The organism is Streptomyces sp. NPDC037083 (assembly GCF_055606485.1).
In genome coordinates this window covers 56,453-113,658 of record NZ_JBVJSQ010000006.1, presented here as the reverse complement: position 1 = coordinate 113,658, position 57,206 = coordinate 56,453, and the positions used below count along the sequence as shown (strand labels likewise).

Below are 57,206 nucleotides of genomic sequence, written 5' to 3'. Positions count from 1 at the left end.
AGCTGGGGGTGAGCGGACCGTCGCTGTACAACCACTTCCGCACGAAGGACGAGATCCTGGAGGCCGTCGCCGACTCGGTGAGCGCCCAGGTCGACCTGTCGATGTTCGAGGACGGCCGCGAGTGGCGGACCGCGCTGCACGACTGGGCCGTCTCCTACCGGACCGCCCTGCGCGACCATCCGAACATCGTTCCGGTGCTCGCCCAGGGGCCGGGCCGGCGTCCCGCCGGACTGCGTCTGGCCGACGCGGTGTACGGGGCGATGGTCCGCGCCGGCTGGCCGCCCGCGCAGGCCACCTCCATCGGCGCGCTGATGCGGTACTTCATCATGGGCTCGGCGCTCGGCTCGTTCGCCGGCGGCTTCGTCGACGACGTGAACGCCTACGACCCCGCCGACTATCCGCACCTCGGCCAGGCCCACCTGCTCGCCGACCAGCAGGAGAAGATCGACGAGCGGGCGTTCGAGACCGGTCTGACGGCCCTCCTGGACGGCCTCGCCCAGCAGTTCGGGCAACTGCCCTAGCGTCCCGCGCCCTCCGCCGCCGGCTCGTGGAGTCGTCACCTCGTCACCTCGTCACGTCGTCGCCTCGTCGCCTCGTCCGAAATCCGCGAGCCCTCGGACCTCGTCCTTCCTAGCCTGGGGACCATGACGAAGAGCCCCTGGCGTGCCGAGCGCCGTACGGAATGGGCGGCCGCAGGGGCCGCCGTGGTGAGCGTGGTCCTGTGGGCGTCGGCCTTCGTGTCGATCCGCAGTGCGGGCGACGCGTACTCGCCGGGGGCCCTGGCGCTCGGGCGGCTGGTCTCCGGCGCGGCGGCACTGGGGATCATCTGCGCGATACGGCGTGAAGGGTGGCCGCCGAGGCCCGCCTGGCGTGGGATCGCCGTCTCGGGCGTGCTGTGGTTCGGCTTCTACATGGTGGTGCTCAACTGGGGGGAGCAGCAGGTGGACGCGGGGACGGCGGCCCTGGTGGTCAACATCGGCCCCCTCCTCATCGCGCTGCTCGGCGCGCGGCTGCTCGGCGACCCGATGCCGCCGCGGCTGCTGGCGGGGATGGCGGTGTCGTTCGCGGGCGCGGTGGCGGTGGGGCTGTCGATGTCGGGCGAGGGTGGTGCGTCGGTGCTGGGAGTGGTGCTGTGTCTGCTCGCCGCCGTCGGCTACGCGGGCGGAGTCGTCGCTCAGAAGCCGGCCCTGGCCCGGGCGAGCGCGCTGCAGGTGACGGCGTTCGGGTGCCTGGTCGGGACGGTGGTGTGCCTGCCGTTCACGGGCCGGCTGCTGCACGAGGCCGCCGACGCCCCGCTCTCCGCGACGCTCAACATGGTCTACCTGGGCGTCTTCCCGACCGCTCTCGCGTTCACCACGTGGGCGTACGCGCTGGCCCGGACGACGGCCAGCCGCATGGGAGCGACCACCTACGCGGTGCCCGCACTTGTCGTCGGGATGTCGTGGCTGGCGCTGGGCGAGGTGCCGGGTCTGCTCACCCTGGCGGGCGGGGCGCTGTGCCTCGCGGGGGTGGCCGTGTCCCGTTCGAGGCCGCGCACGACGCCGCCGACCCCGCCCGGCCCCAAGGAGCCGGCCCAGACGGCCCCCCTGACCACGCCCCCGCCGCACCCCGAGCGAACCCCGGACTCCGCCTGACCGCGCCCCACTCCGCCCGACCGTGCCCCGGCCCGCTAGCGGCCTGGCAGCGACCCGACTGCGGCCCGGCAGGAACCGGGCTGCGACCGACACGCGTGCGTGGCCATGAGGCGCGCAGGCACGGCCCAGCGCCCGGCGGCGACCCGGCTGCACCCCGGCAAAGACCCGAGAGCGAGCCGACAGCGGCCGCCGCGCGTGCGTGGCCAGGAGGCGCGCCACCCCACGGCCCAGGACCCGGACGGCCCGGCAGCGGCCCGACTGCTGTCTGACTGCTGTCTGACAGCGACCGACTGCGGCCGCGAACGTAATGCGCGGCCATGAGGCGCGCACGACCCACGGCCCCGCGCCGGCAGCGGCCCGACTGCGGCCGCGGCCGCGAGCGGTGCGGGCCGAGCGGTCGGCGGCCGGCGGACGGCGCTCGGCGCTCGGCGCTCGGCGGATCATGGCCCCGCCGCGCCCGACAGCCCGCGGACGGCTTCGGGACCCGGAACCCGGCAGGCGTCGGACTCCACGTGCCCGGGCCACGTGCCCGGGCCGGGCACCGCGAGCCCCTGGCAGCGGTGCTCGAACGCCGGCCGGGCCGAGCACCCGGGCCGTGTCACCCGCTCCCCCGGCACCCGTCGCCCCACAGCTTTCAGCCACCGGGCACCGGACAGCGGAGGTAGGACGCCAGGCACCGAGCGCCGGGCACCGGGGCACCCGGCACCGGACGTCAGGCGCCCGGCGGTGTCAGAACATCACCAGCGCGCGTCCGCCCTTGCCCGCCAGCATGTTGTCGAAGGCCGCCGGGATGTCCTCCAGGCCGATGCGTTCCGTGACCAGGGCGCTCAGGTCCAGGCGGCCGGCGCGCACGTGGTCGGCCAGGACCGGCAGGTCCTGAGCCGGGTCGCAGTTGCCGTACACGCAGCCCGAGAGCGTGCGCCCCCAGTGGAAGAGCTCCAGGGCGTTGAACGTCACCTGCTGGTCCTTGCCGCCGATGCCGACGACCGCGGTGCGGCCGCCGCGCCGGGTGGACTCCCAGGCCGTGCGGATGGTGACCGCGCGGCCCACGCACTCCACGGCCACGTCGACGCCCTGGCCGCCGGTCAGGCCGCGGATGTCGCGGGCCGTCCGGTCGGAGGCGACGACGTACTCCGTGGCCCCCGCCGCCCGGGCCAGGGCCTCCTTCTCCGCGGAGACGTCGACGGCGACGATCGTGGAGGCGCCGGCGATGCGGGCGGCCTGGAGGGTGGCGAGGCCGACCCCGCCGACGCCGAAGACGGCGACCGTCTCGCCGGACCGGACCCGGGCGCAGTGGTGGACGGCGCCGTAGCCGGTGAGGACGGCGCAGCCGAGGAGGGCCGCGTCCGTGAGGGGGATGCCGTCCGGCAGGGGCAGGGCGCAGGAGGCGGGGACGACCGTCTCCTCGGCGAAGGCGGCGACGTTCAGGCCGGGGTGGAGGTCGGTGCCGTGCGTCGTGCGGGCGTAGACCTCGGCGGCCCCGTTGAGGGCGTTGACGCACAGCCAGACCTCGCCGAGCGAGCAGGGATGACAACTACCGCAGGACGGAGCCCAGTTGAGGACCACCCGGTCGCCCGGGGCGAGGTGCTCGACGCCCTCGCCGACGGAGACGACCGTGCCGGCGCCTTCGTGCCCGAGGACGGCGGGGACCGGCACCCGCATGGTGCCGTCGGACAGGGACAGGTCGGAGTGGCAGACCCCGGCGGCGGCGAGCCGGACCCGGACCCGGCCGGGGCCGGGTTGCGGAAGCTCGATCTCCGCGATCTCCAGCGGAGCGCCGATGGCGGACAGGACTGCGGCACGGACGGCCATGTTCGTCGACTCCCTTAGAACTGGAGGGATTTGGTCTGGAGGTACTCGGCGAGGCCGTGGACGCCCAGTTCACGGCCCACGCCCGACTGCTTGTAACCGCCGAAGGGGGCGAGGGGGTTGAAGCGGCCGCCGTTGATGTCGACCTGGCCGGTGTCCATCCTGCGGGCGAAGGCCACCGCCTCCTCCTCGTCCCCGGCCCAGACGGCGCCCGCGAGCCCGTACACCGTGCCGTTGGCGATCCGCAGGGCGTCCTCCTCGTCCTCGTAGCGCAGTATGGACAGCACCGGGCCGAAGATCTCCTCCTGGGCGATCGTCATGTCGGGGGTGACGTCGCGGAAGACCGTGGGGCTGACGAAGTAGCCCCGTTCGCGCGGGGCTTCGGGGCCGCCGGCCACCAGCCGCGCCCCCTCGGCCACGCCCTTCTCGATGTACCCCCGCACGCGTTCCCGCTGCCCGGCGTTGACGACCGGGCCGATGCGGTCGGCGTACTTGGCGGCCGCCGCGGCGGCGAGCTCGACCGCCTCGTCGTAGCGGTCGCGGTGGACGAGCATCCGGGTCCAGGCGCTGCAGGTCTGGCCCGAGTTGGACATCACGTTGGCGACGCCGACGTTGACCGCCCTGGCGAGGTCGGCGCTCGGCAGGATGACGTTGGCGGACTTGCCGCCGAGTTCGAGCGCCACCTTCTTGACGGCCGCGCCCGCCGTCGCCGCGATCCGCCTGCCCACGGCCGTGGAGCCGGTGAAGGACACCAGGTCGACGTCGGGGTGTTCGGCCAGGGCCTGTCCTGCGACCGGGCCGAGGCCGGTGACCAGGTTGAAGACGCCGGCCGGGACGCCCGCCTCGTGGACCGCCTCGGCGAAGAGCTGGGCGGTGAGCGGGGTGTCCTCGGCGGGCTTGAGGACCACCGTGCAGCCCGCGGCGAGGGCCGGAGCGACCTTGGCGACGATCTGGTGGAGCGGGTAGTTCCAGGGGGTGATCGCGCCGACCACGCCGACCGGCTCGTGGAAGACGGTGGAGTTGCCGACCTTCTCCTCGAAGGAGTGGGTGGCGGCGAGTTCGGCGTAGGACCCCGCGACCGCGATCGGCACGGCGGCGTGGACCGCCTGGGAGAAGGCCGGGGGCGAGCCGAGTTCGGCGGTGACGGTCTCGGCGATCTCGTCCTTGCGGGCCGTCAGGACGTCACGGAGGGCGGTCAGGCGGGCCGCGCGCTCGACAGGCGGCGTCGCGGCCCAGCCCGGCAGGGCGGCCCGGGCGGCCCGCACGGCGGCGTCGACGTCGTCGGCCTCGGCCGCCGGGACACGGCCGATCACCTGCTCGTCCACCGGGTTGACGACCTCGATCACGTCCTGGCCCCTGGCCGGGCGCCACGCGCCGTCGAGATAGATGCCGTCGTGTGCCTTCATCGCGTTCCCTCCGGGCGGTCCTCGTCGTCCGCGACCTAAACTAGCGTCGTTAGTTTTCTGGCACCAGGGGACACCGGAGTACGCCTGCTCACTCCTCCAGGTCCGGCAGCCGGGCGGGGGCCGGGCTGACGCGGTCGCCGTACCGGTCGAAGACGAAGACATGGCCGGTGTCCACGAGGAGCGGGACCTGCATGCCGTGCCGGAGGTCGAAGTCCGGGGTGGTGCGCACGACGAGGTCGCCGGGGGCGCGTTCCTCGGCGGTCGTGGGCGACCGCTCCGGCTCCGTCGGCTCGTCCAGGACGACGACCGGGCCGGCCCGCAGGGTGCGCGCCCGCTCCCGCAGCCGGCCCAGGACCCCGGCCTCGCGCCCGCGCCGCCGGGACGGCCGCGGGAGCGGCCGGGGCGCCTCCAGGTCCGCCACGACGGCCGGCCGGGAGCCGGTGTTGAAGTGCACGAGCACCTCGTGGCCCTGGAACTCCACGTGCTCCACCAGGCCGGTGATGTGCGTCTCCTCGGGCCGGGCCTCGGCCGGCGTGGCGATGCGGACGGCCTCCGAGCGCAGTCCGACGATCACCTCCCGGCCCTGCTGCACGCGCAGCAGCTTGTGGTCCGGGGAGAGCGGTTCGGGCAGCCGGAGGGCCTGCTTGCCCAGGCTGATCGTCATCGCGCCGTCCAGCGGGGCCCTGACCAGACCGCGCAGGAGGTTGATGCGCGGGGTGCCGATGAAGGCGGCGACGAAGACGTTGCGCGGCAGGGCGTAGACCGAGCGCGGGGTGCCCACCTGCTGCAGGACCCCGCCGCGCAGCACGGCCACCCGGTCGCCGAGCGACATGGCCTCGGACTGGTCGTGCGTGACGTAGACCGTGGTGACGCCCAGCTCCCGGGTGAGCTTGGAGATCTCGGCCCGCAGGTGGTTGCGGAGCTTGGCGTCGAGATTGGACAGCGGTTCGTCCATCAAAAAGGCCGAGGGGTGGCGGGCGATGGCCCGGCCCATGGCGACGCGCTGGCGCTCGCCGCCGGAGAGCTGGGCGGGGAACCGGTCGAGGAGGTCCTCGATGCCGAGCATCCGGGCGGTGGCGTCCACCTGGGGGCCCGGGTCGGCTCCGGGCGTCTCGATGCGCAGCGGGAAGCCGATGTTGTCGCGGCCGGTCATGTTCGGGTAGAGGGCGAAGTTCTGGAACACCATCGCGATGTCCCGCCGGGACGGCGGCAGGTCGTTGGCGTACTCGCCGTCGAGGCGCAACTCGCCGTCGGTGATGTCCTCCAGGCCGGCGATCATCCTGAGCACGGTGGACTTGCCGCAGCCGGAAGGGCCCAGCAGGACGAGGAACTCGCCGGGCGCTATGTCCAGCGACAGCCGGTCCACGACCCGGCCGCTCCGGGCGTGGACCTTGCTGACGTCGTGCAGGGAGATGGCGCGTGTCATGACAGGTGTCCCCGGGGACTCACTAGGGCGCTGGTGCTCCGCGGTCCGGTCCGCCCCGTGCGGGTCGTACGAGGCGTGTGAGTCACGGAAGTTAACGGACTGTGCGCGGCCGGGGGAAGAGAACGGGCCGGATCGGACGCTCCTGTCCGGCAGGTGAGAAACCGGACTGCCCGGTTCACCGGGCGTCGGGCTCCGGGGCGGCCGGGCCGTCGACGGCGGACGCGGCCCCCCGCCGGGTCAGCGGGTGTCCGTCAGATGGGCGAAGACGACGACGTTGCTGGTGTACCCCGTGGCGTGGCGGAAGAGCCCGCCGCAGGTCAGGACCCTGAGCTCAGGGCGGCGGGTCGGACCGTACACCTCCTTGTCGGGGAAGGTGGCCTTGTCGAAGACCCGCACCCGGTCCACGGTGTAGACGGCGGTGCGGCCGTCGGCGCGCCGGGCCTCGATCCGGGCGCCCCGCGCGACGCGCGCGAGGCCGGCGAAAACCGCGGGGCCGGTCCTGGTGTCGCGGTGTCCGACGGCGACGGCGGTGCCCCGCTCCCCCGGGGTCGGGCCGCCCGCGTACCAGCCGACGAGTTTGGGCGCGTCGACCGGCGGCGTCCCGAGGTGGCGGTCCGGACCGAGCCGGAGCGGGACGATCGGCGCGTCGATGCCCAGCGAGGGCACGCGCAGGGTGGTCGCCGGAGACCGGGTCAGCGGACGTGGCGGGGGCTTGGGGCCGTCGGACCCCTTCTTCCCCTCCGTCCGGTCCCCTTCTCCGTCGCCGCCGGGGGCGGGGTCGGCCGGCGTCCCGTCGGACGCCGCCCCCCCGGCCCGGACCGTTCCGCCCGGGCCGTCGTGCCCCCCGCACCGGACTCCGACCGTCACCAGGACGACCGCCAACACGGCCGTCCTGGTGAGGCGAAAACCGCGCGTCCGGTACCAGGGCCTGCGTACGCGCCTACGCGGCACCATGGTTGCGCCGGCGGGTCAGTCGGAAGTAGGCGACGCCGCCGACGGCCACCAGTCCGACGGCCGCGGCTCCGGCCAGCGGGGTGAAGGCCTGCGAGGTGTCGGCGAGACCGCCGCCGCCGGCGTGGACGCCGCCCGCGGGACCGCTGCCCTTCTCGCCGCTCCAGCTGTTGCCGCCCTGCCCGCTGCCGCTCCACCCGTTGCCGCCCTGGCCGCCGCCGTTCTGGCTGCTGCCGCCCTGACCGCCGCCCTGACCGTTCTGGCCCCCCTGGCCGTTCTGGCCGCCCTGACCGCCCTGACCCCCCTGGCCGTTCTGGCCGCCCTGACCGCCCTGACCCCCCTGGCCGCCCTGACCCCCCTGGCCGTTCTGGCCGTTCTGGCCGTTCGCGGCCCCGACCTCGCGACCGTCGTCCGTGATCGGACGGTTCGGCCCCTCGTTGCCGTCGCGCTGACCCTCACGGCAGTTGATCTTGAAGACCTTCACCTTGGGCGAGACGACGGGGGCGCTCCCGGGAGGGGTGATGGTCCACTCCAGCGTGTACGACCCCTCGGCGAGTCCGAGCGTGTCGGTGTGGCCGGCGCCGTCGGTCAGGGCGATGGAGCCGGTGACGGTGGCGGTGTCGGGCGCCGGGGGCCGCGCCTTGATGGTGTAGGCGACGGTCGTGAGCTCGCCGAAGTTGGCGGCGTCGAGGTAGAACCGGCAGGCCACCGGGTCGTCCTTCGAGACGCCGGGGGGTACCTGCTCACGGTGGATCCTGATGTCGCCGGCTTCCCCTACGGCCATGGCGGACGGCGCCGCGAGACAGGTGAATCCCGCCGCGGCGAGCACCGTGAGAGCGGTGGCGCCGAGGCGGGAGCCGAAGGCGGGCGGGAGCGTCGAGCTGGACATGTGCATTCCTCCGAGTCAGGACGATTTTCATACAAATCGCTCTTGCACCTGACTCTCTTTCACATCGACGCCCGCGACTGTGGGAGCACCGCCCGACGCGCCGTCAGACGTCGCTCGACCGGCGCAATCGCGCCCCGGACCGGCGTCCGGAGGCGGTCCGCCCCGTCCCGTCGTCGGCTCGCGGACCTCCCGGCGACCGCACGGCCACCCCCGACGACAGCACCAGCAGCGCGCCCAGCATCACGAACGGCGCGGCCACGCCCGCGACCCCGGCCACCAGGCCGGCGGCGGCGGGCGCGGCGACCTGGCCGAGCCGGTTGCCGGTGAGACGCAGGGCGAGGGCGGTGGAGCGGGCGCCGTCCGGTGCGGCCTGGACGACCGTGGTCATGGACAGCGGCTGCCCGACGCCGAGACAGAAGCCGAGCGCCGCGAGGATCGCGCCCAGCGCCCAGACCGGCGCCGGCAGGGCGATGCCGGCGCACAGCAGGGCCGCCAGCAGACAGGTGACGGTGAGCAGCGCCGTGCGGCCGAGCAGGCGCAGCAGGGGGGTGAGGACGAGCCGACAGGCTATGGAGGCCGCCGCGCGGACGCTGAGCAGGACGCCGATGACGGACGGCGCGATGCCCCGGTGCTCGCCGACCACCGGCAGATAGGCGGTGAGGATGTCGGTCGCGGACAGCACGGAGAGGCTGACGAGGATGCCGGCGGGGACGCCCCGGGTGCGCAGGATGCGGCCGACGGGCACGCGGTCGCCTTGTCCCGTACGGGACTTGGGCGTCGTGTCGCGGTGCTCGATGCGCCAGAGCGAGGTGAGGGCGACCGCGCAGCCCGCCCCGGCCACGAGCAGGGCCAGCGCACTGCTGTGCGCCATGTCGTCGCCGCCGATCAGCGCGCCGGCCGCGACCGGGCCGACGAGCTGGCCGAGGGAGGCGCCGATGGTGAAGTGGCCGAAGTTGCGGTCCTGTTCGTGCGGGGCGGACTGACGGGCCACCAGCGACTGGGAGCCGATGACGAAGCAGAGGTGGCCGAGCCCCATCACCCCGCTCCACAGGGCCATCGCCCACAGGGAGCCGGCGAGCCCGCTCAGCACGCAGCCGCCGGAGATCAGGACCACGCCGACGGGCAACAGGGGCGCGCAGCGGCCGTGGTCGGTGCGGCGGCCGAGCGGCACGGCGGCGAAGAGCGGCAGCAGCGCGTAGACGCCCGCGATGACGCCGATCGCCCGCTCGTCGGCGCCCAGCGCGAGGGCCCGGTAGGAGACGGCGGGCCGGGCCATCGACACCGCCCCCTGCGCGAAGCCGAAGGCGATGACGAGACGGAGCAGCCAGCCGCGGTTCCCACCGGGCCTCACGAGTTCCTCCATGGGCAGGTCAGATGATCCCGAACAGAATGCCCGCGCCGAGGATCGCCAGGCAGGTCAGGGCGGCCCACTTCACCACGAACCTGGTGTGGTCGCCGAACTCGACCTTGGCCATGCCGACGAGGACGTAGACGGCCGGGACGAGCGGGCTCGACATGTGCAGGGGCTGGCCGACGAGCGAGGCGCGGGCCATCTCCAGCGGCGAGACGCCGTGCGCCGCGCCGGCTTCCGCGAGGACCGGCAGGACCCCGAAGTAGAAGCCGTCGTTGGACATGAAGTAGGTCAGCGGGAGGCTCAGCACGCCGGTGACCAGCGCCATGTGCGGGCCCATGCCCTCGGGAATGACGTCCACCATCCACTTGGCCATGTGGTCGACCATGCCGGTGCCCTGCAGAACGCCGGTGAAGACGGCGGCGGCGAAGACCATGCCGGAGACGTTGAGGACGTTGTCGGCGTGGGCGGCGAGCCTGGCCTTCTGGTCCGGGATGTGCGGGAAGTTGACGGTGAGGACGAGCGCGGCGCCGAGCAGGAACAGCACCGGGATCGGCAGCCACTCCATGATCATGGCGGTCAGCAGCCCGACCGTGAGCAGCGCGTTGAACCAGTACAGCTTGGGGCGCAGGGTGGCCCGGTGCGGGTCGAGGCCCTGGAAGCCGTCGTCGTCGCCCTCGTCCGCCTTGTCGTCCCGGGCGTCGGCGCCGGTGCCGGCGCCACCCGTCCGCACGGGGGTCCTGCCGTCGCCGGAACCGCCGGCGCCGACCAGGACCGTCTCGGTCTCCTTCTCCTCGACGTCCTCGACCAGCACGTCGTCCAGCGTCAGCACGCCGAGCCGGGTGCGCTCGCGGCGGCCGAGGACGTAGGAGAGGACGAAGACGAAGAGCAGGCCCACGGCCAGAGCCGGGATCATCGGCACGAAGATGTCGCTGGCGTCGAGCTTCAGCGCGGTGGCCGCGCGGGCCGTCGGGCCTCCCCAGGGCAGCGTGTTCATCACGCCGTTGGCCATGGCCGCGACGCCGGTCATCACGACGAGGCTCATCTTCAGGCGCTTGTACAGCGGGTACATCGCCGAGACGGTGATCATGAAGGTGGTGGAGCCGTCGCCGTCGAGGGAGACGATCGCGGCGAGCAGCGCCGTGCCGACCACGATGCGCAGCGGATCGGCCTTGCAGAACTTCAGGATGCCCCGGACGATCGGGTCGAAGAGACCGACATCGATCATCACACCGAAGTAGACGATCGCGAACATGAGCATCGCCGCGGTGGGGGCGAGGCTGGTGACGCCGTCGATGACGTAGTCACCGAGCTTGGCGCCCTTCCCGACGAAGACGCAGAACAGTGCCGGGATCAAAACGAGCGCCGCGATCGGCGACATCTTCTTCAGCATGATCAGGACCAGGAAGGTCGCGATCATCGCGAAGCCGAGGATGGTCAACATGAATGGATACCTAACGTTCGCCCTTGAACATCCCACCTGGGGGTCGGCGGTGCGTTGACGTTAGGTCGGTTCAAACGGTGTTAACAAGACGTTGACCTGCGAGCAATAAGCGCAAAACTCCAGGTCACGGCTTTGCTCAGGTCACACGGTCGGGACGGCGGCGACTTCCACCGGCACTCCGTTGAGCACGGCGTTGCCCGACAGGGGGTCGAGCAGGCTGCCGTCGAGGAGTTGGTTGACGTTGACGCCGGGGTCGGCGGCGGCGTGGTTCAGCCGGGTGCCGGGACGGTCGTGACCCCAGCCGTGCGGCAGGCTGACGACGCCCCTGCGCACACCGTCGGTGACCTCGGCCGGTGCGGTCACCTCTCCCCCGGACCCCTTGACCCGCACCTGGGCGCCGTCCAGCACGCCCAGCCGCTCGGCGTCCTCGGGGTGGATGTGCAGGGTGCAGCGGTTGGTGCCGCCGGTGAGGGCGGGGACGTTGTGCATCCAGCTGTTGTTGGACCGCAGATGCCGCCGGCCGACGAGCACGAGCCCGTCCGTCCGCTGCCGCATGCTCTCCCGCAGCCGCGGGAGATCGCCGGCGATCGGCTGCGGCAGCAGCTCGATCCGCCCGCTGCGGGTCTTCAACGGCTGCGGCAGACGGGGGCCCAGCGGCCCGAGGTCGATGCCGTGGGGAGCGGCGAGCAGCCGGGCCAGGCTCAGGCCGTCCGGGCGGGCGCCGAAGCCGTCGCCGTAGGGGCCCAGGCGCAGCATCATGTCGAGGCGGCGCTCGGGGCCCGTGTCACCGGAGAGCTGACCGGCGAGTTCGCGCGGGTCGCGGCCGTGCACGGGCGAGTGGGGCTCCTTCACCGCCTTGCCGAGGGTCTGGCCGATGACCAGGTCGTCCACGGCGGAGGGGTCGGCGCCGTGCATCCCGGTGGCGGCCAGGATCAGCCGGGCGAGGATCTCCGTCTCGGCCATCCGGCCGGCTTCGAGCGGCACGGCGGCGCGGGTGTAGCGGACCTGGTTGCGGACGGCGAGGGTGTTGAAGGCGAAGTCGTGGTGCGGGCTCTGCGAGGGCGGCGGCGGGGGCAGCACGACATCGGCGTGGCGTGAGGTCTCGTTGAGGTAGGGGTCGACGCTCACCATGAAGTCGAGGGAGCCGAGCGCCTTGTCGAGCCGGTCGCCGTCCGGGGCGGACAGGACCGGGTTGGCGGCCACCGCGACGAGCGCGCGGATCGGTTCGCCCTCCTGCGTCGCGGTGTCGATCTCCTCGGCGAGCGCGGAGAGCGGCAGCTCGCCCTTGGCCTCGGGGTGCCGGCTCACCCGTGAGTGCCAGCGCGCGAGCTGGAAGCCGTGGCCGGGCCCGGCCGGGCGGGGGGTGCGGTCGGTGGCCGCCTGCGGGAAGAGCGCGCCGCCGGGCCGGTCCAGGTTGCCGGTGAGGATGTTGAGGACGTCGACGAGCCAGCTGGCGAGGGTGCCGTGGGGGACCGTGCAGCTGCCGATGCGGCCGTAGACGGCGGCGGTGGGCGCGGCGGCGAGTTCGCGGGCCAGGGTGCGGATGAGCGGGGCTTCCACGTCACAGGCGTCGGCGACCGCTTCGGGGGTGAACTCCCCTACGGCTTCGGCGAGTTCGTCGAGGCCTTCCACGTGTTGGGCCAACTCGCCCAGGTCGACGAGGAGTTCCTCGAAGAGCACCTGCGCCATGGCGGCGAGGAGCAGCGCGTCCGTGCCCGGCCGGATCGCGATGTGCCGGTCGGCGAGCTTGGCGGTGCGGGTGCGGCGCGGGTCGATGACGGTGAGGGAGCCGCCGCGGGCCCTGAGCGCCTTCAGCTTGCCGGGGAAGTCGGGTGCGGTGCACAGACTCCCGTTGGATTCCAGCGGGTTGGCGCCGATGAGCAGGAGGTGGTCGGTGTGGTCGAGGTCCGGCACGGGGATCGCGTTGGCGTCGCCGAAGAGCAGTCCGCTGGAGACGTGCTTGGGCATCTGGTCGACCGTGGAGGCGGTGAAGAGGCTGCGGGTGCCGAGGCCGGCGATCAGGACGGGCGGATAGAGCGCGCCGGCCATGGTGTGCACGTTGGGGTTGCCGAAGACGAGTCCGACGGAGTTCGCCCCGTACCGCTCGACCACCGGCCGGATCCCGGCGGCGACGGCGTCGAAGGCCTCCTCCCAGGTGGCCTCGCGAAGCTCCCCGTCCCGGCGCACGAGGGGGGTCCGCAGCCGGTCGGGGTCTCCGTCGACGGCGCCGAAGGAAGCCCCCTTGGGGCAGATGAAGCCCTTGCTGAAGACGTCGTCCCGGTCGCCGCGGGCGCCGGTGACCTCGGTCCCCTCGATGGTGAGCGTCAGCCCGCAGGTGGCCTCGCACAAGGGGCAGATTCGCAGGGCGGTGCGGGACACGGGGCCTCCTGGGGGCGGCATTGCCTTCTCCGGGAGAGCATACCGACCGGTATGACTCCTGGGGAGGGGTCGGCCGCGACCGTCAGTCCAGCGCCCGCGCCAGATACGCGCGCAGCAGCTCACGGGTCTCGTCGATCACCTTCGGGTCGCCCTGCGGATCCACCCGGAAGGCCAGGTGGACGAGGGTGTCAGCGGTCTCCACGGCGACCAGGAAGGTGCGGCGCAGGTCGTCGTCGGGCTCGCGGACGAGGTAAGCGGAGAGCAGTTCGGTGAGGCGGTCGGCGACGCGGTGGTTGGGTTCGGCGTGCCGGGCGCCGACCGGGATCTGGTTGCCGAAGTCGACGAGGGAGAAGCCGGGCGCGGTGCGCTTCATGGCGAGGTACTCGTCGAGCACGGCGTCCATGGCGGCCCGCCAGTCTCCCGGGCCGGCCCCCTTCAGGCGCTCGGTGACGCGCTCGGCGTAGCGCTCGAGGTTGCGCTGGGCGAGCGCGTCGGCCATCTGCCGCTTGTTGCCGAAGAAGCGGTAGACGGAGCCGATGGGGACGCCGGCGCGCTCGGCGACGGCCCGGGTGCTCAGGGCGTCGTAGCCGACCTCGTCCAGCAGGTCGGCGCAGGCGTCGAGGATTCTGGTCAGCCGTTCGGCACTGCGCCGCTGCACGGGCGCACGACGGAGCGATGTCGCTTGGGGCACGGAATTCATGATGCCTTTCCGCCGCGTCCGGGTGAACCTCGCCCCTTCGTACGGAGAAAGGTGCCTGATGCACTCAAGAGGAGGGCGATCCGGCCGGGGACGCGCCGGGCGACTGCTCCGACGCCGTGACGTCCGCCGTGGCCTCCACCGGCTTGCCCTCCACCGCCCACACCGTCGCGTCGTCCGCGTACAGGCGGACGGTGACCTCGTGCGTGCCGTGCGGCAGATAGCCGGCCGGAATGCGGTATGCCGGTTCGCGCAGGTCGGCGACGCGCCGGCTGTCGACGTAGAGCCGGGCGACGCCGCGGCCGCCGACGGCCTCGCGCCGCGCCCCGGCCGGCGAGAGCCGGAAGTTCGCCAGCTTCAGGCGCACGTCCCAGCCGCCGACGGCGTCCGGCTGGACCTCCACGCGGACCTCGGGCGCACCCTTCTTGGCCACCTCGCGGTAGTGGCTCCCGTCGTCGTCGGTGTGGTCCAGGACCTTGCCCACGGGGGCGGGCGAGTCCGCGGGCCCCGGCCGGCGCGCACCGTCGGAGCCGCAGCCCGCGGATCCGGCCAGCAGCAGGACACAGACCGCGAGCGCGGCGGGAAAGGAGCGCGTCCACGACATGATCGGGACACTAGAGCACCGCTCCCGCACGCGGATCCCCCTGAAGTCTGGTTCCGGCCGGGCGGCGATCGTCCTCCGAGAGGAGGACCGACGGACCTCTTGCGCCCGGGAAAACGCAATCCTACGGTGATGCATAGGAATCAGTCGGCAAGGGAGCCATGATGAACAGCGGGGACGCACGCAAGACGGCCGAGGGGCTGACCTATCTCTCCGGGTTCGGCAACGAGCACGCCTCCGAGGCCGTCCCGGGCGCCCTGCCGCAGGGCCGCAACTCGCCCCAGCGGGCCCCCCTCGGCCTGTACGCGGAACAGCTCAGCGGGACGGCGTTCACCGAGCCGCGCGCCCACAACCGCCGCTCGTGGCTGTACCGCATCCGCCCCTCGGCCGCGCACCCGGCGTTCACCCGGGTCGCCGACGGAGCGATCCGCACCGGCCCCTTCGTCCAGACGGTTCCCGACCCCAACCGGCTGCGCTGGGACCCCCTGCCCGAGCCGCCCGCGGGCACGGACTTCCTCGCGGGTCTGTGGACCCTCGGCGGCAACGGGGACGCGGCCCAGCGCACCGGCGTGGCCGTGCACCTGTACCACGCGAACGCCTCCATGGACCGCGTCTTCGGCGACGCCGACGGCGAGCTGCTGATCGTCCCGGAACAGGGCGGGCTGCTGCTGCGCACGGAGTTCGGGCTGCTGCACGCCGAGCCCGGGCAGGTGGCGCTGATCCCGCGCGGGGTCCGCTTCCGCGTCGACCTGCTGGACGACTCCGCGCGCGGCTACGTCTGCGAGAACTACGGCGCGCCCTTCCGGCTCCCCGACCTCGGCCCGATCGGCGCCAACGGGCTCGCCAACCCGCGCGACTTCCAGGCCCCCGTCGCCGCGTACGAGGACGTCGAGGCTCCGGTGGAGGTGGTCAACAAGTTCTGCGGCCACCTGTGGAGCGCGACGTACGACCACTCGCCGCTGGACGTCGTCGCCTGGCACGGCAACCTGGCGCCGTACGTCTACGACCTGCGCCGCTTCAACGTGATCGGGACCATCTCCTACGACCACCCCGACCCGTCGATCTTCACCGTGCTGACGTCCCCGTCCGACACCCCGGGCCTGGCCGGCGTCGACTTCGTGGTCTTCGCCCCGCGCTGGCTGGTCGGCGAGGACACCTTCCGGCCGCCGTACTTCCACCGCAACGTGATGAGCGAGTACATGGGCCTGATCGAGGGCGCGTACGACGCCAAGACGGCCGGCAAGGGGGGCTTCGTGCCGGGCGGCGGCTCGCTGCACAACATGATGTCGGCGCACGGCCCGGACCGGGAGACGTTCGACCGGGCGAGCGCCGCCGAGCTGAAGCCGCAGAAGATCGACGACGGGCTGGCGTTCATGTTCGAGACGCGCTGGCCGCTCGTCCTCACCCCGCAGGCGGCGCGGGCGGACCATCTGCAACCGCGCTACGACGACGTGTGGCAGGGCCTCGAACGCCACTTCCGTCCGTCCGACGGCACATTGCACTGAACGTTCCCGACCGGTACGGATAGCCCGTGACCTCCTTCGCCCCGGATTCGATCGTCCTCACCCGCAAGCTGCCGCTGTGGTACCAGGTGTCGCAGTCGCTGCGCGCCTCGATACTCGGCCGCTCGCCCGGCGACCCGCTCCGGCTGCCCACCGAGGAGCAGCTGGCGGGGCACTACGGGGTGAGCGTCCTGACGATGCGGCAGGCGTTGAAGGAACTGGAGGACGAGGGGCTGATCACCCGGCACCGCCGCCGGGGCACGTTCATCGAGCCGACCGCGCAGCGCGGCGCCCCGGTCCGGCTGCTGGGCTCGGTCGACGCGATCGTGGCCCAGCAGTCCGGAATGGCGACGGAGCTCCTGGACCACGGCCGCACGGCCGTCCCCGCCGAGGTCGCCGAGCACTTCCCGGACCTGGCCGAGGTGGCGACGTACCACCGCCTCAGGAGCGACGAGGAGACGGGCGATCCGACCAACCACGCCCGCAACTACGTCCGCCCCGAACTCGCCGCCCGCATCGACCCCGACGACCTGGTGCGCTGGCCCATGACGAAGGTGCTGCGGGACGTCGTCGGCGCGGACATCAGCAGGATCACGGACACCGTCGAGGCACGGCTCGCGGACCCGGAGACGGCCCGGCTGCTCCGGGTTCCGCTGCTGAGCCCGATCCTGCACTACACAGGCGTCACCTACGACGCGGCCGGCCGCGTCCTGGACGCGGCCGTCATCCACTACCGGGGCGACCGCTTCTCCTTCACGGTGACGCTCGACGCGACGTGACGCGGCGCGCGGGAGCCGTCGTACGATGCCCAGCGTGACGCACGACGACGCTCCGCCGCTGGCGGACCTCATGCCGTGGTCCGTCGCACCGCCGCGGCTCGGCCGGGGGTGGCCGACGGCGCCCGACCCGGCGTCCCTGAAGGCCCGCTGGGACGCCCTGATGAAGGCCGACGGCGACGGCCGCGAGGCCCTGTTCGAGCCGACGCGCTCACGCACCCTGCACACCGCGGTCGGGCAGCTGCCGGGGCGTCCCGGCGGCACGGAGAAGCTGGCCCGCGCCTCGGGCCCCTGCCCGGAGCCCGTCCGGGTGCTGGCGGCGCCCTTCGACGAGCGGTGGCTCATCCCCGACCACCGCCTCGTCGATGCGGCCCGCCCCGAGCTGTGGCGGGTGGCGGACGACGCGCAGGTGTTCGTGGTCGAGACGCCGGACGCGCCGACGTGGCCGCTGCTCGCGACCTCCCGCATCCCCCTGCTGCGCCCGGGCCGCGTCCGCCCGCTGTACCGGCGGCCGGGCGGCCGTGAGCCGAACCTGGCGCCGGGCCTGCCGGACCTGCTGCGCCGGCTGGGCCACTCCCCCGATCCGGTGGACTTCCTGGCGTGGACCCTGACCGCCGTCCGCCCCGGTCTCACCGTCCCGCTCACCCGGGATCCCGAACTGTGGGCGCACGGCGTGGAGCTGGGGCGTCGCGCCCTGTGGCTGCTCCGCCGCGACGGCGAGCGCCCCAGGCTGCCCGGCGGCCGCCGCCCCTACGTCCGCGCCCCGCTCCCGCCCCGTCCCCTCACCCTGCACTACGACCGCGACGAGGAGACCCTTCACCTCGACGGGGGCCGTGTCTCCCCCGTCCCGCCGGAGGCCTGGGACTTCATGACGGGCGGCGGGACACGGGTGCTGGAGCAGTGGTTCCTCGCACGGACCGAGGAGAGCGCCGAGCCCGGCACGCTGGCCGCGATCCGCCCGGCGGCCTGGCAGCAGACGTGGACCTCCGAACTCCTGGAGCTCGTCACGGTGTTGACGCTGCTGGCGGAGGTCGGCGCTCAGCGTGAGGAACTGAAGGTGACGGATCCGGTCACCGTGGCGGAGCTGCGGGAGGCGGGCGTTGTGCCGGTCCCGGAGACGGCCCGCCGCCCCGCGACGGTCCTGGACCACCTCGAGGAGGGCCCGGAGGGCCAGTTCGCCCTGATCTAGCCCTGGCCCCGGCCCTGGAAGGGCTCACCTGGCCTGCGCGACGGCGGGAGGTGGGGAGGCCTGCCGGCCGCTGCGGGCGCTGCCGCCGCCGATCGCGCTGCCGGGCGGGGCGGAGGCGCACCCGCGCTCGGGGAGCACACCGAAGCGCTGCCGCGTGCCGTGGGGATGACGGACGAGGAGGTCGCAGCGCCGTGCCGGGACGGTGTGGCCGCCTGAGCGCGGGACTCAGTACGTGAGGAGGTGCGGACGTGCGGACGTGCCGGCCGGTCAGTGCTTGTGGCCGCCGAAGAGCGAGCGGCGCAGTCGGCGCAGGGGCGCGAAGAGCGAGACGCGGCTCACCCGTGCCCGCGTCGTCTTGGAACCGTGGTCGCGCACGGGCTCACGCGCGGTCAGCTCCCGCATGAGCGAGGTCGCCTCGACCGTCTCCCGCTGCGGTATGGCGGGACCCGCCAGCACCGAGAGATGGCGGTCCAGGCGCGAACTCGTCGCGCTGCTACCGCAGGTGATCGCAGGGACCCTCGCCCTGCTGTGCATCGTTATCTGTTCCATGTCACTCCCCACCCGTACGAGTCCACCCGGCCCGGGCAGGGTAACCCTATCGCCCCGTCGAGGCACACGTGTATCGAGCTCACAGGATTCACCTTCCCCGTAAGGGGGTTGACGACTCCTCCGCGATCACTCTCCGAATCCAACCGATTTCAGGGTGAGTTGGACAACCGGCTGAGTAGTGGGCTGCGCCGACCCCCCGTCCGGCTCGACGGTCACAGCGAGTGATGTCGCCGCCTTGTCGAGACCGGTCGCGACCAAGGGCGTGTCGCCGTCGAAGAGCCCGAGGGAGCGCGGTTGCGCGCCCGGGCGCATGAGCCACAGCTGATGCGCCCGCCCGGCGGGCAACGCGCCGTATCCGCTCAAGGTGACGATCGCCTGCCCCTCCGAAGCGGAGGCGATCACTCCGATACTGCGCCCCCGAGCGTCCTTCCCGTTGTCCGCTCGCGCGTCCGGAGCGGCGAGAACGTGGGCGATCTCACGTGCCTGGGCCCGCTCGGCGGTCAACTGGTCCTGGGTGCGGTCGGCCTGGACGGCGAAGAGCGAGGCGACGACGAGGGCCGCGGCGGCGGTGGCCGTCGCGAACGGCACGAACAACGGTCGGCGCGCACGGGGCGCTCCCCCACGGCCGGCCGCGTGGGAGGTGCCGCCGGAGCGTCCCGGCGGTGGCTGCGTGCCCCAGACGTGCGGGGGCAGTTGAGGCGCGTGCTCCCGGACCGGCGCACGCGAGGACTCCTGCGGGGTTCTCTGCACGGCGGCCAGCACCCGCTCGCGCAGGGCGGCGGGAGGCGGCGCGGCCGTGGACCAGGCGAGCCGGACGGCGTCCTCCGCCAGCGCCCGCACCTCGGCGGAGCAGCGGTCGCAGCCCTTGAGGTGCTTCTCGAAGCGGCGGCGTTCGTCGGCTTCGAGGGCGTCGAGCGCGTAGGGGGCGGCCAGCGAGTGGAGATCCTCGCGGCGGAACAGGCCGAGCAGACTCATGCGGCGCCTCCCAGGCAGTCGCGCAGCCGCGTGAGCCCGTCACGCATCCGTGTCTTCACCGTGCCGAGCGGCAGCGAGAGCCGGTCGGCCACCTCACGGTACGTGTAGCCGTCGTAGTAGGCGAGGGTGACGGACTGACGCTGAAGGGTCGTCAGCCGGTCGAGGCAGCGGCGGACCCACTCGCGTTCCAGGCCGGCCTCGACCTCCTCCGTCACCTGGTCGAAGGCGGGGTCGTGGTAGCGCCGGGCCTCGCGCTGCTCGCGGTCGACGGCCGCGCGGGCGCTGCGCACCCGGTCGACGGCGCGGCGGTGGGCGAGGGTGAGGATCCAGGAGAGGGCGCTGCCGCGGCTCGGGTCGAAGCGGCCGGCCGAGCGCCAGGCCTCCAGGAGCACCTCCTGGGCGACCTCTTCCGACTGCGCGGGGTCTCGCACCACCCGGCGCACGAGTCCGAACACGGGCCCGGACACGAGCTGGTAGAGCTGTTCGAATGCCTTCTGGTCGCCTCCCGCCACGAGCACCAGCAGCTCGTCCGCCTCCACGCGGTCCCCCTCTCTGCGGCCGCCGCACCCGGGCCGCCCCGTCACACCAGGCAATCGCAAACGAACACACCTCCGGTGGATGGGTACGGATCCGAAGGCCGAAAACGCGGGTGAGCAGGAAAGAAAAAGTTTTTGGGTTTCGACCAATCCAAACCCGCCCTCCGCTCCGTATCACTGTCCGTCAGGCAAGTTGGCACAGAGGACGGACGGCATGACAGCTATCTCCAGGAGCGGCAACGGACGCAGGAGCGTCGCGACCCTCATATGCGGTGCATTGGCCGCCGGGGGGCTCGCAGCCGCCGGCGCCGCCACGCTGGCGCCGGGGGCGGCCTACGCCTCCAGCCACCGTGAGGCTCCTCTCATCTCGGGCACTCCCCAGTACGACAACACGGACGTGTACGCGTTCGTGAGCCCGGACCACCCGGACACGACGACGATCGTCGCGAACTGGATCCCCTTCGAGGAGCCGGCCGGCGGTCCGAACTTCTTCCCGTTCGCCGAGGACGCGCAGTACGACCTGCACATCGACAACAACGGTGACGCGAAGGAGGATCTGACCTTCCGCTACACGTTCAAGACGCACACGAAGAACAAGAAGACCTTCCTCTACAACACCGGTGCTGTCGACAGCCTGTACGACCCGGACCTGAACGTCACGCAGTCGTACGACCTCGAGCTGATCAAGCTGAAGAAGGGGAAGGTCGAGCACAAGACGAAGATCGCGGACGACGTGCCGGTGGCGCCGTCGAACGTGGGCAAGGCGTCGATGCCGAACTACAAGAAGCTGCGCGACCAGGCGATCTACAAGCTTCCCAACGGCGCCAAGACCTTCGCCGGCCAGGCCGACGACCCGTTCTTCCTGGACCTGCGCGTCTTCGACCTGCTCTACGGCGGGGACCTCTCCGAGGTCGGCAACGACACGCTCAAGGGCTACAACGTCAACTCGATCGCGCTGCAGGTCCCGAGCGACATGATCACCGAGTCGAAGCACCAGCCGATCGTCGGCGTCTGGTCGACCACCCAGCGCGAGAACGCCGAGGGCTACTACACGCAGGTCTCGCGCCTGGGCAGCCCGCTGGTCAACGAGGTCGTCAACCCGATCAAGGACAAGGACCGGTTCAACGCGTCCAAGCCCAAGGACGACGGCCAGTTCCTGAAGAACGTCACCAACCCCGAGCTGCCGAAGCTCATCGAGGCGATCTACAAGATCAAGGCGCCGGCCGAGCCGCGCAACGACCTCGTCGACGTGTTCCTGAAGGGCGTCAAGGGCCTCAACCAGCCCCCGTACGTGACGCCTTCGGAGGAGCTGCGCCTCAACACCTCGATCAAGCCGAACATGCACCCGAAGCGGCTGGGCGTGCTCGACGGCGACAACGCGGGCTTCCCGAACGGCCGTCGCCTCAGCGACGACGTGATCGACGCCTCGCTGCAGGTCGTCGAGGGCGAGCTGGTCGGTTCGAAGAACGACCTGGGCGACGCGGTCGACAAGAACGACAAGGACTTCGAGAAGTCCTTCCCCTACGTCGCCCTGCCGACCGAGGGTTCGCGCGGCGCGAGCGCCAAGAGCGGCGCCGACGTCCGCAGCTCGCTCGGTGACGCCCTCACGGGTTCCGACAGCAACACCGCGCTGATCGCGTCCTCCGCCGGCGCCGGCGCCGCGGGCATCCTCCTCATCGGCGGCGGCCTGATGTGGTGGCGGGGGCGGCGGCGGGCCTACTAGGCCCTCCCCCTGAGCGGGCCGGGGAGAATCCTGCGCTCCCCGGCCCTGTCCCACCGACTGGCGCGGCCCGCGTACTCATCCCCCACGGCGCGGGCCGCGCCACCCCCACGCTTGCAGACTGATCCACCCCAGGCGACCTAGGAGAGGGCATGTCCCCGCGGACGAACGACGGCGAACCGGAGCGGGCGGCCTCCGGCCGGCCGGCAGCGGCTTCTGATCAACCGGTCCCGGACTCCGGGCGGGCGCCCGAGGGCGCCTCCCTCGTGGGCGACGTGGTCGAGGCGAAGCCCGAAAGCACCGTCGCCGGGGACACCGAGCCGGAACCGGCCATCGGGGACGCGACTGCCGAGGACACGACCGCCCGGGACGACCTGACGCGGAAGGAAGCCGTGAAGGCCCCGGCGGAGACCGGGCCCACGGACACCGCGCGCGGGAACACCGCCTCCGGGGGCGCCACCCCTGTGGGCGACTCGGCGGGGGCGGAAGTCACCGACGCCTCGAAGGCCACGGGCCCCCAAACGCCTGTCGCCGCCGTGGCCACCGCCACCGCCGGCAACGCCGCCGCCCACGACGAGGACCGGGTCGCCGCCGTTCGTCGGGTCGGGGCCGCGGGGCGTCGCTGGCGGGCCGCCCAACTCGGGGCCTGCGCCGCCATGCTGGCCGTGGCGCTGACCGCCGGGGCGATCGCCCTCGGGGCGGTGCGCGACGGCCAGGACATGCCCGTGGCGACGGCCGCGGCGGTCTCTCCCGGCCTGCTCGCCGGCGGAGACCTCGACTCGGGCATCACCGCACTGCAGGCCCATCTCCGCGCTCAGCCGAGGGACTTCGGCAGCTGGGCCACTCTGGGGCTCGCCTACGTCGAGCAGGCCCGCACCAAGGGAGACCCCTCCCGCTACCCGCAGGCCGAGCAGGCTCTGAAGCGTTCCCTCTCCCTGCGCTCCGACAACGACCAGGCGCTGGCCGGCCGGGCCGCCCTCGCCGCCGCCCGGCACGACTTCGCGAACGCCCTGAAGCTCGCCGACGAGGCGCTGAAGCAGAACCCCTACAACGAACGCGCCCTGTGCTCGCGTATCGACGCCCTCGTCGAACTCGGCCGCTACGCCGACGCCGAGGCGGCCGTCAAGACGGCCGACGAACGGCGGCCCGGCGTACCGGTGTTCACCCGCTACGCCTACGTCCACGAACTGCGAGGCGACGTCGCCACCGCCCGCCGGGTCCTGGAACGGGCGCTCGCCGCGTCGAGCTCGCCCGGCGACATCGCCTACGTGGCCGCCCAGCTCGGCCAGCTCGCCTGGAACCAGGGCGACTACCCCACCGCCCTCACCCACTACGCCCGCGCCCTCGCCGCCGACGAGAACTACCTCCCCGCGCTGGAGGGCCGGGCCCGCGCCCAGGCGGCCGGCGGTCAACAGGCCGAGGCCGTCGAGGGGTTGGAGCTCATCGTGGCCCGCTACCCTCTCCCCGGCCCGCTGGTCGAGCTCGGTGAGCTGTACGAGGCCCGGGGCGGCGAGGGCGACAGGGCCAAGGCCCAGGACCAGTACGCGCTCGTCGACGCCTGGACCGCGATCGCCCGCGCCAACGGCGTCAACGCCGACCTCGACACCGCGCTCGCCGCCGCCGACCACGGCGACAGGGCGACGGCCCTGCGCGCGGCCCGCGACGACTGGTCACGCCGCCACACCGTGCACACGGCGGACGCCCTCGCCTGGGCCCTGCACGTCAACGGCAAGGACGCCGAGGCCCTCCCCTACGCCCGGCAGGCCACGGCCACCGGCTACCGCAACGCGTCCTTCCTCTACCACCGCGGTGTGATCGAGAAGGCGGCCGGTCACCCCGACGACGCCCGTACCCACCTGACCGCCGCCCTGAAGCTGAACCCCGGCTTCTCCCCGCTGGGCGCCCGCGAGGCGCGCACGGCACTCAAGACGCTGGAGGCGAGCAAGTGATGACCCGTCGGCTCTTCGCCACCTGCGCGGCCGTTCTCACGGCCGGGTGCGCGCTCGTTCTGGTTCCTTCCGCCGCCGCGAGCGCGCACCCCCTCGGCAACTTCACCGTCAACCGCTACGACGGCCTCGTCGCCGCCCCGGGACAACTGCGCGTCGACCACGTCGAGGACCTCGCCGAGATTCCGGCGACCCAGGCGAAGCCCGACATCGAACGGCTCGGGATGAACGCCTGGGCCCGGGAGCGCTGTGCCACGGCCGCCTCCGGCAGCAGGCTCACCGTCGACGGCCGTGCCGTGCCCCTCACGGCGGGCGCGAGCAAGGCGGTCGTACGCCCCGGTCAGGCGGGACTCGACACGCTCCGCGTCGAGTGCCGGCTGACCGCCCCGCTGCCCGACGCGGCCGACGGGGACACCGTCTCCGTCGGCTTCCACAGCGAGGGTGCCTCCAGTGGACCCGGCTGGCGTGAGATCACCGCCCGCGGGGACCGGATGACGCTCGCCGACTCCGACGTTCCGGAGAAGTCCGTGTCGGGCGAACTCACCGGCTATCCCAAGGAGTTGCTCTCCTCCCCGGCGGACACCTCGACCGCGTCCCTGACGGTGCGGCCCGGTGGCGCGGCGCTCGTCGAGGACGGCCGGGACGCTCCGGCCGCCTCGGTGCTGCCGCGTGGCGCCGACCGCTGGACGCGGGCCCTGGACGAACTGGTCGCCCGGCAGGACCTCACCCTCGGCTTCGCCGCGCTGGCGCTGGTGATCGCCGTCGGCCTCGGCGCGATGCACGCCGTCGCCCCCGGCCACGGCAAGACCATCATGGCCGCGACGGCGGCCGCCCGGGGCGGCAGGGCACGGATGAAGGACGTTCTCCCCCTCGCCGCGTCCGTCACCGTCACGCACACGCTCGGCGTCGTCGCCCTCGGCCTGCTCGTCACCGCCGGTTCGGCCGCGGCGCCCTCGGTGATCGCCTGGCTGGGACTGGCGAGCGGCGCGCTGGTGCTGTTCGCGGGCGCGACGCTCGCACGCCGAGCCTGGCGCGGCCGCGGCCCTGGCACCCCCCACGGACACACCCATCCCCACCCGCACCCGCACCCGCACCCGCACCCGCACGGTGGTCACTCCCACCCGCACGAGCCCGCGAAAACGCCGGACCGTCAACTCGCCCTCGTCGGAGCCCCCACCCCGCACACCCATGCCCATCACGACCACGACGACGACCAGGACCGCGGGCACGGCCACGACCACGGCCACGACCACCACCACGAGGACGGTCACCGTCACGGTCACGATCACGGCCACACCCACACGCACACCCACGGCGGTCACACGCACACCCACGCCGTCGCCCCCACCCTGCGCGGCACGATCCTGCTCGGCTTCGCCGGCGGCATGGTGCCCAGCCCGTCCGCGGTGGTGGTGCTGGTCGGCGCGGCCGCACTCGGGCAGGCCTGGTTCGGGCTGCTGCTCGTCGTCGCGTACGGCGTCGGCCTCGCGCTGACCCTCACCGCCGCCGGGTTCGCCGTGGTCAGGCTCGGCGCGGGGGCGACCCGTCTGCTGGACCGGCAGCCACGCTGGACCACCCACCCGGCCGTGACGCTCGTGCGCCGCAACATGCCCCTGTGGTCCGCGTTCCTGGTGGTGGCCCTCGGCGCCGGACTGGTGCTCAAGGGGGCCGCATCCGTTCTCGGCTGAGCTACGTTTGTGGAGTTGCGGAGGTTTTCGCCCGGATGCGAAGAGCGAAATGGGGGCGCGGTGTCCGAAGAACCGGGCAGTGAACGTCTGATTGCGGGCCGCTACCGTCTGCTGACCCCGCTGGGCGAGGGCGGCATGGGGACGGTGTGGCGGGCCCGCGACGAGGTGCTGCACCGCGAGGTCGCCGTCAAGGAGGTGCGTGCGCCGCACGGGCTGGCGGCCTCGGACGTCGAGCGGCTGTACGCCCGGCTGGAGCGCGAGGCCTGGGCCGCGGCCCGGGTCGCGAACCGGAACGTCGTCACGGTGTACGACGTGGCCACGCAGGACGGCCGGCCGTGGATCGTCATGGAGATCGTGCACGGCATCTCCCTCGCCGACCTGCTCGACGCGGAGGGGCCCATCGAGCCGGCCCGGGCCGCACACATCGGGGCCGAGGTGCTGGCCGCGCTGCGGGCCGCGCACGAGGCCGGCGTGCTGCACCGGGACGTCAAACCGGCGAACGTGCTCATGTCGAACGACGGACGGGTGGTGCTCACCGACTTCGGCATCGCGACCGTCGAGGGCACCTCGGCGCTGACCATGACCGGCGAGGTCATCGGCTCTCCCGAGTTCCTCGCGCCGGAGCGCGCGCTGGGGCGTACGCCGGGGCCCGAGTCTGACCTGTGGTCGCTGGGCGTGCTGTTGTACGCGGCGGTCGAGGGCAACTCGCCCTTCCGGCACGACACTCCGCTGAGCACCCTGCGCGCGATCGTCGACGAGGAGCTGCCGCCGCCGCGCCGGGCAGGGCCGCTCGGGCCCGTGATCGAGGGGCTGTTGCGCAAGGACCCGGCCGAGCGGCTGCCCGCCGACCGGGCCGAGCAGGACCTGCGGCTGATCGCCGCCGGGGGTACCCCCTCCGGGGGTGGCGTCCCCCGTGCGGACACGGTCCGCGGGGCGCCGTACGCACCGTATCCGCCGACGGCGGCGACCCCCGCCGAGCCCTTCGGCCACGCGTCGCAGGGCGCGACTCCGCCCCAGCCCTGGACGGCGGCCCCGGCGACGACCTCCTCGACGGAGCCGGACCGGGGCCGGCGCACCGGCGTCGTCCTGCTCGCGGGGGTGGCGGCGCTGGCGCTGGCGGTCGCCGGGCTGACGTACGGGTTGCTGAACGACGACGACGGCGACGGGGGCGGCTCCGGCGGGGTCACCAACAGCGCCTCGCAGGCGGTGAGTTCGCCGGCGCCGCAGCAGCAGCAGCAGACGAGCGAGACGGACGGCGAGGAACCGAGCCCGAGCCCGAGCGAGAGCCCCAGTTCCGCCGCCCCCGAGCAGACCGTCTCGGTCAGCGTCGTCGGCGCGCACACGGACTACTCCGGCACGTGTCCGCCGCCGGACGCCGAGGCGCCCGCCTTCACGGCGACGATCACGGTGGGGCGGCTGCCGGCGACGGTGTCCTACCGCTGGGTGTCGCGGGACGGCGAACTGTCCGGGCAGACCTGGAAGACGCTCGACTTCCCGTCGGGGGGCGGGAAGTCGAAGCAGGACAAGGTGATCGTGTCGACGTACGCCGAGAGCGGGACGCACGAGAACGCCATCGGCGTCGAGGTGCGGGACCCGGTGAAGGTGACGTCGGACTCGGTGCCGTTCTCGGTCACCTGCGAGTCGGAGGCCCCGTCGACCGGGACCTCCCCCTCGCCCTCGCCGTCCGAGTGAACCGGACGGCGAGCGTCAGGCCGCGCCGTTGAGGACCGGCAGGTAGCCACCCGACTGACCGGACGCGGTCGGGTGGTAGGACTCCCCGATGTTCAGCCAGTTGAGGCTGTGCAGCCAGGAGCTGCCGGAGCAGATCTCGTGGCCGCCGAACGGGGTGCGGACGTCACCGAACACGAAGCCGTGGGCGGCTGCGCGTCGTGCGACGGCGGCGTCGAGATAGTCGGCCGCGTTGTTGATGGCGGAGCGCTTGGTCTCGGACAGGCCCAGGCAGACCGTGCCGAGCTGGTAGAAGCGGGGGTAGCCGATGACGACGACGCGCGCGTTGGGCGCCTTGGAGCGGATCGCCGAGTAGACGCCGTCCAGCTTGCCGGGGAGTGTCGAGTCGACGTAGGCCCTGGCCGTGGCGATGCGGTTCAGGCAGGTGGTGTCGGAGCCGGTGACGCAGGTGGTCATGACGTCGGCGAAGCCCGCGTCGTTGCCGCCGACGGTGAGGGAGACGAGGCCGGTCGAGGAGCTCAGGCCGCCGAGCTGACTCGCCAGAACATCACCCGTACGGGCTCCCGAGCAAGCCGCGAAGGTGAACGAGGCGGGGCCGTGGGCGGCGTTCCAGAGGTAGGGGTACGCCTTGGTGCTGCGCTTGCAGTCGCCGCTGGAGCTGATGTAGCTGCCCGCGCCGACGCCGGAGGAGTAGGAGTCGCCGAGGGCCACATAGCCGCCGGTGGCGGCGAGTTGGGTTCCCTGCGCGGTGGCCGCCCCGGTGAGGGCGGTGCCGAGGGCGAGGAGGACCGAGCTGATGAATACGACAAGTCGGGAACGTCTCATGGAACCTCCTTTAGCAGGTTCTCTGCCACAACTGTCGTAGCAACTACGCGCATTGACGGGAAGTGTCCATGCCAAGACTTTCGACGCCTCTGCGGCCACCGGGGAGCACCTGTGTCCGTTCCTGCCAACGGGACGCACCGTTGTGTAACGGTCAAACGAACAAAAAGGTGAGAGGACCGTCAAGGGCTTGCCATCCGGGCTTAATCATCAATACCGTCATACATCTCACTCGCATCGGACCGTCGGCATCGGCTCCAGGGGAGGGCTCAGGGACCGCGGCGGAATCCGGGGCGGGAGCGCGGTAGGGGGGTGCCGAGCTCGATGGCCGCATGGGCGATCGGGCCGTGCCGCGCGGTCGGCTGCCGTCTTCGGCCGGTGGCCGGTCAGTTCTGCCAACTCACCTGACAGGCGCGGAGAGCACTCCGCCACGGGTGGGAAACAACCCCCCTTTCGAACCGGACGTGGATTCCGGGCCGCCCAGGGGCGGGCGGCCCACCGGACGAGAGGGACACGACGCATGAGTTCCGTTCTGCAGCCGGCGACTTCGGGCGAGGATCTCCAAGGCCCGTCGACCGCCGGCACGTACCGGCCGATCTCCTCCCACCTGGCCATCGCGCCACCGGTGAGCGTGGTCATTCCCGCGATGAACGAGGCCGAGAACCTTCCGTACGTCTTCAGGACCCTGCCGGACTGGATCCACGAAGTGGTCCTGGTCGACGGCAACTCCACCGACGACACCGTCAAGGTGGCACGTGACCTGTGGCCGGGCGTCAAGGTCGTCGGACAGCAGGGCCGGGGCAAGGGCGACGCCCTGATCACCGGCTTCGAGGCGTGCAGCGGCGACATCATCGTGATGGTCGACGCGGACGGCTCGGCCGACGGCAACGAGATCGTCTCGTACGTCTCCGCCCTCGTCTCGGGCGCGGACTTCGCCAAGGGCTCCCGCTTCGCCAACGGCGGCGGCACCGACGACATGACGTTCGTCCGCCGGCTGGGCAACCGGGCGCTGTGCGCCGTCGTCAACCGCAAGTTCGGCGCCCGCTACACCGACCTGTGCTACGGGTACAACGCCTTCTGGCGGCACTGTCTGGACAAGATCGAGCTGGACTGCACGGGCTTCGAGGTCGAGACCCTGATGAACATCCGGGTCGTCAAGGCGGGCCTGAAGGTGCAGGAGATCCCCAGCCACGAGTATCTGCGCATCCACGGCGTCAGCAACCTGCGCGCGGTCCGCGACGGGCTGCGCGTGCTGCGGGTGATCCTCCAGGAGCGGTCCAACCGGCGTGCGCTGCGCCGCCTGGACCGCCGCTCGCCGATGCTCGACTCGGGCCGGGGAGAGGCGTCTTGAGCGCGATCGACGTCTCCGTCGTCATCTGTGTGTACACCGAGGACCGCTGGGAGGACATCCTCGCGGCGGTCGCCTCGGTGCGGTCGCAGACCCATCCGGCCCTGGAGACCCTGCTCGTCGTCGACCACAACCCGACGCTCCTGGACCGGCTGAGGACCGAGTACAAGGAGGGGGACGACGTACGGGTGCTGCCCAACGCGGGCCCGCGCGGCCTGTCGGCGGGCCGCAACACCGGCATCGCGGCCTCCCACGGCGAGGTCATCGCGTTCCTCGACGACGACGCCGTCGCCGAGCGGGACTGGCTGCGCCGGTTCGCCGACCCGTACTCCGACCCCCGGGTCCTCGCCGTGGGCGGCCGGGCGGTGCCGGTGTGGTCCTCCGGACGGCGGCCCGCGTGGTTCCCCGAGGAGTTCGACTGGGTGGTGGGCTGCTCCTACCGGGGTCTGCCGCCCGGCCGGGTCCGGGTGCGCAACATCCTCGGCGGGAACGCGTCCTTCCGGCGCGCCGCGTTCGACTTCGTGGGCGGTTTCGCCACCGGCATCGGACGCGACGGCAGCAAGCGCCCGATGGGCGGCGAGGAGACGGACCTGTGCATCCGGCTCAGCCGCGCGAGACCCGACGCGATCCTGCTGATGGACGACCGCGCGGTGATCCACCACAAGGTGCCCGAGGCGCGCGAGCACTTCGGCTACTTCCGCACCCGCACCTACGCCGAGGGGCTGTCCAAGGCGCTCGTCGCCCGCAGTGTCGGGGCCGGCAAGGGGCTGGAGTCCGAACGCCGTTACGCCACGCGTGTGCTGCCGGCCGGTGTGGTCCGCGGGCTGCGCGACCTGGTGCTGGCCCGGCCCGGCGGGGCCCGGCGGGCCGGCACGATCGTCGCCGGGGTGCTGACGGCGGCCGGCGGGTACGTGGTCGGCAGTGTGCGGGCGCGGCGGGCGGGAACGACGTTCGCCGTGGTGCCGATCTCCCCGGACGAAGTGGAGCGGGCCGCATGACGCAGGCGCGCGTGCCGATCCTCATGTACCACTCGGTCGCCGCCGACCCGAGCGACGCCACCCGGACGCTCTCGGTCGCCCCCGAGGCGTTCGCCCAGCAGATGGCGGTGATCGCGGACCGCGGTCTGACCCCGCTCACCACGGCCGACCTGGCGGCCCGCTGGCGCGCGGACCGGCCGCTGCCGGCCCGTCCGGTCCTGATCACCTTCGACGACGGCTACGAGGGCGTGCACCGGCACGCCCTCCCGGCGCTGGCCGGGTTCGGCTTCCCGGCCACGCTGTTCGTGTCCACCGGCTGGATCAGGGGCGCGTACGAGACCGGCGGCGCGCTGGACACCATGCTGGACTGGCGGCAGGTGCGCCGACTGGCCGACGACGGCGTCGAGATCGGCGGCCACAGCCACACCCACCCGCAGCTCGACCAACTCCACGACGCCCGGCTGTGCGCCGAACTGGTGCGCTGCCGGGACATCGTCGCCGACGAACTCGGCGCGCCGCCGGTGTCGTTCGCCTACCCCTACGGCTACTCCAGCCGCCGGGTGCGGGCGGCGGTGCGCGCCCACGGGTTCACCCAGGCGCTCGCCGTGGGCAACGCCCTCGCCCGTCGCGCCCAAGGGCCGTACGCCCTGCGCCGGGTGACGGTACGGCGGGCCACCGGCCCGGCGGAGTTCGAACGGCTTCTCGACGGCCGGACGGTCGGCCGTACGTTCGCCAGGGACCGGGCGCTGACCAAGGGGTACGCCATGGTCCGCAGGACCCGGCGACTCCAGCGGCTGGTGTGAGGGGGTGGCCCCGGCGAAGCCCGTCGGGGCCGCTCGGCGCGAGCCCGGACCGCCGGGGACGTCCGGCATACCCGACACACCCGACACACCACGCGCACTGCGGAAACCGGGTGCGCACGGGGCCCCGGTGGCGGATCATGGCCGCATGTCTGCCCAGCCACAGGACGCTCTGCCGATCCGGCTCACCGTCGACGACTCCGACTCTCCGTCCGATGTCGTCGACGCGCTGTTCCTCGGCCGCTTCGCGACCGGCGAGCAGCCGTACTCGCACGCCATGAACATCGACCGCGTACGCTCCGGCGCGACCCTGCTGCCCGCGCACGCCCGCGTGCTGCGGGTCGCCCGCGACGACGACCGCAGCGCCACCCTGGCCGAGGGCGACGGCTGGACGCTGCTGATCTCCCGCTGGAACCGCGGCGCGGACGTGACGGTCACCGCGACCACCGCCGAACTGGCCGCCAAGGTGCTCGACGAGGCCACCGACGGCGCTGCGGACGAACCCGAGCCCCAGCCGGAGAACGTGACCATGGGGTTCTGGTACGTCTCCCCGCGGCGCGGCCCGCACCGCACGACCCGCCAGATCTCCGCGGGCACCTGGGACGAGGTGCGCCCCAACTACACGGCTCCCGTCGCCGACGCGATGGACCGCCTGATGGCGACGACCCCGCAGGACATCGCGGGCCGGCTGCTCCTGCTGCACGGCCCGCCCGGCACCGGCAAGACCTCGGCGCTGCGCACGCTGGCCCGCTCCTGGCGCGAGTGGTGCCAGGTGGACTGCGTCCTGGACCCCGAGCGGCTCTTCTCCGACGTCGGCTATCTGATGGACATCGCGATCGGCGAGGAGGACGGCCCGGGCAAGGGCCGCTGGCGGCTGCTGCTCCTGGAGGACTGCGACGAACTGATCCGGGGCGAGGCCAAGCACACGGCGGGCCAGGCCCTGTCCCGGCTGCTGAACCTCACCGACGGCCTCCTCGGACAGGGCCGCAACGTCCTGGTGGGGGTCACGACCAACGAGGACCTGGAGCGTCTGCACCCGGCCGTCGTACGTCCCGGCCGCTGTCTGGCCCGCGTCGAGGTCGGCCCGCTGACCCGCCGGGAGGCGGTGGACTGGCTGGGCACGGAGGAAGGGGTCGGCCGCGAGGGCGCCACGCTGGCGGAGCTGTACGCGCTGCGCCGGGGCGTCTCCCCCACCTCGCTGCCGGAGCCGCGGGGCGGGGCGGACGCCGGGCTGTACCTGTGAGGCACGCCGACGGCGTCCGGGTGTTTTGATGGAGGTATGACGCTGTACGTCGGCACGTCGGGCTGGCAGTACAAGGACTGGAAGGGCGTCCTGTACCCGGCCGACGTGCCCGTGCGGCGGTGGCTGGAGGAGTACACGGCCCACTTCGCCACCGTCGAGATCAACAACGCCTTCTACCGGCTTCCGTCCCGGGACACCTTCGCGTCCTGGGCCGAACGCGTTCCCGCGGACTTCACGGTGGCGGTGAAGGCGAGCCGCTATCTGACCCACATCAAACGGCTTCGCGACCCCGAGGAGCCGGTGCACCGGCTGATGGCCCACGCGGCCGGCCTCGGAGCCCGCCTCGGCCCGGTCCTGCTCCAGCTGCCGCCGACCCTGCGGGCCGATCCCGGACTCCTGGACGCCTGTCTGGCCTGCTTCCCGTCGGACACCCGCGTCGCGGTGGAGCCGCGTCACGACTCCTGGTGGACCCCCGAGGTGCGGGAGGTGCTGCACTCCAGGGGCGCGGCCCTGTGCTGGGCCGACGTCCAGTCCCGCCCGGTCACCCCGCTGTGGCGCACCGCCGACTGGGGGTACGTCCGCTTCCACCAGGGCCGCGCCCGGCCGTGGCCGCGCTACGGGCACCGCGCCCTGGAGACCTGGGCCGACCGCATCGCGACGACCTGGGCGGCCGGCGACGACGTCTACGCCTACTTCAACAACGACCCCGGCGGCGCGGCGGTGGGGGACGCGGCGCTGTTCGGCAGGACGGCGGAGCGGGCCGGCCTGAAGGCGACGCGGACGCCGCGCGCGCTCGCCACGCGCGGCTGATCACGCCCGGTAGGCAGCCCGAAGGGCGTCCCGCACGGCGGCCGAGGCCTGTTCCTCGGTGAGCCCCAGCCGCAGCGCCCGCTCGGCGTAGGCGCCTGCGGCGACGGCGGCCTCCCGTTCCGCGGCCGACCCGGCGGCGGCGACGAACGTGCCGTTGCGCCCCCGGGTCTCGATCACGCCGTCCGTCTCCAGCGCCCGGTACGCCTTGGCGACGGTGTTCGCGGCGAGGCCGAGCGACTCGGCCAGCCCCCGCACCGTCGGCAGCCGGTAGCCGACCGGCAGCGCTCCCGACCGGGCCTGCTCGGCGATCTGCGCGCGCACCTGCTCGTACGGAGCGGCGCCCTCATCGACATGGATCTTCAAGGTCACGGGCCGATTGTCCCGCACCCGCGGGAAAATGAGAGGCACGCGAACGCCGCCCGTCCGTAGCGTGGCCCGACATGACCGTCATCGTGCGCGATCTGCGCCCCGACGCGCCTGCCGACATCGAGGGCTTCGTCCGGGTCCGGCACCATGCGCTGCCCCATGTGTTCGTCAGTCCGGCCTCCTTGCTGCACGGCCTCGCGCTGTCCCACCCCGACGCCCACGCCCGCAGGCTGGTGGCCGTGGCGGACGGCGAGGTCGTCGGCACGGCCCAGGTGGGCCTCGCCCACGACAGCCCGGAGCCCGGCCAGGGCTCGCTCAACGTGTACGTGGACCCGGCGCACACCGGACGCGGCGCGGGCGCGCTGCTGGTGAGGGCGGCCGAGGAGCACCTGGCGGCGCACGGGGCGACGAAGCTGTTCGCCTGGGTGCTGGACGAGCCGGGCAACCGGGCCTTCGCCGAGCGTCACGGCTACCGGGCGAGCCGCTCCGCGCACTTCCTGCGCCTGGATCTGGCCGGGGCCGTGCTGCCGCCGCCGCAGGATCCGCCGCCCGGAGTCGAGTTGCGCACCGCCGCGGACTTCGCCGACGACCCGCGCCCGCTGTTCGTCCTGGACACGGAGGCGAGCTCGGACGAACCCGGCGACATCGGCACCGAGTTCACGGACTACGAGGCCTGGGTCGACGAGTACTGGAAGCACCCCCACCTGAACCGGGACCTGACCTCGGTCGCCGTGGCCGACGGCCGCCCGGTCGCCTTCAGCGTGGCCCACACCGAAGGCGCCGGCCGGTACGGCACGGGCATGACCGGCACCGCCCGCTCCCATCGCGGCCGGGGTCTGGCCAAGCTCGTCAAGAACGACTCCCTGCACCGCGCCCGCGCCGCGGGGTACACGGAGGCGTACACGGGCAACGACGCGGACAACGGGCCGATGCTCGCGATCAACCGGTGGTTCGGATACGAGATCTGCGCGACGGAGGTGCGGTATGTCCGCGAACTCGGCTGAGCCGGTGCGCTCGGTGGACGTCGTCCTGGTCAAGGCCGGGCGGACGAAGATCCGTTACGCGGCCGAGCTGCTGTCCGACGACGGCGCCAGGATCGCGGTGCGCGCCCCCTGGGCCGGGTCGGGAGTGCGCGACTTCGGCTTCGTCCGGTTCGAGGCGGGCGACGTCTTCACGGAGTACTACTGGCGTGAGCGCTGGTACGCCGTGAAGGAGGTCCGCGACGCGTCCGGCGCCCTGAAGGGCTGGTACTGCGACGTGACCCGCCCGGCCACGCTGTCCGGCGCCGAACTGGTCGTGGAGGACCTCGACCTGGACCTGTGGCGCTCCGCCGACGGGTCGGACGTCCGGCGGCTGGACGAGGACGAGTTCGAGGAGAGCGGGCTCGCGCGGCGGGACCCGGCGGCCGCCGCCGCGGCGCTGGCCGCCCTCGACGAACTGGAGGCGCTCGCCACCGGCGAGGGCGGCCTGGAGTCGCTGCTGGCGTGAGGGGGCGCCTCAGACCGTGGCCACCACCGCGTACCGCTCGTCGCCCACCGCCCCGCCCCACAGCGGCGTGTCCTGCGACAGCCGCTCCAGGTGCACGTGCCCGGCCAGCGGGGCCAGCAGGGCGGTGAGCCGGTCCGCCGGTATGCCGACCGGGTCGACGTCCCCCCACACGCCCTCGACCAGCACGAACCGCCCTCCCGGGCGCAGCAGGCCGCGCCAGTGCCGCAGGACGCGGGCCGGGTCGGGCAGGGTCCACAGCACGTGGCGCACGAGCAGGGCGTCGAAGCGCTCCTCACCGACGGGCGGGGCCGCCGCGTCACCGACGAGGAACGCGGCGTCACGGCCGGCGAGTTTCGCGCGGGCCAGGTCGATCATGGCCGGGGACAGGTCGACCCCCGTCACCCGGTGTCCCTGGTCGGAGGCGAGGAGCGACAGGCTGCCGGTCCCGCAGCCGAGGTCGAGCAGGTCGCAGCCGTGTCCGGGGAGCCAGTCGCGTAGCCGCCGGGCCCAGGCGGAGCGCACCTCGGGGTCGCGCAGGCCGTGGTCCGGCTCCTCGTCGAAGGCGGCCGCCGCCGCGTTCCAGTCGATACGCGGCGAAGTCGTTTCGTCACTCTTTCTCACCATGTGCCCAAGAGTGACACCTGCCACTGACACTCGAATCGTGACACCCGCCACTGACAGACCGGGGGGCGATGAGGAACTCTCCCCGAAAGGGTCTACCTCCGTGAGATCGCGGAACTCGGTAGTTCCTCTAGGAGGCAGCCATGCGCCGTACGACCGTGCAGAAGCCCCTGAAGAAGACGGACCCCCGCCGGATCCGCGAAGAGGCCGACGAACGGCCCGCCGGACGCCCCGAGGTGCGCAAGGACATCGCGCGCACGTGGTGGCCCGACGGCTGACCGGAGCGGGACTCCCGGTCGGACCCGGCGCACGCGCGCGTACGGCGCGACGTACCTGATCTCAGGCTCAGCGCTTCCTTAAGGCGGCCCTAAAGATCGCCTCCGGCCGCCTCCAGCAGGCGTTCTCACGATTTCCTTGGTTCCGGCGCACCCGTCGTCGCCACCCGTTCCGGTTCCGAGGAGATCCCCCATGCCCGCACGCCGCAAGGCCGTCACCGTCGCGGGGCTGGCTGCGCTGACCCTGCCGGCGCTGTCCGCCTCGCCCGCGGCCGCGCACGGCTCGATGGGCGATCCGGTCAGCCGGGTCGCCCAGTGCTACGCGGAGGGCCCCGAAAGCCCGAGGTCGGCCGCCTGCCGGGCCGCGGTCGCGGCGGGGGGCACGCAGGCGCTGTACGACTGGAACGGCATCCGCATCGGCGACGCGAACGGCCGCCACCAGGAACTGATCCCCGACGGCAGGCTGTGCAGCGCGAACAACGCGGAGTTCAAGGGCCTGGACCTGGCCCGCGCCGACTGGCCCGTCACCGGCGTCGAGAGCGGCCCGTACACCTTCAGGTACCGCGTGACCGCCCCGCACAAGGGCACCTTCACGGTCTATCTGACCAAGCCCGGTTACCGGCCGGCCGAGCCCCTGGGCTGGTCCGACCTGGATCTGGAGCACCCGGTGGCCACGGCCGTCGACCCGGTCGCGACGGGCGGCTTCTACACCTTCTCCGGGACCCTGCCCGAGCGCTCCGGCAGGCAGTTGCTGTACGCGGTGTGGCAGCGCTCGGACAGCCCGGAGGCCTTCTACTCCTGCTCGGACGTCTCGTTCGCCGCGGCCGGCGGGGGCGGCGCGCCCTCCACTGCCGCGCCGTCCGCCTCCGCGCCCTCCGACGAGCAGATCGAGGACGGCGCCGACGAGTCGACGGTCGAGCACCACGGCCACGGCGACGACGACGCCGCCACGACGACGGACCCGGGCGGCGCTCCGGCCGCCGGCTCGTCGTCCGCTCCCCGGGCGGCCGCGGCGAACGAGCCGAAGGCGGCCGGACCGGGCTCCGACCCGGCCTCCGCCGCGGCCGGGAAACTCGCGCGCACCGGCGGCGACGGCAGCGCGCCGTATCTCGCCGTGGGCGGTGCGGCCGCCCTGGCGCTGGGCGCGGCGCTGCTGTTCGCGTCGGTGCGCAGGCGGGCGGCGGCAGGCGGCCGGGGCCGCTGAGGCGCCCGCACGACTCCGGGGCCTGACCGGCGGCTCAGGCCGGTCAGGCCCCGGCGGAACGATTCTGCGTCAGCTCAGCGCGGACGCACAGGTGGTGGCGGTGGCGTGGGCCGGGTCGAGGGCGTTGGCCACCTCATGGAAGGCGATCCGGTCGAACAGCCCGATCGCCACGTGCTCGGAGAGGTCCAGCGGGCACAGGTCCTGCAGCAGGACGTTGCGTACGCCGGAACCGCTGAGGTACTGACTGCGCCACGGTGTGACCACCTCGTCGTACTTGGTGGCGATGACCGTGTAGCGGACGCCTGCGACGGTGTCGCCGCCCGCGTTGAGCCGGGTGAGGAAGGCCGACCCGGCGACCTGGTCGGCGAGGCCGGGGGTGGCGGCCGAGAGCAGGTCCTCGGCCGCCACGGGAAGTAGGGCAGCAGGTTGGCGAGTCCGCCGAGCGTGGTGCCATGGTTGTCGGGGGCGATGCCGACGAGCGCGTTGACCTTGGCGGCTCCGCCGAGGAACTTCAGGTAGTAGCGCGGCATCATGCCGCCCTGGGAGTGTCCGACGAGGTCGGCCTCGGCGGCGCCGGTCGCGGCGAGCACCTTGTCCACGAAGGCGGAGAGCTGACCCGCCGACTCGTCGATGGGACCGAGGCCGTTGAAGAACGGAACGCCCGGCAGTTGGCCGTAGTCGACGGAGTAGACGCAGTACCCGCGGACCGTCAGATAGGGGGCGAGGGCGAGCCAGTTGTCGATCGAGTTCCCGAGGGTGCCGTGCACCAGGACGACGGGATGGGGGTGGGCGGCGGAGGGCTTGCAGCGGTAGTCGTTCCAACCGCTGGAGGGGGCTGCGGCGGTGGTGTCGGCGTGGACGGCGGTGGCGGGGACGGTGGCGGCCGCGGCGGCCAGCAGCAGTGCGGCGAGTGGTCTGAGCACGCGCTTCCAGGGCAGCATCGTGTGATCTCCTTGCGGCTCAAGGGAGGTGCGATGGCCTTACGCCCTGTGATCCGGATCACGAGGATGCTGTTCACTCGTCAAGTTACGGGCGGGTAAGTGAAGTGTGAAGTTACGCGTCAGTAAAAACTTCCAGTGGTAGTCGACGGCGCCGCGGCTCCCCCGTGGCCGGCCGTCACGCCGCCAGCGTCCCCGGCTTCACCGCGTCCGGCCCGAACTTCGCCCGCACCCGGTCGGCCACCTCCTCGACACGACGGACCTTCTCGTCGACCGGGTCGAAGGTGAGCTGGTGGGAAGCATGTTCGGCGGGGCCGAGGGCCTCGGCGCGCAGAACGACCGCGCGGACCCGGGCGCGCTGCAGACCGAGCGCCTCGTACAGGCCGTACGCGGTCCTGGTCAGGGCCGCCGAGTGCGCGGTCGGCTCCTTCAGGGTGCGGCTGCGGGTGGTGGAGGACCGGTCGGCGTAGCGCACGGTGAGGGTCAGGGTGCGGCAGACCTTCTCCACGGCGCGCAGCCGCACACCCAGCTCCTCGGCTGCCGACAGCAGGGCGCGGCGGTGCCGGTCGGAGTCCAACTCATCGCGGGAGAAGGGGCGTTCCGCGGCGAGCGACCGCGACACGGCGTTCGGCACCACCCGGCCGCGGTCGACGCCGTTCGCCTTCTCGTGCAGCTCCCGGCCCCCCTTCGCGCCGACCAGGCGCTGAAGCGTGGACAGGGGCGCGGCAGCGACTGCGCCGAGGGTGTCGAGGCCGTACTCGCACAGCGTGCGGGCGGTCGCCGTGCCGACCCCGGGCAAGGCGGTGACGGGCTGTCCGGCGAGGAACTCCCGCACCTCGCCCTCGGGGACCGCGCTGGTCACCCCGGGCCGGGCGGCCCGCAGCGCCATGCGGGCCGACAGCGGGCCGGGGCCGGCGCCGATCACGCAGTCCACCCCGTACAGCGCGAGCGCCCGCACCCGGATCACCGACGCCAACTCGACCGCGCTGCGCCCGAAGTACCGCTCGGCGCCCCGCAGATCGGCCAGCGCCCCGTCCGGCGGCAAGGCCTCGACGACCGGTGTGAACTCCTCCAGCAACCCGAGCAGCGTCGGCAGGGCGGCCTCGCGCGTCGCAGACAGCTGGAAACGTACACAGAGGATGGTCATCCCGCACTCCCCGGACTCTGGTGCCACAACTTCCTTCCCACCGCGGGCCCTTCGCCCGCGGGGCGCAGATCGGCCCAGGGGTGCATCTCGTACCCCGTGGGCATGCGGATGCGACGCCGCTCCATCGCGTCCTGGGCGGCCGAGCCCGCCGGTGCGGGCGGCCCCTCCGAACCGGAGAGCCGGCTGCGCGCCGGGCCGTCGCCGCCGGCGTCCGCGTCGGGGGCGCCGCCGGGGGCGGCAAGCCGGGCCGCGACCCCTTCCAGCCCCTCGTCCCGGCGCACCTCCAGCAGTTCGGCGAGGTTCCAGGCGGCCGACCCCACCACGCTGAGACTGCGCGGACCGCGCCGTTGCACCACCCCGCGCACCAGCAGCAGCCAGGAGTGGAAGACGGTGTGGGCGCAGGCGTCGTGGGAGTCGTCGAAGAAGGCCAGGTCGACCAGGCCGGTGCCGTCGTCCAGGGTGCTGAAGATGACCCGCTTGCCGGACCGGATCGGCGGGGTCTGAGTGGCCGCCTTGGCGCCCGCGACCAGCACGGTCTCCCCGTGCCGCGCCTCCCGCAGCCGCCGCGCCGAGACCACGCCCAGCTCGGCGAGGAAGGCGCGGTGATCGTCCATCAGATGGCGCGAGGCGTCCATGGACAGCACGCCCAGCTCGGCGCTGAGCCGCTCGGCCGAGGACAGGTCGGGCAGCCCGGCGGAGGCGGTCTTCCGCCCGCCCGCGAGGGGAAGCTGACCGCCGCCCGCCCCGCGCGCGCCCCGGTGCAGCTCGGTCAGATGCAGTTGCAGGTCACGGCGGTTGGCGCCGAACGCGTCCAGCGCGCCGACCTGGGCGAGCCGCCCGGCCAGCGGCCGGCTCGGGCGAGCCCGCTCCCAGAAGTCGAGCAGCGAGGCGTACGGCTGTCCGTCCGCCACCCGTGCCGCCTCGGCCTCGCTGATGCCGTGCACGTCGGAGAGGGCGAGCCGCAGCCCCCAACGCCCTGGAGAACCCGCCGATTCAGACACCAGTTCGATACGGTGGGCGACGCCCGACCGGTTCACGTCCAGCGGAAGGATCGGCACCCCGCGCCGCCGCGCGTCCGCCAGCAGCAGCCGCTTCGGATACATCCCGGGGTCGTGCGTGAGCAGCCCGGCGTAGAAGGCGGCCGGGTGATGCGCCTTCAGCCACGCCGACTGGTACGTCGGCACCGCGAAGGCGACCGCGTGTGCCTTGCAGAAGCCGTAGGAGCCGAAGGCCTCGACGATCTCCCAGGTCCGCTGAATCGTTTCTGCGCTGTATCCCCTCGCCGCCGCGTGCTGCGCGAACCACACCCTGATCCGCCCCTGCGACTCCGGGTCGGACAGCCCGCGCCGCACCCGGTCCGCCTCACCGCGCCCGCAGCCGGTCATGATCGCGACGATGTCGATGATCTGTTCGTGGAAGACGACGACGCCGTACGTGTCCCGCAGCGGCTCCTGGAGATCCGGGTGCGGATACCGGACCGGCGCCCGACCGTGCCGGGCCTCGATGAACGGCCGCACCATGTCGGCGGCGACCGGACCGGGCCGGAACAGGGAGATGTCGACGACGAGGTCGTGGAAGGCTGCCGGCTGCAACCGCCCCACCAGGTCCCGCTGCCCCGGCGACTCGATCTGGAAGCACCCCAGCGTCTCGGTGGACCGGATGAGTCGGTACGTCGCCGGGTCGCCGTCCTCCAGCGCGTCCAGGTCGATCCGCTCGCCCGTGGCCCGCTCCACCTCCGCCACGGCGTGCGCCATCGCCGACTGCATCCGCACGCCCAGCACGTCCAGCTTGAGCAGCCCGAGGTCCTCGACGTCGTCCTTGTCGAACTGGGCCATCGGGAACCCCCCGCCGCTGGTCGGCATGACCGGCGTGCGGGAGAGCAGGGAGGCGTCGGACAGGAGCACCCCGCACGGGTGCATGGCGATTCCGCGCGGGAGGGCGTCGAGGGCCTCGACCAGCTCCCACAACCGCCCGTACCGGTCCTTCTCCCCCGCCAGCGCCCGCAGTTCGGGCAGCTCCTCCAGGGCCGCGCGGGCGTCGCGCGCCCGGATGTGCGGGAAGGACTTGGCGATGCGGTCGATCTCGGCGGGGTCCATGGACAGGGCCGCGCCGACGTCCCGGATCGCGTGCCGGACGCGGTACGTCTCCGGCATCGCGACCGTCGCCACCCGCTCGGCCCCGAAGCGGCCGATGATCGCGCGGTAGACCTCCAGCCGGCGCGCGGACTCCACGTCGACGTCGATGTCGGGCAGCACGACCCGCTCCCTGGACAGGAAGCGCTCCATCAGCAGCCCGTGCTCGACGGGGTCGGCGTGGGCGATGCCGAGGAGGTGGTTGACGAGGGAGCCCGCGCCCGAGCCGCGCGCGGCGACCCGGATGCCCATCTTCCGTACGTCGTCCACGACTTGAGCGACCGTCAGGAAGTAGGAGGCGAAGCCGTGGTGGGCGATGATGTCGAGCTCGTCGTGCATCCGTTCCCAGTACGGCCGCGCCTTGGCGGACCGGTCGTACCCCCGCAGCACCATCCCCGCCGCCGCTCGCGAGGCCAGCGTCCGCTGGGCGGTGCGGCGGTCCGCGCCGACGAGGTGCGGTTCGGGGAAGTGGACGGCGCCCATGCCCAGATCGTCCTCGGGGTCGACCAGGCACTCGGCGGCCGCCGCCGCGGTCTGCTCCAGCAGGCGGCGGGCGGTGTCGCGCCCGAAGCCGGCGGCCTCCACGATCCGCTCCGCCGACCCGAGCATCGCCCCCGCGTCCTTGAGCCAGGCCTCGCCCGAGTCCAGTTCCCCCGTGGGGTCGACGGGGACGAGCCGGCGGGCCGCGTCCAGGACGTCCGCGACCGGCCCCTGGCCGGGGTCGGCGTACCGGACGGCGTTGCTGAGCACGGGCCGGATCCGCTGTTCGGCGGCGAAGCCGACGGTGCGGGCGGCCAGCCGCAGGGAACCGGGCCCGGTGCCGGTACGCCCGTGCCAGACGGCCTCCAGGCGCAGGGCGTCGCCGTACGCCTCCCGCCAGGGGACGAGGAGCCTCGCGGCCCGGTCCGGGCGGCCCGCGGCGAGCGCGCGGCCGACGTCGGAGGCGGGGCCGAGCAGGACGGTCAGGCCGTCGCCGTGGTTGTCGGCCCAGGGCAGCGCCGGGACGCCCGCGTCGCTCCCGCCCGCGTGCGCGGCCGTGACGATCCGGCACAGGTCGGCCCAGCCCCGGGCGCCGTCACGGGCGAGGAAGGTGACGCGGGGCGTCGACTCGTCGACGAAGGCGCCGCCGCGCACGGGGGTCCGGCGGCGGTCCCGTCGTACGGACGCGTCGCCCCGCGGGCGCTCGGGCGCCGTCACCGCCAGGTCCGCTCCGAACAGCGGGCGCACGCCGGCCTTCGCGCAGGCCTTGGCGAAGCGGACCGTGCCCGCGAGGGTGTCGCGGTCGGTGAGGGCGAGGGCGTCCATGCCCCGCTCCGAGGCGCGCTCGGCCAGCCGCTCCGGATGCGAGGCCCCGTACCGCAGGGAGAACCCGGAGACGGTGTGCAGATGCGTGAACCCTGGCATCCGCACCTCCCGCTATCGAACATCAGTTCCCAACTCTCCCACCCCCACCATAGACCAAATCCCGAACGTATGTACGACAGCCGTTCGGACGCCCCCCACCTGCGGAAACACCCCGCGCCCCGGACCGTGGGGACATGACACAGAGCACCGGCGCCGGCGCGCCCCGCGCCCCCTCGCGCGGCTCCTTCCTCGACGAGGTGAAGGACGCCGTCACCCCGCGGGCCACGTTGCTGGTCGCGGGCGTGGTCGCGCTCCATCTGCTCTTCATCGCCTCCTACGTGGGAGCGCTGCACGACCCGAAACCCAAGGACGTGCCCTTCGGGGTCGTCGCGCCCGGGGCCGCCGCCCGGCAGACGGTGGCCCGGCTGGAGAGGCTGCCCGGCGATCCCCTGGACCCGCGGAGCGTGGCGGACGCGGCGACGGCCCGCAGACAGATCCTGAACCGGGAGATCGACGGCGCCCTGATCATCGGCCCGGCCGGCGCCGACACCCTTCTGGTGACCACCGGCGGCGGGAAGGTGCTGGCCACCACCCTGGTGACGCTCACCACCGCCCTGGAGAAGTCCGGGGCGCGCACCCTGCGGACCGTCGACGTCATCCCGGCCGACAAGGAGGACGCCAACGGGCTGTCGTCCTTCTACCTGACCGTCGGCTGGTGCGTGGGCGGCTATCTGTGCGCGTCGATCATGGTGATCAGTTCGGGGGCGGGCCGCTCGACCCCGCGGCGCGCGGTGATCCGGCTGCTCGCCATGGCCGTCGTCGGGATCGTCGGCGGACTGGGCGGCGCCCTGATCGTGGGGCCGGTCCTGGGCGCCCTGCCGGGGAGCCTCGCGGCCTACTGGGGGCTCGGCGCGCTGATCATCTTCGCGGTGGGCGCGGCCACGCTCGCCTTCCAGAGCGTCTTCGGGCTGGCCGGCATCGGGCTGGTCATCCTGCTCGTGGTGATCCTGGGCAACCCCAGCGCGGGCGGCGCCCTGCCGCCCCCGCTGCTCCCGCCGTTCTGGAGGGCGATCGGCCCGGCGCTGCCGCCGGGCGCCGGGACCTGGGCGGCGCGCTCGATCGCCTACTTCAAGGGCAACGACATGACCGCGTCGATGCTGGTGCTGTCGGCGTGGGCGGTCGCCGGGGTAGTCGTCACGCTGCTGACGGCGGTGCTGCGGAGCCGACGGCAGACGGCGGACGACCACGGAGGGGAGGCGACAAGAGGCCATGACGGCGTGACGGCGTGACGGAATGTGGCGTGACGGCGTGACGGGATGCCGTGTGACGGAATGTGGCGTGACGGCGTGACGGCGTGACGGCGTGACGGCAGGAGGTCCCGCCCCATTGTTGCGGGCGGGACCTCCACGTGCGCCGGGTCAGCCGATCTGCGTCCCCGTGGCCGACAGGGCCTCCGTCACCGGCTGGAAGAACGTCTCCCCGCCGGCGGTGCAGTCGCCGCTGCCGCCCGAGGTCAGGCCGACGGCGCTGCTGCCCGCGAAGAGGGAGCCGCCGCTGTCGCCGGGCTCGGCGCACACGTCGGTCTGGATGAGGCCGTTGACGATGTCGCCGTTGCCGTAGTTCACGGTGGCGTCCAGGCCGGTGACCGTGCCGGAGTGGACCTGCGTGGTCGAACCGCTGCGGGTGACCTTCATGCCCACGGTGGCCTGGGCGGCGCCGGTGATCCGCTGGGCCGAGCCGTTGTAGAGGTCGACCTCGCTCGGGTGGGCCACGCCGGCGGTGTACTTGACCAGGCCGTAGTCGTCGCCCGGGAAGCTGGAGGTCTCGTTGGCGCCGATCCTGGCGCCGGAGGAGTCCGACCACGTGGAGATCGATTCGGTGCAGTGCCCGGCGGTGAGGAAGTACGGCTCGCCGCCCTTGACCACGTTGAAGCCGAGCGAGCACCGCCCACCGCCACCGGTGATGGCGTCGCCGCCCGCGATGAAGGGCTTGAACTCCCCCTTGGTGCGCTGGAGTTCGGCCACCTCGCCGAGCCCGTCGACGACCTTGGAGAGCTTGGCCCACTCCGCGTCGGAGACCGTGCGGTCGGCCGTCACGACGACCTTGTTGGTGGTCGGGTCGGTCACCCAGGCGGTGCCCGGGATGGTCGCGTCCGCCTTGAGTGTCGCGTGGGCGCCGTTCAGTTCGGCGAGGGTGTTCTGGACGAGTCTGGCCTTGGCGCCCGCCGCCTCGACGGCGCTCGCGGCCGTCTCGTCGAGGACGTTCACCACGAGGCTGCCGCTCTTGGCGTCGTAGTACGTGCCCGCCGCGTCGTCGCCGAGGTCCGCGCCGAGGGTCGAGGCGAGCTTTCCGGCCGCGAGGGCCGACAGGACGGCGGGCTGTGGGGGCTTCGCCGGCTCGCTGGCGTTCGCGGTCTGGAAGGTGACTCCGGCCGCGACGAGCGCGGTGACGGCCGCGCCCGCCATGACCGCCCGCCGGCCGGGTATGCGTCGATGCTTCAACTCGGGTCCTCCTGTGGGGGGTCGGCCCGCAACGGTGACGAAGACCGCAGCGGGCCGGAAGGATGGTTGGAGGGCGCCCACTCTTCCCAACCTCACAGAGAGCACACAAGGTCGACCTCGGGAAGCGCACAGGGTGGGCACCGTACGCCCTCCACTCCTTCACCACCCCCGTTCACCACCCCGTTCACCACCCCGTTCACCACATCGTCCGTCTCCTTGTCGTCTCCTCGTCATCGCTTCGTCGTCGCCTCGTCCGTCGCCTCGTGCGTCGTCTCGTGCGCCGCGAAGGGGCGTGTGCCGTGCGCGGCGGCCCGGCCGGCCGCTCTTGTCACCCGGGGACGAACCCGGTTCCCGGAAGACTCATCTCGCGCACACAGAACGGCGATCCCCTCGGTCCTCTCCCTGCCCGCTGCCATATTCGAAGCCACTTTTCGGAGGTGGCTGTGACGCGAGAGGCGACGACATCCCGAGGGCGGGAGACGGCGACGCGGGTGCCGGACGGCACCGCCGCACGCCTCGCCGGACTGGAGAGCCGACGGGCCCGGGCAGTGGCCCCGGGCGGGCCGCGGCGACGCGGCGAGCACGGCGCGCGCGAGCGGATCAACCTGCTCCTGGACGTGGGTTCGTTCACCGAGACCGGTCTGTTCGTCCGGGGGCGGCCCACCGACGACGGAGCCCGCCGGCCGGACGGCGACGGGGTGATCACCGGCTACGGCACCGTCGACGGACGCCCGGTGTGCGTGTTCGCCCAGGACTCCACGGTGTTCGGCGGCAGCATGGGAGAGGCGTTCGGCGAGAAGACGATCGCCCTGATGGACCTCGCCCTGAAGACCGGCTGCCCGGTCGTGGGCCTCAACGACGGCGGCGGCGCCCGCATCCAGGAGGGCGTCGCCTCGCTCGCCCTCTACGCCGAGCTGGTGCGCCGCAACGTCCAGGCGTCCGGGGTGATCCCCCAGATCTCGGTCGTCCTGGGGCCGTGCGCCGGAGGCGCCGCGTACTCGCCGGCCATCACCGACTTCACCGTGATGGTGGACGGCGCCTCGCACATGTTCGTCACCGGACCCGACGTCATCCAGGCGGTCACCGGCGAACGCACCACCGCCGAGGAGCTGGGCGGCGCCCGCGCCAGCAACACCGTCAACGGCAACGCCCACTTCCTCGCCGCCGACGAGGTGAACGCCCTCGACACCGTCCGCGACCTGCTGTCCTACCTGCCGGCCAACAACCGCGAGCAGCCCCCGCGGTACGCGCCGACGGCCGCGCCCGCCGCTTCGGCGCTCGACGGCGTCGTGCCGGACCGCCTCGCGCAGGCCTACGACATGCGCGACATCCTGCGCGCCGTCGTCGACGACGGCGAACTCCTCGAAGTACAGGAGTTGTTCGCGCCCAACATCGTGTGCGCGCTGGCCCTCGTCGAGGGTGCTCCCGTCGGCGTCGTCGCCAACCAGCCGCTGCACGCGGCCGGAGTCCTCGACATCGACGCCTCCGAGAAGGCCGCGCGCTTCGTGCGGTTCTGCGACGCGTTCGGCATCCCGCTGCTGACCTTCGCCGACGTCCCCGGCTATCTGTCCGGGGTCCGCCAGGAACAGGCCGGGATCATCCGGCGCGGCGCCAAACTGCTGTACGCCTACGCCGAGGCGACCGTCCCGAAGGTCACCGTGGTGGTGCGCAAGGCCTACGGCGGCGGGTACGCGGTGATGGGCTCCAAGCACCTGGGCGCCGACATCAACTTCGCCTGGCCCACGGCCCGGATCGCGGTCATGGGCGCCGAGGGCGCCGTCGGCGTCCTGCACCGGCGTGAACTCGCCGCCGCCGACGACCCCGACGCGTTGCGCGCCCGCCTCGTCGCCGCGTACGAGAGCACCCACGGCACCCCCTATCCCGCCGCCGAGCGGGGATACGTCGACGCCGTCATCGCCCCGCGCGACACCCGCGCCCAGATCTGCCGTGCCCTGCGGGCGCTGCGCGGCAAGCGTGCCCCGATGCCGGAGCGCCGGCACGGCAACATCCCGCTCTGACCGTGTGAGGAGCCATCCGTGACGGACACCCCCCGCCCCCCGCTCGCGCCCGTGCGCCGGAGCCTGCCGGAGTATGTGCGGCACTGGGCCGAGACCGCCCCCGACCGCCGGGCGTTCACCTTCGTCGACCACCCCGCGGCGACCGCGCGGGGCGTCCACCGCACCCTGACCTGGCGTCGCCTGGACCTTCGGGTGCGGGCCCTGGCCGGCCGGCTCGCCGAGGAGGCCGGGCCCGGAGCGCGGGTGGCGCTGCTGTGCCCGCAGGGCACGGAGTACGTCACCGCGTTCCTCGGCGCCCTCGCCGCCGGGCTGGTCGCCGTACCGCTGTATCCGCCGGGGCTGCCCGGGCACGGCGACCGCCTCTCGGCCGTTCTCGCCGACGCGGCTCCGGCGGTCGTCGTCACGACGAGCGGCGCCCTCGACGAGGTCCGGGAGTTCTGCGCGGACGCCGCGGTGACGATCCTCGCCGCCGACCTGGTGCCCGACTCCGCCGCCGGGGACCGGCGACCGGTCACCGTGGACGACGCCGACGTCGCCTACCTGCAGTACACCTCCGGATCGACCCGGACCCCGGCGGGCGTGGAGGTCACGCACGCCAACGTCGTCGCCAACGCCCGGCAGGCACTGACCGCCTACGGAGCCGACGACCGGCCGGTGACCTGTGTGGGGTGGCTGCCGCTGTACCACGACATGGGGCTGGTGCTGAGCGTCGCCGCCCCGGTCGTGCGGGGGGTGCTGTCGGTGCTCATGGACCCGGTCGCGTTCCTGCACGAGCCCGCGCGCTGGCTGCGGCTGCTCGCCGCGTATCCGCGGGCGGTGAGCGCGGCGCCCAACTTCGCCTACGACTACTGCGCCTCGGCCGTCACCGACGGGCAGAAGGCGGAGCTGCGGCTGGACCGGGTCGCCGCGCTGATCAACGGCAGCGAACCGGTCCGGCCCGGCACGGCCGACGCCTTCCACGCCGCCTTCGCCGCTCAGGGACTCGCGCCGGAGACCCACTGCCCGTCGTACGGGCTCGCCGAGGCCACCGTCTTCGTCAGCGCCGACCGGCCCCGGGAGCCGCTGCGCCGGTTCGCGCTCGACCGCGACGCCCTGGCCGCCGGAAAGGCCCTGGCCGCGCGGCCCGACGACCCCACGGCCGTGCTGCTGGCCGGCTGCGGCACCCCGGCCGGCCAGCAGGTCCGCATCGCCGACCCGGTGTCCCGCACCGCCCTGCCGGAGGGGGAGGTCGGGGAGATCTGGGTGCGGGGCCCCAACGTCGGCCGCGGCTACCGGAACCAGGACCGGCTGACCCGCCGCGTCTTCGACGCAGCCCTCGCCGACCCGCCGACTGGCACGACGGGCGGCGCGACGGCCCGCACGACGGCCAGTGCGGCGGCCGACACGACGGTCGGCGCGGCGCTCGGCGCGGCGGCCGACACCACGTCCAGCACGATGTCCAGCACGACGACCGGCACGACGACCGGCACGACGACCGGCACGACGGCCGACACCACGTCCAGCGCGACGACCGGCACGACGACCGACACCACGGCCCGCACCACGGCCCGCACGACGGCCGGCGCGGCGGCCGGCGTGCAGGGTGTCGGCGGCTGGCTGCGTACCGGTGACCTGGGGACGGTCCTGGACGGGCAGTTGGTCGTCACCGGCCGGTTGAAGGACCTCATCGTCGTCGACGGCCGCAACCACTATCCGCAGGACGTGGAGGCGACCGTCCAGGAGGCGCACCCGGCCGTGCGGCGCGACCGGCTCGCCGCCTTCGCCGTGCCGGGTCCCGAGGGCGAGCGGGCTGCCGTCGTCGCCGAGCACGTACGGACCACGGGCCTCGCCGAGATCGACGTGCCGGCCCTGGTGCGCGCGGTACGGGCGGCCGTGTCCGCCCGGCACGGGCTGCGGCTCGCCGACGTCGTGCTCGTGCCGCCGGGCGCCGTGCCCCGCACGTCGAGCGGCAAGGTGTCGCGGGTGCTGACCCGCGAGCGGTATCTGGCGGGCGCCTACCCGACGGGGACGGCGCGATGAGCGCCGTCGACGAGGGGGCGCTGCGCCGGCTGATCGCCGGACGGGCGGCCTCCTGGAACGGCACGCCCGCCGCGGAGGTCCCGATGGACCGGCCGCTGGCGGACCTCGGCATGTCCTCACGGGACGCGGTGGTCCTGGCCGGGGAACTCTCCGCGGCCACAGGGCGGGACCTGCCGGCGACGCTGCTGTGGGAGGCGCCCACCGGCGACGCCCTGGTGGCGCACCTGTGCGGTGGCGCGGCGGAGCGGACCGCTCCCCCGGCCCCGCTCCCGGTCGCGCCGGGGTTGCCCGGTGAGCCCGTCGCGGTCGTCGGGGTCGGCTGCCGGCTGCCCGGGGGCGTGCATGGGCCGGGGGACTACTGGCGGCTGCTGAGCGAGGGCGTCGACGCGATCCGGCGGGTCCCGGAGGACCGGTGGCGCGACTTCACCGCCTTCCCGCCCGCCGAGGCGCCGCGCCACGGCGGCTACCTCGACGACGTCGCCGGGTTCGACGCGGACTTCTTCCACGTCACCCCGCGCGAGGCCGCGGTGATGGACCCGCAGCAGCGGATCCTGCTGGAGGTCGTCCACGAGACCCTCGACCACGCGGCCGTTCCCGCCGCGTCCCTCGCCGGCACCGCCACCGGCGTCTTCGTGGGCGTCTCCGCGCCCGAGTACGGCTCGCTGACCGGCGCCGACCCGGCCGCCGTGGACCCCTGGGCGCCGGCCGGCGGGGCGTTGAGCGTGACCGCGGGGCGCGTGGCGTACGTGCTGGACACGCGGGGGCCGAGCATGGCCGTCGACACCGCCTGCTCGTCCTCGCTGGTCGCCGTGCACCACGCCTGCGTCAGTCTGCGCACCGGCGAGGTGGACACGGCGATCGCCGCCGGGGTCAACGTGCTGCTCTCCCCCACCGTCACCGTCGCGTTCCGGCGGGCCGGCGCCCTCGCGCCGGACGGACGCTGCAAGCCGTTCTCCGCGGCGGCCGACGGCATCGGACGCGGCGAGGGCTGCGCGGCCGTGCTGCTGAAGCGGCTGTCCGACGCCGAACGCGACGGCGACCGCGTCCTCGCCGTCATCCGCGCCACCGCCGTCAACTCCGACGGCCGCTCCGGCGGTCTGCTGGCGCCCAACCCCGCAGCCCAGCAAGCCCTGTTGGCCACGGCCTACGCACGGGCCGGGCTCGACCCGGCGCACATCGACCACGTCGAGGCGCACGGCACCGGCACACCGCTCGGCGATCCGATCGAGGCGGGCGCGCTGGGCGCCGTGCTCGGTGCGGGCCGTGCCGCCGACCAGCCGCTGCTGCTGGGCTCGGTCAAGGGCAACCTCGGTCATCTGGAGTCCGCCGCGGGCGTCGCCGGGCTGGTGAAGACGGTGCTCGCGCTGCACCACGGCCTCGTTCCGCCCTCCCTGCACTGCGCACGGGGCAGCGCCCTGGACGACGGGCCGCTGCGGGTGGTGACCGAGCCGGAGCCGTGGCCCCGCTACGGCGGGACGGCCACCGCCGGAGTCTCCGGGTTCGGTTTCGGCGGCACCAACGCCCATGCGGTGCTGGAGGAATGGCGCCCCGCCGTCCCGCCGGCGCCTCCCGCCGCGGAACCGGCTGCCCGTCTCCACCTCCTCTCCGACCACGACACCGCCCGCGTCCGCGACACGGCGGCCCGGCTGGCCGAGTGGCTGCGTACGCCGGAGGGGGGTGCGGCGCACCCCGGCGACGTGGCGCGCACGCTCGCCGGACGGACCGGGCGCGGCCGCGTGCGGGTCGCCGTCACCGCCCGCGACCGCGGGGAACTCGTCGACGCGCTGGACGCGTTGGCGCGGGACCGGCCCCACCCCCGGGTCGTCGCCGACGACCGCCGGCTCGTCGGTCGCGGGCCGGTGTGGGTCTTCTCCGGGTACGGCAGCCAGTGGGCGGGCATGGGGCGTCGTCTGCTGGCCGAGGAGCCAGTCTTCGCCGCGGCCGTGGAGAAGCTCGACGACCTCCTGGCCCCGCAGTGCGGTGTTTCCCTGTACGAGCAGTTGGCGTCCGGCGCCGCTCTCGACCGGGTGGAGGCCGTCCAACCCGTTCTGTTCGGCATGCAGTTGGCGCTCGCCGAACTGTGGCGCGCCCAGGGCGTCGAGCCCGCCGCCGTCATCGGGCATTCGCTGGGCGAGGTGGCGGCCGCGGTGTGCGCGGGCGCGCTGGACGTGTCGGACGCGGCCCGGGTCGTCGCCGTGCGGGCCCGGCTGCTCGGCGGGCTGCGCGGCGGCGCCATGGCCGTCGTCGACCTCGACGACGGCGAACTCGACGCTCTGGCCGAGGAGTTCCCCGGCGTGCAGGTCGCCGTGCACTCCTCGCCCGGGCAGAAGGTCGTCACCGGCGAGGAGACGGCCGTCGCCCGGCTCGTGCGGCGGCTGGAGCGGCAGGGCCGGGCCGCCCGCGCCCTGCCGGTCGTCGGCGCCGGGCACTCCCCCCAGGTCGACCCGCTTCTGCCGGAGTTGACCGAGGCACTGGCAGACGTCCGCGGCGGGCGGCCGCGGGTCCCGGTGTACTCCACCGTCCTGGACGACCCGCGCGGCGACGTGGTGTTCGACGCCGCGCACTGGGCGGCGAACCTGCGGCGGCCCGTGCGCCTGGACCGGGCGGTGGCGGCCGCCGCGGCCGACGGCCACACCGCCTTCGTCGAGATCTCGCCCCACCCGGTGCTGACCCGGGCCGTCGCCGGCACCGCGCCCGGCGCCCTCGCGCTCAGCACGCTGCGACGGGACGCCGACGACTTCGCCGCGTTCCTCACGCAGGTGGGCGCCCTGTACGCCGCCGGCGGGCGGCTGCCGCTGCCGCCGGGGCGGGTCGTCGACGTGCCCGCACCGCGCTGGCGGCACGTGCGGCACTGGTGGACGGACGGGCGTGCGGCGGTCGCGACGACGCGGGCCGAGGCGACGGCGGCCCCCGAGGACACCTCCGTCACCGGCCGGCTGCGCCACCACATCGCCGCGGTCACCGGCCACCCGGCGGCCCGCATCGCGCCCGCCGCCGCCGTGGCCGACCTGGGCCTGGACTCCCTGATGGCCGTCCGCATCCGCACCGCCCTCGAGCGCGAGTTCGGGATCGGCCTGCCGTTGCGCGGTCTGCTCGGCGCGGGCACCGTCGAGGAGGCCGCCGAGCACATCCGGCGGACGCTCTCCGCCCGGGCGCCGGACTCCCCGCTGCGGACCCTGCACGCCGGCGGCGCACGGGCCCCGCTCTTCCTCCTGCACGCCGCCGGCGGCACGACCGACGTCTACCGGGCGCTCGTCGACCGGCTCGGGGGCGATCGGCCGGTGTACGGGCTGGAGCGCGTCGAACAGGCCCGCACGGTGACCGAGAAGGCGCGCCGCTACGCCGAGACGATCACCGCCGTGCACCCCGGCGGACCGTGTGCGCTGGGCGGTTGGTCCTTCGGCGGCTTCCTCGCCCAGGAGACCGCGCGGCAGCTCACCTCGGCCGGTCGGGACGTGGAACTGGTGGCGCTCCTGGACTCCGTACGCCCCCTCGCCCTGCCCGGCGTGACCCCCGCGGACCGGATCCGCGCCCACTTCACCGGCTTCGCCCGGCACGTCGCCGACGCCTACGGGGTCCGGCTGGAGCTGCCGTACGACGAGCTCGTCGCGACGGACGACGACGGCGACCGCATCGACGCCGTGCTGCGGGCCCTGCGCGCGGCGGCCGACGTGCCGGCCGCCGCGCTGGAGCACCAGCGCTCCTCCTACCTGGACCTGAGGATCGGCGAGGCCCACCGGCCGGGGCCCTACGAAGGGCCGGTGGTCCTGTACCGGGCCGCCGAGCCCGCCCCGCACACCGTGCGCGACCCCGCCTACGAACGGGACGACGAGGCGCTGGGCTGGGACGAGGTGTGCCCGCGTCTGACGGTCGTACCGGTCGCGGGACACCATCTGTCGCTGCTCGATCCCCCGCACGTCGACGAGCTCGCCGCCCATCTGCGGCGCGCGCTCGCCGAGCAGAGCCGCTGAACCGGACGACGAGGAGCCCCCATGTCCCACCCCACCACCGGAGTGTCCCGACGCGCCCTCGGCAGGGCCGCGGCCGCCGCCGGTCTGACCGCGCTGTTCGGCGCCGGGGCCGCCACGGCCCAGGCCGTGACCCGGCTCGGACCGCGCACCCTGGACGTGTCCGTGCCCTCCGTCGCGCTCGGCCGCAGCGCGCCGCTCCGGCTGATCCTGCCGTCGGACTTCGACTCCCGCCCCGGGCGCACCTACCCCGTGCTGTATCTGCTGCACGGCGCCCACGACGACTACACGTCCTGGACCCGGGAGACCGACATCGAGGCCTTCACCGAGGGCCGGGACCTGATCGTGGCGATCCCGGACGCGGGCCCCACCGGCATTCCCACAGGCTGGCGCGACGGTCCCGACTACGAGACCTTCCAGGTCGAGGAGGTTCCCGCGCTGCTCGCCCGCGCCTACCGGGCCTCCGGCGTGCGGGCCGTCGCCGGGGTCTCCACCGGCGGCTACGGGGCGATGGCGCACGCGGCCCGTCACCCCGGCCGGTTCGCCGCGGCGGCCTCCTACAGCGGCATCCTCGACACCACGGCGCCGGGGGTGCCGCCGATCGTGGACGCCATCGTCGCCCGTGAGGGCCTGCTGCCCCGCGCCCTGTGGGGCAGCCCGGTGCTGAACCTGCTCACCTGGCGCGACTTCAACCCGCGCGCCCGGGCGGCGGGGCTGCGCGGGACCGGCCTCTACGTCTCCAGCGGCAGCGGTGTGGCGGGCGGCAGCGGCGACTGGCTGCCCGAGGCGCTGGAGAGCGCCCTGTGGCTCTCCGCCCACGGCTTCACCGACACGCTCGCGCTGCTCGGCATCCCGGTCACCACCCACTACTACGCGGGAGGAGGACACAGCTGGACGTACTGGAAGCGGGAGTTCGCCGCCTCGTGGCCGATGCTCGCCCGTGCGCTGGGGGTGCCGGAGTGACGCCCGCGGCGCCGGGGCACGGAACGGAGCGCAGGGGACGTCCGTCCAACACGGGACTGTCTCCTCGTCCCACGGGCAACGGCCCGCGGGTGAGCCGTCTCCGGGTGAAAGGAGTGTCCGCCGTGGCTTCCCCCACCCCGCAGGGCGTGCCGCAGGGCCTCGGAGCCTCCCCTGTGCCGCCCGACCTGGCCGAGCTGCTGCGCGCTCAGCTCGAGGCCGTCGCCGACGAGGTGGAGGAGGAGGTGCGCGGTCAGGTCCCGGAGTACGCGCGGCCGGCCGACGGAACCCAGCGCGCGCACCTCAGGGCGGGGGTCGTGCAGGCCCTCACCCTCTTCGTCGACCACATCGCCGACCCGCGCGGCCGGGGGGACGCGATCGCGGCGACGTACTACGAACTCGGCCGGGGCGAGGCCCTGGAGGGCCGCAGTCTGGACGCGCTGCAGTCCGCGCTGCGCGTCGGGGGACTGCACGCCTGGCGGCTGATGGGCCGCACCGCGGAGGAACTCGGGCTGGACTCCGCGGTGGTGGCGGCCCTGGGCGAACTGGCGTTCCGGACCGTCCACGAGGTGGCGGAGGCGGCCGCGGCCGGCTACGCCGAGGCCCGGCTGCACAGCACGGACGAGCTGGAACGCCGCCGGAGGCGGCTGCTCGAGCTGCTGCTCGGCGACGGCCCGGTCGCCCTGGAGGCCGTCCAGGACCTGGCGCACGGCGCCCGGTGGTCGGTGCCCCGGCAGGTCGCGGTCGTCGCGCTCGCGGCCGTCCCGGAGCACCGCGAGGAGGACCGGCCGCTGGCCGCCGCCGGGGCGCTGGTGGACATGGAGTCGCGGCCGCCCCGGATGCTGGTGCCCGACCCGGACGGTTCCGGCCGCTTCGGCGGGCGGGCGTTCGCCCTCGCGCTGCGCGGCCGTCCGGCGGCGATCGGCCCGACGGTGCCGCTCACCGAGGCCGCCCGGTCGCTGCGCTGGGCCACCCGGGCGCTGGGGCTGATGGGCCGTGGGGTGCTGCCCGGGCAGGGCGTGGTGCGGTGCGCCGACCATCTGTCGACGCTGCTGCTGCACGGCGACGAGCCGCTGCTCGCCCAGGTGCAGGCGAAGGTGCTCGCGCCGCTCGACGCGGTCTCCGAGGGGCAGCGTCCCCGGCTCGCCGAGACGCTGCTGGCCTGGCTGCTCGGCGGCAGCAACGTGCCCGACGTCGCCACCCGGCTGCACGTCCACCCGCAGACGGTCCGCTACCGCCTGCGCCAGCTGGAGAAACTGTTCGGCGACGCGCTGCACGATCCCGGCGCCCGGCTGGACCTCATCCTGGCTCTGCGCGCCGAGGAGCTGCGGGGCCGCGGCGAATGCGCCCCATAGGTGATTCTCCGCTCGTGTCGGCGCTCGTAAGGACGCCGGTGTCCGCACTCATCAAGGCAACAAAAAGCCGGGAGTTTCTGAATTCCCGTCCATAACGATCGGCCAGGAAAAGCGAATACGTTCGGGATGTCCTTTCCCCCAGGCGCTTCACCGCGCCCCACCCGCAAAGGATCCCCATGCGTATTCGCTTGTGCCTCGCCGCTCTATCGCTGCTCGGCGGGGCCGGACTGGCCGGCCTCACGGCGCCCGCGGCGTCGGCCGCCGCCTGCTCGGACATCGACGTCGTGGCCGCTCGCGGCACGTTCGAGCCGGGCACGCTCGGCCTGATCGTCGGCGACCCGGTCTATTCCTCTCTGCAGAGGAAACTGACGGGCAAAAACCTGTCCAGCTACAAGGTGAACTATCCCGCGGACCTTTCCCTCACCTCGGCCGCGCAGGGCAATGCGGATCTGGTGAACCACGTCAGGAACCAGGCGGCCGCCTGCCCGAATCAGCGGTTCGTCCTCGTCGGTTATTCACAGGGCGCGAACGTCGTCGACAACTCCATCGGCATCAGCAGCGCCGGCGCGGTGGTCGGCAGCCCCATCGTCGCCACGATCCCCGCCGCTCTCGAACCGCGGGTGGCGGCCGTGCTGCTGTTCGGCAATCCGATCCGGGCCCTCGGCAAGAGCGTCACCGGCACGTACCAGAGCCGCACCGTCGACTTCTGCGCCCAGGGCGACCCCATCTGCCAGAACGGCGGCGGTGACGTGCTGGCCCACCTCGGCTACACCGCGAACGCGGACGCGGCGGCCGTCTTCGCCGCGAGCAAGGTCTGAGACTCCGCCCCACGATGAAGGGCCCGGGAGGACATCCTCCCGGGCCCCTCCGCTGTGCGGTGCGGCTACCGGGGGTCGCGGGCGAACGCGGTGAGGCCGGTCGAGACGGGCTCGGGCCGGCCGTTGTTCTGCACGGGCGCCGCGGTCAGCACGTCGAGGTGCTGGTAGCCGTCGGCGACCAGAGGATGCAGGTCGGCCGGGATCCGGCCGGCCAGCAGTCCGTCGCCCGCGAGCACGGTGAGCACCGGTTTGGCGCTGAGCCCCTCCGGGTGCGCGACGAGCCGCTCCACCTGTGGCGAACCGGCCAGTTCCAGATCGGTGACGAGCTTGGTCGGGAAGTACTGCTCGGTGAAGTCCAGCGGCTGTTCGGCGAGGCTGCGGGCCAGCTCCCGCAGGTCGGTGACCTCCTTGTCGGCGCCGGTGAACGGCGTGCCGTCGGCGGACCGGTACCCAGGGTCGTCGGGGTCGCCGACGCGGTCGTAGTCGCGCCAGGTGTACAGCGGCCCGTGCGGCCGGTCCGGGATGGCCTTGTACGCGGTGCCGAACAGATCCGGCTGCCGGTCGCCGCCGTTGGCGACGGGGAAGCTCTTGTCGGCGACCGGGCCGCCGTCGAAGAAGCCGACGCTGCTCTGCAGGAACGCCAGCGGCACGGAGTTGTCGTCCATCAGCGCTCCGAGCACCGCCGCGTTGGTGAGCCGGAAGTCCTTCACCGCCGGGGAGCCGGTGAGGAAGGCGGCTGCGTCCCTGGAGAACAGGAAGCGGTTGGTGGCCTCGATGTTGACGCCGGACGGAAGGTAGGCCGGCAGGTCTGCCTCGCCGCCCGGATCCCGCATCGCGCCGAGGCCCGCGATGGCCAGCAGGGTCATGGTCTCGGGGTTGAGCAGCACCGGCGCGG

At 73.6% G+C, this 57,206-nt stretch carries 46 protein-coding genes and 1 pseudogene (2 of these 47 running past the window's edge); 26 read left to right on the top strand and 21 right to left on the bottom strand.

Going from position 1 to position 57,206, the window contains the following annotated elements; all coding sequences use genetic code 11:
• Together ACZ7DE_RS17965 and ACZ7DE_RS17960 are read left to right on the top strand one after the other, a co-directional pair.
• Positions 1-521: the 3' portion of a TetR/AcrR family transcriptional regulator gene (locus tag ACZ7DE_RS17965; RefSeq protein WP_470762247.1), read on the top strand. 112 nt of this gene lie to the left of the window's left edge; only the last 521 of its 633 coding nucleotides appear in the window; the start codon falls outside the window, past its left edge; the stop codon is at positions 519-521.
• Between the two features lie 123 nt (positions 522-644).
• Complete coding sequence (locus tag ACZ7DE_RS17960; protein WP_470762245.1) at positions 645-1,634, top strand: DMT family transporter; 990 nt, start codon at positions 645-647, stop codon at positions 1,632-1,634.
• 729 nt (positions 1,635-2,363) lie between these two features.
• On the opposite strand, the gene ACZ7DE_RS17955 is transcribed toward ACZ7DE_RS17960, so the two are convergent.
• From ACZ7DE_RS17955 to ACZ7DE_RS17910, 10 genes are all read right to left on the bottom strand, one after another.
• Positions 2,364-3,446 carry a Zn-dependent alcohol dehydrogenase gene (locus tag ACZ7DE_RS17955; protein WP_470762243.1) on the bottom strand — a complete coding sequence of 361 codons (1,083 nt, stop codon included), beginning with the start codon at positions 3,444-3,446 and terminating at the stop codon, positions 2,364-2,366.
• A gap of 14 nt (positions 3,447-3,460) precedes the next feature.
• On the bottom strand, positions 3,461-4,849 hold the full coding sequence (locus ACZ7DE_RS17950; protein WP_470762241.1) for an aldehyde dehydrogenase family protein: 1,389 nt from the start codon (positions 4,847-4,849) through the stop codon (positions 3,461-3,463).
• Positions 4,850-4,937: 88 nt separating this feature from the next.
• The gene (locus ACZ7DE_RS17945; protein ID WP_470762240.1) at positions 4,938-6,275 is read right to left on the bottom strand and encodes an ABC transporter ATP-binding protein; all 1,338 of its coding nucleotides are present in this window, start codon (positions 6,273-6,275) and stop codon (positions 4,938-4,940) included.
• A gap of 237 nt (positions 6,276-6,512) precedes the next feature.
• Positions 6,513-7,229, bottom strand: coding sequence for a class F sortase (locus ACZ7DE_RS17940; RefSeq protein WP_470762238.1), 717 nt, complete (start codon positions 7,227-7,229; stop codon positions 6,513-6,515).
• Complete coding sequence (locus ACZ7DE_RS17935; RefSeq protein ID WP_470762236.1) at positions 7,216-8,115, bottom strand: hypothetical protein; 900 nt, start codon at positions 8,113-8,115, stop codon at positions 7,216-7,218. The genes ACZ7DE_RS17940 and ACZ7DE_RS17935 overlap by 14 nt, the downstream gene beginning before the upstream one ends.
• A gap of 103 nt (positions 8,116-8,218) precedes the next feature.
• The gene (locus ACZ7DE_RS17930; RefSeq protein WP_470762818.1) at positions 8,219-9,466 is read right to left on the bottom strand and encodes an MFS transporter; all 1,248 of its coding nucleotides are present in this window, start codon (positions 9,464-9,466) and stop codon (positions 8,219-8,221) included.
• A gap of 19 nt (positions 9,467-9,485) precedes the next feature.
• On the bottom strand, positions 9,486-10,910 hold the full coding sequence (locus tag ACZ7DE_RS17925; RefSeq protein ID WP_470762235.1) for a CitMHS family transporter: 1,425 nt from the start codon (positions 10,908-10,910) through the stop codon (positions 9,486-9,488).
• 141 nt (positions 10,911-11,051) lie between these two features.
• Positions 11,052-13,289, bottom strand: a complete 2,238-nt coding sequence (locus ACZ7DE_RS17920) for a molybdopterin oxidoreductase family protein (protein WP_470762233.1) — start codon at positions 13,287-13,289, stop codon at positions 11,052-11,054.
• A gap of 82 nt (positions 13,290-13,371) precedes the next feature.
• Positions 13,372-13,989, bottom strand: coding sequence for a TetR/AcrR family transcriptional regulator (locus tag ACZ7DE_RS17915; RefSeq protein WP_470762231.1), 618 nt, complete (start codon positions 13,987-13,989; stop codon positions 13,372-13,374).
• 64 nt (positions 13,990-14,053) lie between these two features.
• Positions 14,054-14,590 (bottom strand): hypothetical protein, encoded by a 537-nt coding sequence (locus tag ACZ7DE_RS17910; protein WP_470762230.1) that lies wholly within the window; start codon positions 14,588-14,590, stop codon positions 14,054-14,056.
• 161 nt (positions 14,591-14,751) lie between these two features.
• On the opposite strand from ACZ7DE_RS17910, the gene hmgA reads away from it, so the two are divergent.
• The 4 genes and pseudogenes from hmgA to ACZ7DE_RS17890 all read left to right on the top strand — a co-directional run.
• Positions 14,752-16,092 (top strand): homogentisate 1,2-dioxygenase, encoded by a 1,341-nt coding sequence (gene hmgA / locus ACZ7DE_RS17905; RefSeq protein WP_470762228.1) that lies wholly within the window; start codon positions 14,752-14,754, stop codon positions 16,090-16,092.
• 26 nt (positions 16,093-16,118) lie between these two features.
• Positions 16,119-16,868 carry a GntR family transcriptional regulator gene (locus ACZ7DE_RS17900; RefSeq protein WP_470762226.1) on the top strand — a complete coding sequence of 250 codons (750 nt, stop codon included), beginning with the start codon at positions 16,119-16,121 and terminating at the stop codon, positions 16,866-16,868.
• A gap of 25 nt (positions 16,869-16,893) precedes the next feature.
• Complete coding sequence (locus ACZ7DE_RS17895; RefSeq protein ID WP_470762225.1) at positions 16,894-18,054, top strand: type ISP restriction/modification enzyme; 1,161 nt, start codon at positions 16,894-16,896, stop codon at positions 18,052-18,054.
• A 38-nt stretch (positions 18,055-18,092) separates the two neighbouring features.
• Positions 18,093-18,270 (top strand): annotated as a pseudogene (locus ACZ7DE_RS17890) (CoA transferase); the annotation flags it as partial.
• 51 nt (positions 18,271-18,321) lie between these two features.
• Here the strand turns inward: ACZ7DE_RS17890 and ACZ7DE_RS17885 are convergent.
• The 3 genes from ACZ7DE_RS17885 to ACZ7DE_RS17875 all read right to left on the bottom strand — a co-directional run bounded on the left by ACZ7DE_RS17885 (position 18,322) and on the right by ACZ7DE_RS17875 (position 20,117).
• Positions 18,322-18,603: a hypothetical protein gene (locus tag ACZ7DE_RS17885; RefSeq protein WP_470762223.1), complete on the bottom strand. Its 282-nt coding sequence runs from the start codon at positions 18,601-18,603 to the stop codon at positions 18,322-18,324.
• 126 nt (positions 18,604-18,729) lie between these two features.
• Positions 18,730-19,578: an anti-sigma factor gene (locus tag ACZ7DE_RS17880; RefSeq protein ID WP_470762221.1), complete on the bottom strand. Its 849-nt coding sequence runs from the start codon at positions 19,576-19,578 to the stop codon at positions 18,730-18,732.
• A complete protein-coding gene (locus ACZ7DE_RS17875; RefSeq protein WP_470762219.1) occupies positions 19,575-20,117 on the bottom strand; it encodes a sigma-70 family RNA polymerase sigma factor in 543 nt (180 codons plus the stop codon). The genes ACZ7DE_RS17880 and ACZ7DE_RS17875 overlap by 4 nt, the downstream gene beginning before the upstream one ends.
• A 211-nt stretch (positions 20,118-20,328) precedes the next feature.
• Between ACZ7DE_RS17875 and ACZ7DE_RS17870 the strand changes: the two genes are divergently transcribed.
• From ACZ7DE_RS17870 to ACZ7DE_RS17855, 4 genes are all read left to right on the top strand, one after another.
• Positions 20,329-21,837: a DUF4331 domain-containing protein gene (locus ACZ7DE_RS17870; protein WP_470762217.1), complete on the top strand. Its 1,509-nt coding sequence runs from the start codon at positions 20,329-20,331 to the stop codon at positions 21,835-21,837.
• 149 nt (positions 21,838-21,986) lie between these two features.
• On the top strand, positions 21,987-23,783 hold the full coding sequence (locus tag ACZ7DE_RS17865) for a tetratricopeptide repeat protein (protein ID WP_470762215.1): 1,797 nt from the start codon (positions 21,987-21,989) through the stop codon (positions 23,781-23,783).
• Complete coding sequence (locus tag ACZ7DE_RS17860) at positions 23,780-25,468, top strand: nickel transporter (protein ID WP_470762213.1); 1,689 nt, start codon at positions 23,780-23,782, stop codon at positions 25,466-25,468. Before ACZ7DE_RS17865 ends, ACZ7DE_RS17860 begins: the two co-directional genes overlap by 4 nt.
• Positions 25,469-25,528: 60 nt before the next feature.
• Entirely contained in the window at positions 25,529-27,160 is a 1,632-nt protein-coding gene (locus tag ACZ7DE_RS17855) for a serine/threonine-protein kinase (protein ID WP_470762211.1), read from the top strand.
• A 15-nt stretch (positions 27,161-27,175) separates the two neighbouring features.
• Here ACZ7DE_RS17855 and ACZ7DE_RS17850 read toward each other — a convergent pair whose 3' ends face one another.
• Entirely contained in the window at positions 27,176-27,982 is an 807-nt protein-coding gene (locus ACZ7DE_RS17850; RefSeq protein ID WP_470762209.1) for an SGNH/GDSL hydrolase family protein, read from the bottom strand.
• A gap of 517 nt (positions 27,983-28,499) precedes the next feature.
• Between ACZ7DE_RS17850 and ACZ7DE_RS17845 the strand changes: the two genes are divergently transcribed.
• From ACZ7DE_RS17845 to ACZ7DE_RS17825, 5 genes are all read left to right on the top strand, one after another.
• Positions 28,500-29,330, top strand: coding sequence for a glycosyltransferase family 2 protein (locus tag ACZ7DE_RS17845; RefSeq protein WP_470762207.1), 831 nt, complete (start codon positions 28,500-28,502; stop codon positions 29,328-29,330).
• Positions 29,327-30,325, top strand: coding sequence for a glycosyltransferase family 2 protein (locus tag ACZ7DE_RS17840; protein ID WP_470762205.1), 999 nt, complete (start codon positions 29,327-29,329; stop codon positions 30,323-30,325). The genes ACZ7DE_RS17845 and ACZ7DE_RS17840 overlap by 4 nt, the downstream gene beginning before the upstream one ends.
• Positions 30,322-31,107 carry a polysaccharide deacetylase family protein gene (locus ACZ7DE_RS17835; RefSeq protein WP_470762203.1) on the top strand — a complete coding sequence of 262 codons (786 nt, stop codon included), beginning with the start codon at positions 30,322-30,324 and terminating at the stop codon, positions 31,105-31,107. Before ACZ7DE_RS17840 ends, ACZ7DE_RS17835 begins: the two co-directional genes overlap by 4 nt.
• A gap of 145 nt (positions 31,108-31,252) precedes the next feature.
• Positions 31,253-32,347 (top strand): DUF5925 domain-containing protein, encoded by a 1,095-nt coding sequence (locus tag ACZ7DE_RS17830; RefSeq protein ID WP_470762201.1) that lies wholly within the window; start codon positions 31,253-31,255, stop codon positions 32,345-32,347.
• Between the two features lie 36 nt (positions 32,348-32,383).
• Positions 32,384-33,157: a DUF72 domain-containing protein gene (locus tag ACZ7DE_RS17825; protein WP_470762200.1), complete on the top strand. Its 774-nt coding sequence runs from the start codon at positions 32,384-32,386 to the stop codon at positions 33,155-33,157.
• Here the strand turns inward: ACZ7DE_RS17825 and ACZ7DE_RS17820 are convergent, their stop codons facing one another.
• Positions 33,158-33,526, bottom strand: a complete 369-nt coding sequence (locus tag ACZ7DE_RS17820) for a GntR family transcriptional regulator (RefSeq protein WP_470762198.1) — start codon at positions 33,524-33,526, stop codon at positions 33,158-33,160. It abuts the gene before it with no gap.
• A gap of 71 nt (positions 33,527-33,597) precedes the next feature.
• Between ACZ7DE_RS17820 and ACZ7DE_RS17815 the strand changes: the two genes are divergently transcribed.
• Both ACZ7DE_RS17815 and ACZ7DE_RS17810 read left to right on the top strand, forming a co-directional pair.
• Positions 33,598-34,527, top strand: a complete 930-nt coding sequence (locus ACZ7DE_RS17815; protein ID WP_470762196.1) for a GNAT family N-acetyltransferase — start codon at positions 33,598-33,600, stop codon at positions 34,525-34,527.
• Positions 34,508-35,011, top strand: coding sequence for a ribonuclease FAU-1 family protein (locus ACZ7DE_RS17810; protein WP_470762194.1), 504 nt, complete (start codon positions 34,508-34,510; stop codon positions 35,009-35,011). Before ACZ7DE_RS17815 ends, ACZ7DE_RS17810 begins: the two co-directional genes overlap by 20 nt.
• Before the next feature lie 9 nt (positions 35,012-35,020).
• Here the strand turns inward: ACZ7DE_RS17810 and ACZ7DE_RS17805 are convergent, their stop codons facing one another.
• Entirely contained in the window at positions 35,021-35,635 is a 615-nt protein-coding gene (locus ACZ7DE_RS17805; protein WP_470762192.1) for a class I SAM-dependent methyltransferase, read from the bottom strand.
• A gap of 140 nt (positions 35,636-35,775) precedes the next feature.
• On the opposite strand from ACZ7DE_RS17805, the gene ACZ7DE_RS17800 reads away from it, so the two are divergent.
• Positions 35,776-35,910, top strand: coding sequence for a hypothetical protein (locus ACZ7DE_RS17800; protein WP_470762190.1), 135 nt, complete (start codon positions 35,776-35,778; stop codon positions 35,908-35,910).
• Positions 35,911-36,100: 190 nt separating this feature from the next.
• The gene (locus tag ACZ7DE_RS17795) at positions 36,101-37,111 is read left to right on the top strand and encodes a lytic polysaccharide monooxygenase auxiliary activity family 9 protein (RefSeq protein WP_470762189.1); all 1,011 of its coding nucleotides are present in this window, start codon (positions 36,101-36,103) and stop codon (positions 37,109-37,111) included.
• A 74-nt stretch (positions 37,112-37,185) separates the two neighbouring features.
• Here the strand turns inward: ACZ7DE_RS17795 and ACZ7DE_RS17790 are convergent, their stop codons facing one another.
• The 3 genes from ACZ7DE_RS17790 to ACZ7DE_RS17780 form a co-directional block, all read right to left on the bottom strand.
• Positions 37,186-38,052: an esterase/lipase family protein gene (locus tag ACZ7DE_RS17790; protein ID WP_470762187.1), complete on the bottom strand. Its 867-nt coding sequence runs from the start codon at positions 38,050-38,052 to the stop codon at positions 37,186-37,188.
• A gap of 175 nt (positions 38,053-38,227) precedes the next feature.
• Positions 38,228-39,196, bottom strand: a complete 969-nt coding sequence (locus ACZ7DE_RS17785; RefSeq protein WP_470762185.1) for a DNA polymerase Y family protein — start codon at positions 39,194-39,196, stop codon at positions 38,228-38,230.
• Positions 39,193-42,732 carry a DNA polymerase III subunit alpha gene (locus tag ACZ7DE_RS17780; protein ID WP_470762183.1) on the bottom strand — a complete coding sequence of 1,180 codons (3,540 nt, stop codon included), beginning with the start codon at positions 42,730-42,732 and terminating at the stop codon, positions 39,193-39,195. The genes ACZ7DE_RS17785 and ACZ7DE_RS17780 overlap by 4 nt, the downstream gene beginning before the upstream one ends.
• 134 nt (positions 42,733-42,866) lie before the next feature.
• On the opposite strand from ACZ7DE_RS17780, the gene ACZ7DE_RS17775 reads away from it, so the two are divergent.
• Positions 42,867-43,961 (top strand): DUF3533 domain-containing protein, encoded by a 1,095-nt coding sequence (locus ACZ7DE_RS17775; RefSeq protein ID WP_470762181.1) that lies wholly within the window; start codon positions 42,867-42,869, stop codon positions 43,959-43,961.
• Positions 43,962-44,090: 129 nt separating this feature from the next.
• Here ACZ7DE_RS17775 and ACZ7DE_RS17770 read toward each other — a convergent pair whose 3' ends face one another.
• Positions 44,091-45,173 carry a S1 family peptidase gene (locus tag ACZ7DE_RS17770; RefSeq protein WP_470762179.1) on the bottom strand — a complete coding sequence of 361 codons (1,083 nt, stop codon included), beginning with the start codon at positions 45,171-45,173 and terminating at the stop codon, positions 44,091-44,093.
• A 443-nt stretch (positions 45,174-45,616) separates the two neighbouring features.
• Here ACZ7DE_RS17770 and ACZ7DE_RS17765 point away from each other — a divergent pair, with 443 nt between their 5' ends.
• The 6 genes from ACZ7DE_RS17765 (at position 45,617) to ACZ7DE_RS17740 (ending at position 56,311) form a co-directional block, all read left to right on the top strand.
• On the top strand, positions 45,617-47,191 hold the full coding sequence (locus ACZ7DE_RS17765; protein ID WP_470762816.1) for an acyl-CoA carboxylase subunit beta: 1,575 nt from the start codon (positions 45,617-45,619) through the stop codon (positions 47,189-47,191).
• Between the two features lie 18 nt (positions 47,192-47,209).
• Positions 47,210-49,210, top strand: a complete 2,001-nt coding sequence (locus ACZ7DE_RS17760; protein WP_470762177.1) for a fatty acyl-AMP ligase — start codon at positions 47,210-47,212, stop codon at positions 49,208-49,210.
• A complete protein-coding gene (locus ACZ7DE_RS17755) occupies positions 49,207-53,181 on the top strand; it encodes an acyltransferase domain-containing protein (protein WP_470762175.1) in 3,975 nt (1,324 codons plus the stop codon). Before ACZ7DE_RS17760 ends, ACZ7DE_RS17755 begins: the two co-directional genes overlap by 4 nt.
• Positions 53,182-53,202: 21 nt before the next feature.
• The gene (locus ACZ7DE_RS17750) at positions 53,203-54,141 is read left to right on the top strand and encodes an alpha/beta hydrolase (RefSeq protein ID WP_470762173.1); all 939 of its coding nucleotides are present in this window, start codon (positions 53,203-53,205) and stop codon (positions 54,139-54,141) included.
• Between the two features lie 122 nt (positions 54,142-54,263).
• Complete coding sequence (locus ACZ7DE_RS17745; RefSeq protein WP_470762172.1) at positions 54,264-55,493, top strand: PucR family transcriptional regulator; 1,230 nt, start codon at positions 54,264-54,266, stop codon at positions 55,491-55,493.
• A gap of 176 nt (positions 55,494-55,669) precedes the next feature.
• Entirely contained in the window at positions 55,670-56,311 is a 642-nt protein-coding gene (locus ACZ7DE_RS17740; protein WP_470762169.1) for a cutinase family protein, read from the top strand.
• Between the two features lie 65 nt (positions 56,312-56,376).
• Here the strand turns inward: ACZ7DE_RS17740 and ACZ7DE_RS17735 are convergent, their stop codons facing one another.
• Positions 56,377-57,206, bottom strand: the end of a protein-coding gene (locus ACZ7DE_RS17735; RefSeq protein ID WP_470762166.1) for a hypothetical protein. The gene runs 901 nt beyond the window's last position; only the last 830 of its 1,731 coding nucleotides appear in the window; its start codon lies off the right edge, out of view; the stop codon is at positions 56,377-56,379.

Bases quoted from the DNA above. Each gene is read 5' to 3' on its own strand.
- ACZ7DE_RS17960 (WP_470762245.1), top strand. From the start codon at position 645: ATGACGAAGAGCCCCTGGCGTGCCGAGCGCCGTACGGAATGGGCGGCC.
- ACZ7DE_RS17955 (WP_470762243.1), bottom strand. From the start codon at position 3,446: ATGGCCGTCCGTGCCGCAGTCCTGTCCGCCATCGGCGCTCCGCTGGAG.
- ACZ7DE_RS17950 (WP_470762241.1), bottom strand. From the start codon at position 4,849: ATGAAGGCACACGACGGCATCTATCTCGACGGCGCGTGGCGCCCGGCC.
- ACZ7DE_RS17945 (WP_470762240.1), bottom strand. From the start codon at position 6,275: ATGACACGCGCCATCTCCCTGCACGACGTCAGCAAGGTCCACGCCCGG.
- ACZ7DE_RS17940 (WP_470762238.1), bottom strand. From the start codon at position 7,229: ATGGTGCCGCGTAGGCGCGTACGCAGGCCCTGGTACCGGACGCGCGGT.
- ACZ7DE_RS17935 (WP_470762236.1), bottom strand. From the start codon at position 8,115: ATGTCCAGCTCGACGCTCCCGCCCGCCTTCGGCTCCCGCCTCGGCGCC.
- ACZ7DE_RS17925 (WP_470762235.1), bottom strand. From the start codon at position 10,910: ATGTTGACCATCCTCGGCTTCGCGATGATCGCGACCTTCCTGGTCCTG.
- ACZ7DE_RS17915 (WP_470762231.1), bottom strand. From the start codon at position 13,989: ATGAATTCCGTGCCCCAAGCGACATCGCTCCGTCGTGCGCCCGTGCAG.
- ACZ7DE_RS17910 (WP_470762230.1), bottom strand. From the start codon at position 14,590: ATGTCGTGGACGCGCTCCTTTCCCGCCGCGCTCGCGGTCTGTGTCCTG.
- hmgA (WP_470762228.1), top strand. From the start codon at position 14,752: ATGAACAGCGGGGACGCACGCAAGACGGCCGAGGGGCTGACCTATCTC.
- ACZ7DE_RS17895 (WP_470762225.1), top strand. From the start codon at position 16,894: ATGCCCAGCGTGACGCACGACGACGCTCCGCCGCTGGCGGACCTCATG.
- ACZ7DE_RS17885 (WP_470762223.1), bottom strand. From the start codon at position 18,603: ATGGAACAGATAACGATGCACAGCAGGGCGAGGGTCCCTGCGATCACC.
- ACZ7DE_RS17880 (WP_470762221.1), bottom strand. From the start codon at position 19,578: ATGAGTCTGCTCGGCCTGTTCCGCCGCGAGGATCTCCACTCGCTGGCC.
- ACZ7DE_RS17870 (WP_470762217.1), top strand. From the start codon at position 20,329: ATGACAGCTATCTCCAGGAGCGGCAACGGACGCAGGAGCGTCGCGACC.
- ACZ7DE_RS17865 (WP_470762215.1), top strand. From the start codon at position 21,987: ATGTCCCCGCGGACGAACGACGGCGAACCGGAGCGGGCGGCCTCCGGC.
- ACZ7DE_RS17850 (WP_470762209.1), bottom strand. From the start codon at position 27,982: ATGAGACGTTCCCGACTTGTCGTATTCATCAGCTCGGTCCTCCTCGCC.
- ACZ7DE_RS17845 (WP_470762207.1), top strand. From the start codon at position 28,500: ATGAGTTCCGTTCTGCAGCCGGCGACTTCGGGCGAGGATCTCCAAGGC.
- ACZ7DE_RS17835 (WP_470762203.1), top strand. From the start codon at position 30,322: ATGACGCAGGCGCGCGTGCCGATCCTCATGTACCACTCGGTCGCCGCC.
- ACZ7DE_RS17830 (WP_470762201.1), top strand. From the start codon at position 31,253: ATGTCTGCCCAGCCACAGGACGCTCTGCCGATCCGGCTCACCGTCGAC.
- ACZ7DE_RS17825 (WP_470762200.1), top strand. From the start codon at position 32,384: ATGACGCTGTACGTCGGCACGTCGGGCTGGCAGTACAAGGACTGGAAG.
- ACZ7DE_RS17815 (WP_470762196.1), top strand. From the start codon at position 33,598: ATGACCGTCATCGTGCGCGATCTGCGCCCCGACGCGCCTGCCGACATC.
- ACZ7DE_RS17810 (WP_470762194.1), top strand. From the start codon at position 34,508: ATGTCCGCGAACTCGGCTGAGCCGGTGCGCTCGGTGGACGTCGTCCTG.
- ACZ7DE_RS17805 (WP_470762192.1), bottom strand. From the start codon at position 35,635: ATGGTGAGAAAGAGTGACGAAACGACTTCGCCGCGTATCGACTGGAAC.
- ACZ7DE_RS17800 (WP_470762190.1), top strand. From the start codon at position 35,776: ATGCGCCGTACGACCGTGCAGAAGCCCCTGAAGAAGACGGACCCCCGC.
- ACZ7DE_RS17795 (WP_470762189.1), top strand. From the start codon at position 36,101: ATGCCCGCACGCCGCAAGGCCGTCACCGTCGCGGGGCTGGCTGCGCTG.
- ACZ7DE_RS17790 (WP_470762187.1), bottom strand. From the start codon at position 38,052: ATGCTGCCCTGGAAGCGCGTGCTCAGACCACTCGCCGCACTGCTGCTG.
- ACZ7DE_RS17785 (WP_470762185.1), bottom strand. From the start codon at position 39,196: ATGACCATCCTCTGTGTACGTTTCCAGCTGTCTGCGACGCGCGAGGCC.
- ACZ7DE_RS17780 (WP_470762183.1), bottom strand. From the start codon at position 42,732: ATGCCAGGGTTCACGCATCTGCACACCGTCTCCGGGTTCTCCCTGCGG.
- ACZ7DE_RS17775 (WP_470762181.1), top strand. From the start codon at position 42,867: ATGACACAGAGCACCGGCGCCGGCGCGCCCCGCGCCCCCTCGCGCGGC.
- ACZ7DE_RS17755 (WP_470762175.1), top strand. From the start codon at position 49,207: ATGAGCGCCGTCGACGAGGGGGCGCTGCGCCGGCTGATCGCCGGACGG.
- ACZ7DE_RS17750 (WP_470762173.1), top strand. From the start codon at position 53,203: ATGTCCCACCCCACCACCGGAGTGTCCCGACGCGCCCTCGGCAGGGCC.
- ACZ7DE_RS17740 (WP_470762169.1), top strand. From the start codon at position 55,670: ATGCGTATTCGCTTGTGCCTCGCCGCTCTATCGCTGCTCGGCGGGGCC.